At 73.9% G+C, this 56,328-nt stretch carries 52 protein-coding genes and 2 pseudogenes (1 of these 54 only partly in view); 27 read left to right on the forward strand and 27 right to left on the reverse strand.

Going from position 1 to position 56,328, the window contains the following annotated elements; translation table 11 throughout:
• Nucleotides 1-123 (forward strand): annotated as a pseudogene (locus ACYVGT_RS14615) (succinate--CoA ligase subunit alpha); the annotation flags it as partial.
• Between the two features lie 130 nt (nt 124-253).
• The gene (locus ACYVGT_RS14620; protein ID WP_460858349.1) at nt 254-1,867 is read left to right on the forward strand and encodes a cell division protein PerM; all 1,614 of its coding nucleotides are present in this window, start codon (nt 254-256) and stop codon (nt 1,865-1,867) included.
• Between the two features lie 15 nt (nt 1,868-1,882).
• On the opposite strand, the gene ACYVGT_RS14625 is transcribed toward ACYVGT_RS14620, so the two are convergent.
• A complete protein-coding gene (locus tag ACYVGT_RS14625) occupies nt 1,883-2,296 on the reverse strand; it encodes a DUF4190 domain-containing protein (RefSeq protein ID WP_460858351.1) in 414 nt (137 codons plus the stop codon).
• Between the two features lie 232 nt (nt 2,297-2,528).
• On the opposite strand from ACYVGT_RS14625, the gene purN reads away from it, so the two are divergent.
• From purN to ACYVGT_RS14640, 3 genes are all read left to right on the forward strand, one after another.
• Nucleotides 2,529-3,128 carry a phosphoribosylglycinamide formyltransferase gene (gene purN / locus ACYVGT_RS14630; RefSeq protein ID WP_460858510.1) on the forward strand — a complete coding sequence of 200 codons (600 nt, stop codon included), beginning with the start codon at nt 2,529-2,531 and terminating at the stop codon, nt 3,126-3,128.
• Nucleotides 3,125-4,696 (forward strand): bifunctional phosphoribosylaminoimidazolecarboxamide formyltransferase/IMP cyclohydrolase, encoded by a 1,572-nt coding sequence (gene purH / locus ACYVGT_RS14635; protein ID WP_460858353.1) that lies wholly within the window; start codon nt 3,125-3,127, stop codon nt 4,694-4,696. Before purN ends, purH begins: the two co-directional genes overlap by 4 nt.
• A 217-nt stretch (nt 4,697-4,913) precedes the next feature.
• The gene (locus ACYVGT_RS14640; RefSeq protein ID WP_460858512.1) at nt 4,914-5,768 is read left to right on the forward strand and encodes a bifunctional methylenetetrahydrofolate dehydrogenase/methenyltetrahydrofolate cyclohydrolase; all 855 of its coding nucleotides are present in this window, start codon (nt 4,914-4,916) and stop codon (nt 5,766-5,768) included.
• Nucleotides 5,769-5,869: 101 nt separating this feature from the next.
• Here the strand turns inward: ACYVGT_RS14640 and ACYVGT_RS14645 are convergent, their stop codons facing one another.
• Nucleotides 5,870-6,475: an FHA domain-containing protein gene (locus ACYVGT_RS14645; protein WP_460858355.1), complete on the reverse strand. Its 606-nt coding sequence runs from the start codon at nt 6,473-6,475 to the stop codon at nt 5,870-5,872.
• Between the two features lie 938 nt (nt 6,476-7,413).
• Between ACYVGT_RS14645 and ACYVGT_RS14650 the strand changes: the two are divergent.
• Nucleotides 7,414-7,680: pseudogene (locus ACYVGT_RS14650) on the forward strand (DUF3017 domain-containing protein); the annotation flags it as partial.
• A gap of 93 nt (nt 7,681-7,773) precedes the next feature.
• Nucleotides 7,774-8,991 carry an NADP-dependent isocitrate dehydrogenase gene (locus ACYVGT_RS14655; protein ID WP_460858357.1) on the forward strand — a complete coding sequence of 406 codons (1,218 nt, stop codon included), beginning with the start codon at nt 7,774-7,776 and terminating at the stop codon, nt 8,989-8,991.
• A 751-nt stretch (nt 8,992-9,742) separates the two neighbouring features.
• Here ACYVGT_RS14655 and ACYVGT_RS14660 read toward each other — a convergent pair.
• The 3 genes from ACYVGT_RS14660 to ACYVGT_RS14670 all read right to left on the reverse strand — a co-directional run bounded on the left by ACYVGT_RS14660 (nt 9,743) and on the right by ACYVGT_RS14670 (nt 12,592).
• Complete coding sequence (locus ACYVGT_RS14660; protein ID WP_460858359.1) at nt 9,743-10,936, reverse strand: LCP family protein; 1,194 nt, start codon at nt 10,934-10,936, stop codon at nt 9,743-9,745.
• An 80-nt stretch (nt 10,937-11,016) separates the two neighbouring features.
• On the reverse strand, nt 11,017-11,430 hold the full coding sequence (locus tag ACYVGT_RS14665) for a spore-associated protein A (protein WP_460858361.1): 414 nt from the start codon (nt 11,428-11,430) through the stop codon (nt 11,017-11,019).
• Between the two features lie 52 nt (nt 11,431-11,482).
• The gene (locus ACYVGT_RS14670; RefSeq protein ID WP_460858363.1) at nt 11,483-12,592 is read right to left on the reverse strand and encodes a galactokinase family protein; all 1,110 of its coding nucleotides are present in this window, start codon (nt 12,590-12,592) and stop codon (nt 11,483-11,485) included.
• A 95-nt stretch (nt 12,593-12,687) separates the two neighbouring features.
• On the opposite strand from ACYVGT_RS14670, the gene ACYVGT_RS14675 reads away from it, so the two are divergent.
• From ACYVGT_RS14675 to ACYVGT_RS14705, 7 genes are all read left to right on the forward strand, one after another.
• Nucleotides 12,688-12,921: a FitA-like ribbon-helix-helix domain-containing protein gene (locus ACYVGT_RS14675; protein ID WP_460858365.1), complete on the forward strand. Its 234-nt coding sequence runs from the start codon at nt 12,688-12,690 to the stop codon at nt 12,919-12,921.
• On the forward strand, nt 12,918-13,322 hold the full coding sequence (locus tag ACYVGT_RS14680; protein WP_460858367.1) for a type II toxin-antitoxin system VapC family toxin: 405 nt from the start codon (nt 12,918-12,920) through the stop codon (nt 13,320-13,322). Before ACYVGT_RS14675 ends, ACYVGT_RS14680 begins: the two co-directional genes overlap by 4 nt.
• A gap of 90 nt (nt 13,323-13,412) precedes the next feature.
• Nucleotides 13,413-14,600, forward strand: coding sequence for a YihY/virulence factor BrkB family protein (locus ACYVGT_RS14685; protein ID WP_460858369.1), 1,188 nt, complete (start codon nt 13,413-13,415; stop codon nt 14,598-14,600).
• Nucleotides 14,601-14,934: 334 nt separating this feature from the next.
• Nucleotides 14,935-16,185: a glutamate--cysteine ligase gene (locus ACYVGT_RS14690; RefSeq protein WP_460858371.1), complete on the forward strand. Its 1,251-nt coding sequence runs from the start codon at nt 14,935-14,937 to the stop codon at nt 16,183-16,185.
• Nucleotides 16,172-17,413: an amidohydrolase gene (locus ACYVGT_RS14695; protein ID WP_460858373.1), complete on the forward strand. Its 1,242-nt coding sequence runs from the start codon at nt 16,172-16,174 to the stop codon at nt 17,411-17,413. The genes ACYVGT_RS14690 and ACYVGT_RS14695 overlap by 14 nt, the downstream gene beginning before the upstream one ends.
• A gap of 30 nt (nt 17,414-17,443) precedes the next feature.
• Complete coding sequence (locus ACYVGT_RS14700) at nt 17,444-18,541, forward strand: adenosine deaminase (RefSeq protein WP_460858375.1); 1,098 nt, start codon at nt 17,444-17,446, stop codon at nt 18,539-18,541.
• Nucleotides 18,542-18,662: 121 nt separating this feature from the next.
• Complete coding sequence (locus ACYVGT_RS14705) at nt 18,663-19,280, forward strand: PH domain-containing protein (RefSeq protein ID WP_460858377.1); 618 nt, start codon at nt 18,663-18,665, stop codon at nt 19,278-19,280.
• 443 nt (nt 19,281-19,723) lie between these two features.
• Here the strand turns inward: ACYVGT_RS14705 and ACYVGT_RS14710 are convergent, their stop codons facing one another.
• On the reverse strand, nt 19,724-20,527 hold the full coding sequence (locus tag ACYVGT_RS14710) for a purine-nucleoside phosphorylase (protein ID WP_460858514.1): 804 nt from the start codon (nt 20,525-20,527) through the stop codon (nt 19,724-19,726).
• Between the two features lie 227 nt (nt 20,528-20,754).
• On the opposite strand from ACYVGT_RS14710, the gene ACYVGT_RS14715 reads away from it, so the two are divergent.
• Entirely contained in the window at nt 20,755-22,131 is a 1,377-nt protein-coding gene (locus ACYVGT_RS14715) for an NAD(P)H-quinone dehydrogenase (RefSeq protein WP_460858379.1), read from the forward strand.
• Nucleotides 22,132-22,320: 189 nt separating this feature from the next.
• Here the strand turns inward: ACYVGT_RS14715 and ACYVGT_RS14720 are convergent, their stop codons facing one another.
• The 7 genes from ACYVGT_RS14720 to ACYVGT_RS14750 all read right to left on the reverse strand — a co-directional run bounded on the left by ACYVGT_RS14720 (nt 22,321) and on the right by ACYVGT_RS14750 (nt 29,958).
• Complete coding sequence (locus ACYVGT_RS14720) at nt 22,321-23,616, reverse strand: chemotaxis protein CheA (RefSeq protein WP_460858381.1); 1,296 nt, start codon at nt 23,614-23,616, stop codon at nt 22,321-22,323.
• Between the two features lie 111 nt (nt 23,617-23,727).
• Complete coding sequence (locus ACYVGT_RS14725; protein ID WP_460858383.1) at nt 23,728-25,173, reverse strand: dicarboxylate/amino acid:cation symporter; 1,446 nt, start codon at nt 25,171-25,173, stop codon at nt 23,728-23,730.
• Nucleotides 25,174-25,225: 52 nt separating this feature from the next.
• Entirely contained in the window at nt 25,226-25,291 is a 66-nt protein-coding gene (locus ACYVGT_RS14730; protein ID WP_460858516.1) for a putative leader peptide, read from the reverse strand.
• An 842-nt stretch (nt 25,292-26,133) separates the two neighbouring features.
• Entirely contained in the window at nt 26,134-27,906 is a 1,773-nt protein-coding gene (locus ACYVGT_RS14735; protein WP_460858386.1) for an acetyl/propionyl/methylcrotonyl-CoA carboxylase subunit alpha, read from the reverse strand.
• A 68-nt stretch (nt 27,907-27,974) separates the two neighbouring features.
• On the reverse strand, nt 27,975-28,112 hold the full coding sequence (locus ACYVGT_RS14740; protein WP_460858388.1) for a hypothetical protein: 138 nt from the start codon (nt 28,110-28,112) through the stop codon (nt 27,975-27,977).
• Nucleotides 28,109-28,354 (reverse strand): acyl-CoA carboxylase epsilon subunit, encoded by a 246-nt coding sequence (locus ACYVGT_RS14745; RefSeq protein ID WP_460858390.1) that lies wholly within the window; start codon nt 28,352-28,354, stop codon nt 28,109-28,111. The genes ACYVGT_RS14740 and ACYVGT_RS14745 overlap by 4 nt, the downstream gene beginning before the upstream one ends.
• Complete coding sequence (locus ACYVGT_RS14750; protein WP_460858392.1) at nt 28,351-29,958, reverse strand: acyl-CoA carboxylase subunit beta; 1,608 nt, start codon at nt 29,956-29,958, stop codon at nt 28,351-28,353. The genes ACYVGT_RS14745 and ACYVGT_RS14750 overlap by 4 nt, the downstream gene beginning before the upstream one ends.
• Nucleotides 29,959-30,420: 462 nt before the next feature.
• Between ACYVGT_RS14750 and ACYVGT_RS14755 the strand changes: the two genes are divergently transcribed.
• From ACYVGT_RS14755 to ACYVGT_RS14770, 4 genes are all read left to right on the forward strand, one after another.
• Nucleotides 30,421-33,030 carry a phosphoenolpyruvate carboxylase gene (locus ACYVGT_RS14755; protein ID WP_460858518.1) on the forward strand — a complete coding sequence of 870 codons (2,610 nt, stop codon included), beginning with the start codon at nt 30,421-30,423 and terminating at the stop codon, nt 33,028-33,030.
• A 278-nt stretch (nt 33,031-33,308) separates the two neighbouring features.
• Nucleotides 33,309-34,286, forward strand: coding sequence for a biotin--[acetyl-CoA-carboxylase] ligase (locus ACYVGT_RS14760; RefSeq protein ID WP_460858393.1), 978 nt, complete (start codon nt 33,309-33,311; stop codon nt 34,284-34,286).
• 215 nt (nt 34,287-34,501) lie between these two features.
• A complete protein-coding gene (locus tag ACYVGT_RS14765) occupies nt 34,502-35,575 on the forward strand; it encodes an adenylate/guanylate cyclase domain-containing protein (protein WP_460858394.1) in 1,074 nt (357 codons plus the stop codon).
• A gap of 494 nt (nt 35,576-36,069) precedes the next feature.
• On the forward strand, nt 36,070-36,615 hold the full coding sequence (locus ACYVGT_RS14770; protein WP_460858398.1) for an MBL fold metallo-hydrolase: 546 nt from the start codon (nt 36,070-36,072) through the stop codon (nt 36,613-36,615).
• 210 nt (nt 36,616-36,825) lie between these two features.
• Here the strand turns inward: ACYVGT_RS14770 and ACYVGT_RS14775 are convergent, their stop codons facing one another.
• From ACYVGT_RS14775 to ACYVGT_RS14785, 3 genes are all read right to left on the reverse strand, one after another.
• Nucleotides 36,826-38,112, reverse strand: a complete 1,287-nt coding sequence (locus ACYVGT_RS14775) for a sensor histidine kinase (RefSeq protein ID WP_460858401.1) — start codon at nt 38,110-38,112, stop codon at nt 36,826-36,828.
• 57 nt (nt 38,113-38,169) lie between these two features.
• Nucleotides 38,170-38,838: a response regulator transcription factor gene (locus tag ACYVGT_RS14780; protein WP_460858404.1), complete on the reverse strand. Its 669-nt coding sequence runs from the start codon at nt 38,836-38,838 to the stop codon at nt 38,170-38,172.
• A gap of 335 nt (nt 38,839-39,173) precedes the next feature.
• On the reverse strand, nt 39,174-39,710 hold the full coding sequence (locus ACYVGT_RS14785; protein ID WP_460858408.1) for a GtrA family protein: 537 nt from the start codon (nt 39,708-39,710) through the stop codon (nt 39,174-39,176).
• Between the two features lie 295 nt (nt 39,711-40,005).
• Here ACYVGT_RS14785 and ACYVGT_RS14790 point away from each other — a divergent pair, with 295 nt between their 5' ends.
• Both ACYVGT_RS14790 and purE read left to right on the forward strand, forming a co-directional pair.
• Complete coding sequence (locus ACYVGT_RS14790; RefSeq protein ID WP_460858520.1) at nt 40,006-41,160, forward strand: 5-(carboxyamino)imidazole ribonucleotide synthase; 1,155 nt, start codon at nt 40,006-40,008, stop codon at nt 41,158-41,160.
• 29 nt (nt 41,161-41,189) lie between these two features.
• On the forward strand, nt 41,190-41,693 hold the full coding sequence (gene purE, locus ACYVGT_RS14795; protein WP_460858522.1) for a 5-(carboxyamino)imidazole ribonucleotide mutase: 504 nt from the start codon (nt 41,190-41,192) through the stop codon (nt 41,691-41,693).
• Here purE and ACYVGT_RS14800 read toward each other — a convergent pair.
• The 9 genes from ACYVGT_RS14800 to ACYVGT_RS14840 form a co-directional block, all read right to left on the reverse strand.
• Nucleotides 41,648-41,920, reverse strand: a complete 273-nt coding sequence (locus tag ACYVGT_RS14800; protein ID WP_460858411.1) for a helix-turn-helix domain-containing protein — start codon at nt 41,918-41,920, stop codon at nt 41,648-41,650. The genes purE and ACYVGT_RS14800 overlap by 46 nt on opposite strands.
• On the reverse strand, nt 41,920-42,507 hold the full coding sequence (locus ACYVGT_RS14805; RefSeq protein WP_460858413.1) for a DUF2975 domain-containing protein: 588 nt from the start codon (nt 42,505-42,507) through the stop codon (nt 41,920-41,922). The genes ACYVGT_RS14800 and ACYVGT_RS14805 overlap by 1 nt, the downstream gene beginning before the upstream one ends.
• Nucleotides 42,508-42,603: 96 nt before the next feature.
• Entirely contained in the window at nt 42,604-43,182 is a 579-nt protein-coding gene (locus ACYVGT_RS14810) for a hypothetical protein (protein WP_460858416.1), read from the reverse strand.
• 125 nt (nt 43,183-43,307) lie between these two features.
• Nucleotides 43,308-43,754 (reverse strand): CoA-binding protein, encoded by a 447-nt coding sequence (locus tag ACYVGT_RS14815; RefSeq protein WP_460858418.1) that lies wholly within the window; start codon nt 43,752-43,754, stop codon nt 43,308-43,310.
• Between the two features lie 127 nt (nt 43,755-43,881).
• Complete coding sequence (locus ACYVGT_RS14820) at nt 43,882-45,204, reverse strand: UDP-glucose dehydrogenase family protein (RefSeq protein WP_460858420.1); 1,323 nt, start codon at nt 45,202-45,204, stop codon at nt 43,882-43,884.
• A gap of 328 nt (nt 45,205-45,532) precedes the next feature.
• A complete protein-coding gene (locus tag ACYVGT_RS14825; protein WP_460858423.1) occupies nt 45,533-46,108 on the reverse strand; it encodes a hypothetical protein in 576 nt (191 codons plus the stop codon).
• Nucleotides 46,109-46,354: 246 nt separating this feature from the next.
• Nucleotides 46,355-46,975: a hypothetical protein gene (locus ACYVGT_RS14830; protein ID WP_460858425.1), complete on the reverse strand. Its 621-nt coding sequence runs from the start codon at nt 46,973-46,975 to the stop codon at nt 46,355-46,357.
• A gap of 34 nt (nt 46,976-47,009) precedes the next feature.
• On the reverse strand, nt 47,010-47,237 hold the full coding sequence (locus ACYVGT_RS14835; RefSeq protein ID WP_460858427.1) for a hypothetical protein: 228 nt from the start codon (nt 47,235-47,237) through the stop codon (nt 47,010-47,012).
• A 243-nt stretch (nt 47,238-47,480) separates the two neighbouring features.
• The gene (locus ACYVGT_RS14840; protein WP_460858430.1) at nt 47,481-48,995 is read right to left on the reverse strand and encodes an LCP family protein; all 1,515 of its coding nucleotides are present in this window, start codon (nt 48,993-48,995) and stop codon (nt 47,481-47,483) included.
• A 293-nt stretch (nt 48,996-49,288) separates the two neighbouring features.
• Between ACYVGT_RS14840 and ACYVGT_RS14845 the strand changes: the two genes are divergently transcribed.
• On the forward strand, nt 49,289-50,296 hold the full coding sequence (locus ACYVGT_RS14845; protein ID WP_460858524.1) for a glycosyltransferase family 2 protein: 1,008 nt from the start codon (nt 49,289-49,291) through the stop codon (nt 50,294-50,296).
• A gap of 308 nt (nt 50,297-50,604) precedes the next feature.
• Here the strand turns inward: ACYVGT_RS14845 and ACYVGT_RS14850 are convergent, their stop codons facing one another.
• Both ACYVGT_RS14850 and ispD read right to left on the reverse strand, forming a co-directional pair.
• A complete protein-coding gene (locus tag ACYVGT_RS14850; protein WP_460858432.1) occupies nt 50,605-51,474 on the reverse strand; it encodes a glycerophosphodiester phosphodiesterase in 870 nt (289 codons plus the stop codon).
• A complete protein-coding gene (gene ispD / locus ACYVGT_RS14855; protein ID WP_460858434.1) occupies nt 51,471-52,196 on the reverse strand; it encodes a 2-C-methyl-D-erythritol 4-phosphate cytidylyltransferase in 726 nt (241 codons plus the stop codon). The genes ACYVGT_RS14850 and ispD overlap by 4 nt, the downstream gene beginning before the upstream one ends.
• Before the next feature lie 440 nt (nt 52,197-52,636).
• Here ispD and ACYVGT_RS14860 point away from each other — a divergent pair, with 440 nt between their 5' ends.
• From ACYVGT_RS14860 to ACYVGT_RS14880, 5 genes are all read left to right on the forward strand, one after another.
• Nucleotides 52,637-53,464 carry an ABC transporter permease gene (locus ACYVGT_RS14860; protein ID WP_460858436.1) on the forward strand — a complete coding sequence of 276 codons (828 nt, stop codon included), beginning with the start codon at nt 52,637-52,639 and terminating at the stop codon, nt 53,462-53,464.
• Nucleotides 53,464-54,378, forward strand: coding sequence for an ABC transporter ATP-binding protein (locus tag ACYVGT_RS14865; RefSeq protein ID WP_460858438.1), 915 nt, complete (start codon nt 53,464-53,466; stop codon nt 54,376-54,378). Before ACYVGT_RS14860 ends, ACYVGT_RS14865 begins: the two co-directional genes overlap by 1 nt.
• A gap of 320 nt (nt 54,379-54,698) precedes the next feature.
• Nucleotides 54,699-55,325, forward strand: coding sequence for a hypothetical protein (locus ACYVGT_RS14870; RefSeq protein ID WP_460858441.1), 627 nt, complete (start codon nt 54,699-54,701; stop codon nt 55,323-55,325).
• A 3-nt stretch (nt 55,326-55,328) separates the two neighbouring features.
• The gene (locus tag ACYVGT_RS14875) at nt 55,329-55,964 is read left to right on the forward strand and encodes a DUF5941 domain-containing protein (RefSeq protein WP_460858442.1); all 636 of its coding nucleotides are present in this window, start codon (nt 55,329-55,331) and stop codon (nt 55,962-55,964) included.
• A 16-nt stretch (nt 55,965-55,980) separates the two neighbouring features.
• A protein-coding gene (locus ACYVGT_RS14880; protein WP_460858444.1) for a phosphocholine cytidylyltransferase family protein crosses the window boundary here: on the forward strand, nt 55,981-56,328 show its 5' portion. The gene runs 384 nt beyond the window's last position; the window shows 348 of its 732 coding nt (coding positions 1-348); its start codon is at nt 55,981-55,983; the stop codon falls past the right edge of the window.

A 56,328-nucleotide genomic window follows, 5' to 3' on the forward strand; every position in this document is an offset into this window, starting at 1 on the left:
GGTGCGATCGTGTCGGGTTCCTCGGGCACGGCCCAGGCCAAGAAGGAAGCCCTGGAAGCCGCCGGCGTCAAGGTCGGCAAGACCCCCAGCGAGACGGCCAAGCTCGCGCGCGCGCTCTTCTAAGAGCCTCTGCTCGAAAGCCGCACGCCCTGCAGCGGGCGGTCCTGCGCCCCGTCCCGGCACCGCCGGGGCGGGGCGCAATGCTGTGTGCGCGGGTGTCGCGGGGTGCCCGCGGCGCGCCGATGCTGGCAGCATGGGCGCCGTGACGCCTCCCTCCGCCCGTCCCTCCGCCGACCACCGGCCGCTCTACACCGCCGGCGGCCTCGCTGCCGCGTGGGCGGCGGGCCTCGGCTTGGCCGTCATCCTCACCATCGCCGTCATCGGCTGGATCGCCGCACCGCACGACGCCTTCGGCGAAGAGATCGGCGACGTCGCCCGCACCGCCGTGCAGGGCTGGCTCGTCGGCCACCAGGTCGGCTTCGGCATCCCCGGCGGCGAGGTCATGATGCTTCCGCTGGGCCTGGCCGTCCTGCCCGGCCTGCTCCTCTACCGGGCCGGCCGCCGCCTGGCCCGCGCCGGTGACCTGCCGCGGCTGCGCTCGATGTTCCGCGCCGCGCTCGCCCTGGCCGGACCCTACGCCGCGATCTCCGGCACCCTCGCCCTCATCGCGCAGACCGACGTGGTCCGCCCCAGCGTGCTGCAGGCGCTCGTGGCCGGCTTCGCGCTCGCCTTCCTCGCCGGCGGGCTGGGCGTGCTCCGCCAGCAGCTGATCGACAAGGGCATCCCGTTCCGCCGGCTGCTGCAGCTCATGCCGGACCGGCCGCGCTCGCTGCTCGCCGGCACCGCCGGAGCGACCGCCGTGCTGCTGGCCGCCGGGACCGTGCTCGTCGCGGCCGGACTGGCGGCGGGCTTCAGCGATGCGATGGCCCTCACCCGCACCCTCGGCCCCGGCCCGGTCGGCGGCGGCCTGCTGCTGCTCCTGCAGTTCGTCTACCTGCCCAACGCGGTCGTCTTCGGGCTCTCCTACGCGGTCGGCCCGGGCTTCTCGGTCGGCGCCGGCACCATGGTCGCGCCGACCGGGGTCGCCGTCGGACCGGTCCCGCTGGTGCCGCTGCTGTCGGCACTGCCGGACAACGGGCCGGCCCCGGCCGCCTCGCTCGCGGCACTGGCGGCGCCGTTCATCGCGGGCATCGTCGGCGGCATCCTGACCCAGCGCAGCGCGCCCGCCGCCGTCAGCGAGGCCGCGCCGCTGTGGGGCTTCGTCTGCGGCGTCGCGACGGGACTGGTGTGCGCGGCGCTCTCGGTGCTGGCGGGCGGCCCCATCGGGGCGGAGCGCATGGCGACCGTCGGGCCGTCCGCCTGGCAGGTCGGGCTGATCACCGCGCTCGAGGTGGGCGTTGCCGCCGCCATCGCCGCCTGGATCGCGAACTGGCGCCACCTGCGCGCGACGGCGCCGCGCCCCGCGCGCCCCGGCAGCGGCGCCGAACGTGCTCCGGAGCCCGGTACGCACGCTCCGCGGGACGAGCCCGAGCCCGCGCCCGACACGGAGCCGAAGCGCCCGAAGCGCCCGAAGCGGTCCTTGCGCCCGGTGCGGTCTGCGGCTCAGGACGCCGAACCCTGGGTGCCGGACGCAGCCGGGGAGCCGGAGCCGCCCGGCGCGGAAGCGGTGCCCGGCCCGGACCGGCCCGGGCCGCGGGTCCGCACCGGATCGGCGCCGAAGACCCCGCGGCGGCGCCGGCTGCCGTCGCTGCGGCGCGCGGAGCGCCCCGCACCGGCCGCGCCGGGCGAACTGGACGGCGACGAGGAGCTCGAGGAGCTCTTCGGCATCAGCTACGAGGCCGGCCCGGAGAGCGGGCCGCGCCGCTGAGCGGCACCGGCCGGGTCAGGAGCCGATCGGGATCTGGTTCTCCGGGACGCCGGTGCGCTCGGACAGGGCGCCGCGCAGCTCCGCGTCGCACTCGTCCTGGCCGACGACGGTGAGCGCGCGCTGGGAGCACTCGGCGTAGGTCGTGTACTCGTTCCAGAAGAGCGCGTAGCCGGCGATCGCCAGCGTCGACAGGACCACGCCGGCCCAGCCCAGCACCATGCTCAGCACCGCCCCCGGCGCCTGCCCCCTGCTGGCCTTCGCGGCCTTTCGGGCCTTGCGGCCCTGGACGATCCCCACCGCAGAGAACACCACTCCGAACGGCGGCCAGAGCAGGCCCGCTGCAGAGAAGAAGACGGCCCACAGGCCGCCCTTCTCCACGGTGGGCTCTTGCTGCCCGTCGGCGCGCGGCTGCGGGGACTCGTCGGTCACAGCGTCCTCATCTCGGTGGGGCGGATACTCGATGGTGCGGAGCGGGGGGTCCGACCTCCTCTGACGCTACCCGAGCTTCGGGGGCGCTCCGGTGTGCAGGTGCCCAGGGGGATAGGGTGGTTCCACCGCCCCCTGCTCCGAATGACGGGGCCCGGATGCTGCGCGTTCCCACCGCGACCCCGGGCCTGAGCGGGGTGCCTATTGTTCCTGTGTTCCTGGAGGAGGAAGCACACTGTCGGCGCGAGTAGTCGTCCTCATTTCGGGGGCGGGCAGCACCATGGCCGCCATCCTCGACGCTGCGGCGGACCCCGGCTTCGGCGCTGACGTCGTCGCCGTCGGAACCGACCGCCCCGATGCCGCCGGCCTGCAGATCGCCGAACAGGCCGGCGTCCCCGTCTTCTGCACCCCCTTCGCCGCCTACACCGACCGGCCCGCCTGGAACGCGGCGCTGGCCGACGACATCGCCGGGCACGCGCCCGACCTCGTCGTCGCGGCCGGCTTCATGCGGATCCTGGGCGCGCCGGTGCTGGAGCGGCACACCATCGTCAACGTCCACCCGGCCCTGCTCCCGGCCTTCCCGGGGGCGCACGCCGTCCGCGACGCACTCGCGCACGGCGTGGCGGTCACCGGCGCCACCGTCCACTTCGTGGACGAGGGGGTCGACACCGGGCCGATCATCGACCAGGTCGCGGTGCGGGTCGAGCCCGGCGACGACGAGGCTTCGCTGCACGCGCGGATCAAAACCGCGGAGCGGCGCCTGCTCGTCGACGCCGTCGGCCGGCTGGCCCGCGGGGAGCTCACTTCCCGGAATCGAGCAGAGGAGAACCGGTGACGCGGCAGGCCATTCGGCGCGCACTCATCAGCGTCTACGACAAGACCGGACTGGAGGAGCTGGGCCGCGGCCTCGCCGATGCGGGCGTGGAGATCGTCTCCACCGGGTCCACGGCGGCGCGGCTGTCCGCGGCGGGCATCGCCGTCACCCCGGTGGAGGAGGTGACCGGCTTCCCCGAGTGCTTGGACGGCCGGGTGAAGACCCTGCACCCGAAGGTGCACGCCGGGCTGCTCGCCGACCGGCGCCGCGACGACCACCGGGCGGCGCTGGACGACCTCGGCGTTGCCCCGTTCGACCTGGTCGTGGTCAACCTCTACCCGTTCGCCGACACCGTCGCCTCGGGCGCCTCCGACGACGAGTGCATCGAGAAGATCGACATCGGCGGCCCGAGCATGGTGCGCGCCGCCGCGAAGAACCACGCCTCGGTCGCCGTCGCCGTCGATCCCGGCTCCTACGGTTCGGTGCTGGAGGCGGTCGCCGGCGGCGGGTTCGACGAGCCGCAGCGCCGCCGCCTCGCCGCGAAGGCGTTCGCGCACACCGCCGCCTACGACGCCGACGTCGCCACCTGGTTCGCGGAGTCGTATGCGCCCGACGCCGAGGCGGAGGCCAGCGGCTGGGCCGACTTCCACGCCCAGTCCTACACGCGCGCCGCGACGCTGCGCTACGGCGAGAACCCGCACCAGCGCGCCGCCCTCTACGTCGGCAGCGACGCCGCGGGCCCCGGGCTGGCCCGCGCCGAGCAGCTGCACGGCAAGGAGATGTCCTACAACAACTACGTCGACGGCGACGCCGCGCTGCGCGCCGCCCATGACTTCGCCGACCCGTGCGTCGCGATCATCAAGCACGCCAACCCGTGCGGTATCGCGCTAGGCGCCGACATCGCCGAGGCGCACCTCAAGGCGCACGCGTGCGACCCGGTGTCGGCGTTCGGCGGCGTCATCGCCACCAACCGCACCGTCACGGAGCGGATGGCCTCCCAGGTCGCCGAGGTGTTCACCGAGGTCGTCGTCGCGCCGGACTTCGCGCCGGAAGCGGTGGAGATCCTCACCCGGAAGAAGAACATCCGGCTGCTGCGGGCAGCGGCGCCGGACCGCTCCGCGCGGCCCGAGGTGCGCCAGATCAGCGGCGGCCTGCTGCTGCAGGACGCCGACGTGATCGACGCGCCGGGCGACGCGCCGGACGGCTGGCAGCTGCGCACCGGCGCGCCCGCCGATGCGGCCACGCTCGCCGATCTGGACTTCGCCTGGCGCGCAGTGCGGGCCGTGAAGTCCAACGCGATCCTGCTGGCGGCCGACCGCGCCACGGTCGGCGTCGGCATGGGCCAGGTCAACCGGGTCGACTCGGTGCGGCTGGCGATCACCCGGGCCGGCGCCGACCGGGCCGGCGGGGCCGTCGCGGCCAGCGACGCGTTCTTCCCCTTCCCGGACGGGCTGGAGACGCTCGCCGAGGCGGGCGTGCGCGCCGTGGTCCAGCCCGGCGGCTCGGTCCGCGACGACGAGGTGGTGGCCGCCGCCGAACGGGCCGGCGTCACCATGTACCTCACCGGTACCCGGCACTTCTTCCACTAGGGCGTGTCGGCGGATGGTGCGAGCAGGGCAGCTGTCCGCCGAACGCGCGCCGCAGGGCGCGGCCCGCGCGCCGGCGGCGGGGGAGTGCTGCGCAGCGCCGCGCAGCGGCAAGGGCCCGACGCGCCCCGCTCCCTCGCCAGCGGGGCCGGCGCACCGGGCCGGTGACGAGACACCGACGACGAGCTCTCCCGAGAGGACTGACGTGAGCGCTGAGATCATGGACGGCAAGGCGGCCGCGGCCGCAATCCGCGCCGAACTGGCGGTGCGGGTGGCCGCGCTGCGCGAGAAGGGCGCAACCCCCGGGCTGGGCACCGTGCTGGTGGGCGACGACCCCGGCAGCCGCTCCTACGTCGGCGGCAAGCACCGCGACTGCGCCGAGGTCGGCATCGAGAGCATCCGCCGCGACCTGCCCGCCACCGCCACCCAGGCCGAGGTAGAGGCGGCGGTCTCCGAGCTCAACGCCGACCCGGCCTGCACCGGCTACATCGTGCAGCTGCCGCTGCCGCGCGGCCTGGACGAGAACCGCGTCCTCGGCCTCATCGACCCGGCCAAGGACGCCGACGGCCTGCAGCCGTCCAACCTGGGCAAGCTGGTGCTGATGCAGGACGCGCCGCTGCCGTGCACCCCGCGCGGCATCGTCGACCTGCTCACCCGCTACAACGTGAAGCTGAACGGCGCCGAGGTCGTCGTGGTCGGCCGCGGCATCACCGTGGGCCGCCCGATCGGCCTGCTGCTGACCCGGCGCAGCGAGAACGCCACCGTCACCCTGTGCCACACCGGCACCCGCGACCTGGCCGCGCACGTCCGCCGCGCCGACGTCGTGGTGGCGGCGGCCGGCGTGCCGGGCCTGATCACCGCCGACATGGTGAAGCCGGGCGCGGCAGTGCTCGATGTCGGTGTCACCCGGACCGACCAGGGGCTGGCCGGCGATGTCGCCGCCGAGGTCCGCGGCGTTGCCGGACTCGTCTCGCCCAACCCGGGCGGGGTGGGCCCGATGACCCGCGCCATGCTCCTCGTCAACGTCGTGGAGGCCGCGGAGCGCCAGGTCGAGCTGCTCGCCGGCGGCCGCTGAGCGCGCATCCGGCACCCCCGGTGGACCGGGACCGGGAGCGGGTGCCGGGGCCAGTGCGGCCCCGGCACCGTTCCGGCTCCCGGCTGCCCGGGCCGGTCCGCTCAGCCGGCCTTGCGCTCCCGGCTCGGGGCCGGCATCGGGCGGACCAGGCCCAGCGCGACGACCTCGTTGGCCAGCCGGGTGCGGCGGTTGGCCCCTTCGGGGATCCGGAACTTCTGGTAGAGCCGCAGCAGGTGCTGCTTGACGGCGGCCTCGGTGACGACGAGGTCCTCGGCGATCTCCCGCGCCGTGGCCGGCGAGACGAAGGCTTCGTCGGACAGCGCCGGCCGGCACAGCGACGTGAGCACGTCCAGCTCGCGCCGGGTCAGCTCGGGCGCTGCGCCGCGGCGCAGTTCCACGTCGGGGTTGATGTCCTCGCGCGGCAGGCCGCCGATGCGGCAGCGGGCCGAGCCGAAGCTGAGGACGTCGCCCTCCTCCAGGACCCGCCGCGTGATGGGGCGGCCGTTGACCCGGGTTCCGTTGCGGGACAGGCCGAGGTCGACGACGTAGACATAGGGGCCGCGCCGCACCAGCTCGGCGTGGAGCTGCGAGACGCTGGGGTCGCCGAGGCGGATGTCGGCGCCCTCGCCGCGGCCGATGGTCGTCACCTCCGCCACCAGGCGGCACACCTCGCCGTTTTCCTCAACGCGCATGTAGGGCCCGTCCACGGTGGTTCCTCCAGGAGTGGGGCGTGGCCGTTCGGGGGGTGCACGGTGGGGCGCGGCAGGGGGCCGCGGCAGAGGAGCGGACCGTTTGCCGGCGACCTGCTGAGGTGGCTTCATGGGGGCGTTCCTCGCTCACCGTGGCACTCGTCTCATGGTTGGTTACCCGGGGTCCGCTGTTTCTACGCGCTGACTCGTCCGCTGCCGACCCATCGCGGGAGGTTCGTCCCGTTCGGCGCGGTAAGGGCTCTGTATACGCGGCGCCCCCTGCGATCCGTTACCGTGCGGCGTGGGGCAGGGCGGTGGCGCGACTCACTACACTGAGCACCCGGTGGCCAGTCACGACGCGTTCCTTCGGCGGTTCCACTCGTCGGCGGCCACCGCGTTCCCCGGGGTTTCGGACATGTGGCGAGCGGAGCGCGGGCATCCGGTGTCCGCCGCTGGCCGGTCCGCGCCACACCCCGGGCCGCCCGGTGGGGCCGCTCCGCGGGGCGGGCGGCGCAGGAGGACAGTGCAGTCTGCACGGCACGGGCGCGGGCGATTGCTGCGCGGCGTGCGGTGCCCGGCGCAGAGCGAGCGTGAGGTTGACGGTGAGCCGGAGAACGGTGGAGGCAGAGGTCGCAGCCGACGACGCCCGCGAGGGCGCACCCGACACAGCACCCGGCGGCACGGCGCCGGAGCCCGCAGCGCGGCCGGAGATGCAGCCGGCAGACCTGCCGGAAGAACATCCGGAGTCCGGCGGGCAGCCCGAGCCGGGCGGTACCCGAGAGGCAGCCGAGCAGACCGCGGACGGCGCGCCCGCCGCTGCGGACGGCTCGGCTGGGCTCGCTGCGGACGGCGGCGGTGCGTCACCGGCCTCCGCGGACCAGGGCCGCGCGGCCGGCGATGACGGCGCGGCGCCAGCCGACGGCGGAGCCGACGAGGCCGGCGGCGAGGCCGCGGCCCCCGGCTGGCTCTCGCAGATCCCCTACTTCCTGGTGCTCGCCACGATGGCCGCCGGCATCGTGGTCGTGGGCGCCGCCTACTTCAAGCGCGGCCCAGCGATCATCGCCGGCGCGCTGCTGCTGGCAGCCGCGTTCCGTGCGCTGCTGCCCGCGGAGCGGATCGGCATGCTCGCGGTGCGCAGCCGCTGGTTCGACATCGGAACGGCGGTCGCGCTGGCCGTGGGGCTCATCGTGCTGGCGTGGGTGGCGCCGCAGCTGACCTCGTAGGCGTCTAATAAGCTTGATATCGAGATATCTATCGTCCACCGGCGGTCTCCAGCCACGCGACGCACGCCGATACGAAGGGACAGCCGCACAGCCATGGCCAAAATCAAGGTAGAGAACCCCGTCGTCGAACTCGACGGCGACGAGATGACCCGCATCATCTGGTCCTTCATCAAGGACCGGCTGATCCTGCCCTACCTGGACGTCGACCTCAAGTACTACGACCTCGGCATCGAGGAGCGGGACCGGACCGACGACCAGGTCACGGTCGACTCCGCGAACGCGATCAAGCAGTACGGCGTCGGCGTCAAGTGCGCCACCATCACCCCGGACGAGGCCCGGGTCGAGGAGTTCGACCTGAAGAAGATGTGGCGGTCGCCGAACGGCACCATCCGCAACATCCTCGGCGGCGTCGTCTTCCGCGAGCCGATCATCTGCGAGAACGTGCCGCGGCTCGTTCCCGGGTGGACCAAGCCGATCATCATCGGCCGCCACGCCCACGGCGACCAGTACAAGGCCACCGACTTCAAGGTCCCCGGCCCGGGCACGGTCACCATGACCTACACCCCCGAGGACGGCTCCGAGCCGGTCGAGTTCGAGGTCGCCAACTTCCCCGAGAGCGGCGGCGTCGCCATGGGGATGTACAACTTCCGCCGCTCCATCGAGGACTTCGCCCGTGCGAGCCTCAACTACGGGCTGGACCGCAACTACCCGGTCTACATGTCCACCAAGAACACGATCCTCAAGTCCTACGACGGCATGTTCAAGGACGTGTTCCAGGAGATCTACGACGCCGAGTTCAAGGCCCGGTTCGAGGCCGCCGGCCTGACCTACGAGCACCGCCTGATCGACGACATGGTCGCCGCGGCGCTCAAGTGGGAGGGCGGCTACGTCTGGGCCTGCAAGAACTACGACGGCGACGTGCAGTCCGACACGGTCGCGCAGGGCTTCGGCTCGCTCGGCCTGATGACGTCGGTGCTGCGCACGGCGGACGGCCGCACCGTCGAAGCGGAGGCGGCGCACGGCACGGTGACCCGCCACTTCCGCCAGCACCAGCAGGGCAAGCCGACCTCCACCAACCCGATCGCGTCGATCTTCGCCTGGACGCGCGGCCTGGAGCACCGCGGCAAGCTGGACAACACCCCCAAGGTCGTCGAGTTCGCCAACACGCTCGAGGACGTCGTCATCAAGACCGTCGAGGGCGGCCAGATGACGAAGGACCTCGCGCTGCTGGTCGGCGGCGAGCAGGAGTGGCTCACCACCGAGCAGTTCCTCGCCGCGCTCGACGAGAACCTGCAGAAGCGCCTGGCCTGATCACCTGGGCGTCCGCGCCGCAGGCGCCGCAAGTGCGCCTCCGGGCGCAGCGCCGCTGCCCGCCGGGTATACGGCGGCGCAGGGTTGAGGGGCCGCTCCGCCGCAGGGCGGGCGGCCCCTTCGCCGTGCGGGCCGAGGGGCGCCGTGCGGTGCGCCCGCCGGGCGGCCGGCGCGGAGCTTTTCGGTGCGCCTTTCCGCGGTTCTCCGGCGCGCGGGGGGCGCAGATGCGATGATGGATCGTGCGGCCACGGAGGGTAGCAGCCGGGGTATTCCCGGGAGTTCCCGCGGGTCGTAGGGCGAAGGCCACACGCCATTCGTTCGCGAAGATTGCGAACATTGCCTAGAGTTGTACCTGTCTGGAAGGGGCGAGCAATCGCCCTCCGGCCCACGTCTTCCCTAGACGACGTGCCGGCCGTGCGCCCGCTGGGGGGTAGGCGCGCGCGGTGCGGAACGTCACCGAGAAGGGCCCGGCGCTCAGCGCCGGGCCCTTCGCTTTTTCCCGGCTCGGCTGCCGGACGCGGCGCGCCCGGCGGCGGATCGCCGCTCGGCGGCACGGGCGGACCCCGTAGGCGCCGGGGGGGGCGGCCCCATCGGCCCGCTGCGGCGGCCGCAGCTCCGGAGCCGCCTACCGGCCGGACCGCGCCTGCGCGCGGCGCCAGCGGGGCAGAGCTGGAGCGCGAAGGGGCGCCAGCTGGCGCCGGCGCCCCTCCACTCGCTGTGCGGGGCCGCCGCGGCGGCCCCGCACGTCTCGTCAGTCCTGCAGGACGTCCTCCGGGATGGGTTCGCCTTCCTGCATGGCGGTGAACATGCGGCCGGACAGCTCCTCGTCCCACATGACGACCGAGCCCGCGCCGGGCAGCGTCGGAGTCGAGCCGACCGGCACCGAGGTGGTGTTGGGCTTGTCGCGCATCGCCAGAGCCATCGTGGCGAGGTCGATCAGGTGGTCGTCCTCGTCCACGTCGAAGGTGTCGGTGCCCTCCAGGACCAGCGGGACCGACCGGAACGGGTTGACCAGCGTGGAGGTGTCGGTGGCCTTGGACACCAGCGCGCTGAAGAACTCCCGCTGGCGCTGGATCCGGTCCAGGTCGGCGCGGGCCGAGTCGCGGGTCCGGACATAGCCGAGCGCCGTCGAGCCGTCCATGTCCTGGCAGCCGGCTTCCACGTCGAGCCCCGCCTTGGGGTCCTCCATCGGCTCCTCGGGGCACATCTCCACGCCGCCGACCGCGTCGACGATGTCGACGAAGCCGGAGAAGCCGATCTCCACGTAGTGGTCGATGCGCACCCCGGACGCCTGCTCGAAGGACTGCACCAGCACCTGCGGACCGCCGCCGAGGTCCTCGGCGAAGGCGGCGTTGATCTTGTTCTCGCCCATCTCCGGGATGGCGACGTAGGAGTCGCGCGGCACGCTGACGATCGACGGGCGGCCCTCGCCCTCGGGCACGTAGAGCACCATGATCGTGTCGGTGCGCTTGCCCTCCGCGGCGCCGGTGCGCAGTTCCTGCATGTCGTCGTCGCTCAGGCCCTCGCGGCTGTCGGAGCCGACGATGAGGTAGGTCGTGCCCGGCTGCTTGTCGGGGCGGCCCTCGTAGTCCGGCATCGCCTCGACGCGGTCCAGCCGCGAGTCGGCCCAGAAGTAGAACAGCGCCGGTACCGCCAGCAGCAGGATGAGCACGGTGAGCAGCACGCAGCCGCCGCGGCGCTGCCGCCGCTCCCGGTTGCGCCGGTTGCGACCGGTGCCGTCGTACTCGCGGCCGGCCTGGTGCGACCGGGAGCGCCGGGGCGGTTCGTCAAAGTCGTCGTAGTCGTCGTCGACCGGAGGCATCCGGGACGTCGGCCGGTACATCTTCTCGATCTCGTCGTAGCCGCCGGAACCGCCCCTCCGGAAGACACCGGTGTGCTGGGCGTCGTCGTCTCCGCCGCCTCCCCGGCCGCGCCTGTCCACCATCGTTCAGCTCGCCCATCTTCCGTCGGTTGGCTGCATTCCCACCCGTTTGGATCCGGCACATGCTATTCCGGTTCCCGCGATCACCCGCAGTTGGTGCCCGCCTTGCCGCCGGCAGCGTCGCCGATGATGGCGCTCCAGGTGACGCAGGTGCCCGCCGCCTCCAGGTAGACCGGCCCGGCGTACTGGCCGAAGTCACCGCTGTCCAGCTTGGCCGCGTCCGGGTTGCCGGCCGGGGCGAGCTGGACGTCCATCGCCATCTTCGCGCCGGGGGAGGAGCGCACGCTCACCGCGCAGTTGCGGCCGTTGGAGTTGTTGTAGGTGAGGTAGACCGTGCCGGCGCCGCCGACGTCGGCCTTGTTCACCACGCCGTAGCCGGACCCGCAGACTCCGTTGTAACCCGCCGCTGCGGCCGGCTCGGCCGCCGTCAGCAGCGCCGCTGCGCAGGCGGCCGCCGTCAGTGCGGCGGCGGGTGCTCGGGCGGTGAGGCGGCGCATGGGGGGCTCCAAGCGGGGGCGGTCCGCGCCCCGGCCGGGCGCCGGGGCGTGCTCAGGTGAGGCGGTGCGCGCCGCGCGAGGGCAGGGCGGCGGCGGTCCAGGGGGCGCACAGGCCCCGCCGGGTGAACGCGTCGCCGATGCCGCGGGCAATCGTCTCGGTCCGGTCGGCGGCGGCGAGTGCCACCACTGCGCCGCCGACCCGGCCGCCCGCAGTACGGGCGCCGCGCGCGCCGAAGCCTACGGCGCTCTCGACCGCTTGGTCCACTTCGGGGGTGACTGCGGCGAATGCGCCGCGCTGGGAGAGGTGCGTCGCGCTCATCACGGCGCCGATGTCCCCGGGCACGCCGGCGCGCAGCAGACCGGCCGCGGCCTGCAGCCGGTTGGCCTCGGTGACGACGTGCTGGACCCGCCCGCGCAGCACTGGATCGTGCACTGCTCCGAGCGCGGCGGGCAGGTCGCGCAGGGCGTGCAGCGGCGCGGAGTCGAGCAGGCCGGCGCCGGTGAGCAGCCGGGTTGCGCGCTGGACCTCGGTGCGGCGGCGGGCCGCGGTGCGGCGCGAGCGCAGGTCGGCGCGGGCGCCGTCGAGCACCCGGCCGCGGGTGCCGCGCACCCCGGTCAGCAGCAGCTGCAGTCCGGCGGCTTCGAGGTCGAACGGGAGCTGCGTGCGGGCCGTGCCGCGGAGGCGGTTGATCCGCATGGCCGTGCCGGCTTCGGCGCGCAGCAGGGCGGCTGCGTCCGGGCGGGCGGCATCCGCGGCGGCGGCAGTGTCGCCGCCGGCCAGGGCGAGTAGCAGCGCAGCCTCGGCGGCGGTCCCGGTGCCGAGCCCGGAGCGGTGCGGCAGCCCGGTGGCGATCACGGCGTCGAAGCCGGAGCCGGCCGGGACCAGGCCGGCGGCTGCTGCGGCGGCTGCGGCGCGCCGAGCTGCCGGCCGGAACCGGCGCGGGGCCACCCGCACCCCGGACGTCCGCATCCGCACCGCGGCGGTCACCCCCCAGGGCAGCGCCGCGGTGAGTAGCGGCCCGCCGGACGGATCCAGCGGCTCGCCCATCAGCACCACCCTGCCCGGGGCGTGCCACACCCCGTCCGGCACGCCGCCGAAGCGCCGCCCGAACTCCGCCGCGAGCTCGCCGGCCTGTACTGCCGCGAAAGGACTGCTGGTCACGCCGTCGATTTTATGGCCTTTCGGCGAAGTTCCTGACGGGCAAGGAAGGTGCTACTACCATTGGATGCATGCAAAGTGCATGCTACGGTGAAGATATGGCTGAAACGACGGTGGTCCAAGTGAGGGAGGTTCCGGCCGATGCGGTCGAGGTGCTCAAAGAGCGCGCCGCTCGCAGGGGGCAGTCGCTGAGTGCCTACCTTCGGGAGCTGATTTTGGAAGAGGCCGCCCATCCCGATCTTGAACAGGTTATGGAGCGACTCGCTGCGGAAGCGCCGATCCACTACACGGCGAGCGACCTTGAAGAGTTCAGGTCGGAGGGGCGGCGGTGAGCTATGTCGTGGATTGCTCCATCGTCATCCGGCTCCTGTCCGCGCGCACAGACGACGACCTCTTGCGCCGCAGGTTCACGCGCAGGCTTCATGCGCCGGCGCTGATCGATGCTGAAGTCGCCAGTGTCATCCGAGGGCTCTCGATCACGTCCAAGCCCAACGTGCGGATTACCCCGGAACGTGCCCTGATCATGCTGGAGTACTACCGCAGCCTGCATATCGTCCGGCATTCGATGCTGACTCTGCAGCCTCGCGCTCACGAGCTCCGTGAAAACCTCACATCGTACGACGCTATGTATGTGGCCCTGGCTGAAAGCATTGGATGTCCACTTCTCACATCTGACGCGAAATTTGCGAAGTCTGTCGGTCATCGAGCGGAGATTAACTGCCTCCCTGACTGAACGTCCCGGACTCGCCTGCGGCGCCCGGGGCGCTGCTTTTGCCGGGAGTGGGGCGGCCGCTACGCTCGGTGCTCCGGTGCGAGCGGGGAGGTGGGAGCGGTCGGGACCGTGCAGCGGATCCGGGAGCGGCTGGGGGCCGAACGGCAGCGGGCCATGGAGGGCTACTGGGCGCTGCGGCGGGGGCGGCCGTGGTTCGACCACCTGGTGCGGGCCTATGAGCGCTACGCCGACCGGCAGGGGAACCAGCTCGCCGCGTCCGTCACCTATTTCGCGTTCCTGTCGTTCTTCCCGCTCATCGCGCTGGCCTACGCCGTGGTCGGGTATGCCGTCGAGTTCGACCCGCAGGCGCGGACGTACCTGGAGACCGCGCTGGAGGACGTGCTGCCCGGGCTCTCCGCGCAGCTGCCCATCGACCAGATCGCCGCGGCCCGCACCGGCGCCGGCGTGCTCGGCCTCCTCGGTCTGCTCTACGCCGGCCTCGGCGCCGTCGGCGCGCTCCGCGAAGCCCTCCACACCCTGTGGATGAAGAATCCGTCCGAAGGCCCCAACTTCGTCATCGCCAAGCTCGGCGACATCGCGGTGATGCTGGTGCTCGGCGCCGCGCTGATCGGCTCCGTGGCGCTGACCGGGTTCGCCCAGGCCGCCACCGGATGGCTGCTGGCCTGGGTCGAGCTGGACGGCTCGCTCGCCGCGACCACCGCCACCCGGCTGCTCGGCCTCGCCATCGCCATCGGCGCCGACACGCTGATCTTCCTCGTGGTGTTCTCCCGGCTCTCCGGGACCCAGCGCCCCTGGCGGCTGCTGTGGCGCGGTGCCCTGTTCGCCGCGGTCGGCTTCGAGGTGCTCAAGGCGGCCGGCACGCTCCTCATCTCCGGCACCCTGGACAACCCGGTCTACGCCTCCTTCGCCGTCCTCGTCGGCTTGCTGGTGTGGATGAACATCGTGCTGCGGATGGTCATGTTCACCGCTGCCTGGACCGCCACCTGGCTGCCCGTGCCGCCGCCCTACCAGGGCGCCGTTCCGGTGGACGTGCCCGTCAGCCTCGGGCCGGCCGGCAGCGGCGGGACCGCCATGAGGGCCGAGCGCCCCGCACGGCGGGCCGTCCCGCGCCCCGGCGCGCGGCCGGCCGGCACCGGCCAGGACACGCGGGGCTCCCGGCGTGTCGCGCGGGCGGCCACCGCCGGCGCTGCGGCGGCGGGGGTTGCGGCGGCGGCAGTCGCCCTGCGTATCACGTATCGGTCACTTCGCCACCGAAAGCGCGCCCGTCCGATAGCGTGAGAAACGCGGCGGCGCGCGTCCGCCCGCACATTCCGGCAGGTCCGCGGAATCCGCGGAGACCATGATCGTCGTTTTCCTCCCGGGAGCGCGGGAGATCTGTAATCCTCGAAATGCGGCGCGATGACCGGCGGTTCGGCTCCGTGCACCCGATCGCCGTCCCCGCACGGCCCGCCTGCGCATGCGGCGCGGCCCTGATGCAGACCCCGTGCGTGCGGCCCCTTCGGCCCGGCGCGCGATGAGGAGATGACGGGAAATGGGGACCGGCGGAATCGCCGCGGCTCTCGCTTATGGTGCCTGTGTCGCCAGCGACGCCACGACCGCGCGGAGGTCCACCGTGGGAATCGAATTCAACGCCTCGGACCGCACCACCCTCGGGGTGGAGTGGGAACTGCAGCTCGTCGATCTGAATACCCGCCACCTCCGCCAGGAGGCGGAGCGTGTCCTGGCCGAACTCCCCGGACTCAGCGAGGCCGCGTCGGCTCCGCCGCTCCGCCACGAACTCATGCAGTGCACCGTCGAAGTCGTCAGCGGCAAGTGCGAGACGGTCGAAGAGGCCCGCCGCGACCTCGCCGGCAGCATCACGGCCCTGGACGGCGTGCTCGCGCCGCGCGGCATCGGCGCCATCTGCGCCGGCACCCACCCCATCGACGACTGGCGCGACCAGGCCATGTCGCCGGTGCAGCGGTACGGCGAACTCGTCGACCAGATGCAGTGGCTCGCCCGCCGCATCCTCACCTTCGGCGTCCACGTGCACGTCGGGATCCGGTCCGCGGACAAGGCCGTGCCGATCGTCAACGCGCTCGCCAACCACCTGCCGCACTTCCTCGCGCTGACCGCGTCCAGTCCCTTCTGGAACGGCATCGACACCGGCCTCGCGTCCAGCCGCTCCATCGTGTTCGGCGCGCTGCCCACCTCCGGGCCGCCGCCGATGCTTCAGGACTGGGCCGAGTTCGAGGACTACATGGCGACGCTCCTGCGGGCCGGCACCATCGCCGGCATCAAGGAGGTCTGGTGGGACGTGCGGCCCCACCCCGACCTGGGCACCGTCGAGATCCGCATGTTCGACGGCATTCCCACCCTGCGCGAGGTGGGCATGGCGGCCGCGCTCACCCAGAGCCTGGTCGCCCTCTTCGACCAGCAGCTGGACCGGGGCTACCGGCTGCCGAGCCCGCCCTCCTGGGTCGTGCACGACAACAAGTGGCGGGCCACCCGCTACGGCCTCGACGCGCGGGTCATCACCGATGGCCGCGGGTCCACCGCCCCGCTGCGGGACGACATCTACGAGCTCGTCCGCGAGCTGCGGCCCGTCGCCGCCCGGCTGGGCTGCGCCGACGACCTGGACACCGTCTCCGAGGTGCTCGACAAGGGCGCCTCCTACGAGCGGCAGCGCGCCGTCGTCGCCGAGGGCGGCGGACTCGCCGACGTCGTCGACCACCTCGCCGCCGAGTTCCGCGAAGGGCTCGGCGGGCCGGGGCGGGCCGCAACCGACCTCACCACTCCGACGAACAGGCCCACCGGCAGCCCGGCGACCGAGCCGGCCGGCGGGCCGACAACACATAGGGGGCCATCCCATGCAGGGACGTGATCTGCGGGATCAGCTGACCGCGTTTCTCGCCCGCTCTGAACGCAGCCTCGTCGAGTTCCGCCGGGACCTGCACAGGCACCCCGAGCTGGCGTTCGCCGAGACCCGGACCACGCAGCGGATCGCCGCCCGGCTCGAGGCCGCGGGCCTCGAGCCGCGGCGGCTCCCCGAGGGCACCGGGCTGATCTGCGACATCGGGAGCGGCGGCCCGACGGTGGCGCTGCGCGCCGACATCGATGCGCTGCCGCTCACCGACGAGAAGGACGTCCCCTACCGCTCCACCGTGCCCGGCGCCGCCCACGCGTGCGGGCACGACGTGCACACTGCGGTCCTGCTGGGCGCGGCGCAGTTCCTCGCCCAGCAGGAGCGGGCGGGGGCACTGCCCGGCCGGGTCCGGCTGCTGTTCCAGCCGGCCGAGGAGCTGCCCGGCGGCGCCCGCGCGGTGATCGGCGCCGACGGGCTCGACGGCGTCGACCGCATCTTCGCCCTGCACTGCGACCCGCGGCTGCTCAGCGGCCAGGTCGGGCTGCGGACCGGGCCGATCACCGCCGCCTGCGACCAGGTGTCGGTGCGGCTGTCCGGCCCCGGTGGGCACACCGCCCGGCCGCACCTCACCTCCGACCTCGTCTACGCGCTGGGCAAGGTCGTCACCGAGCTGCCGGCGGCGCTGAGCCGCCGGGTGGACCCCCGCGCCGGGCTGAGCCTGGTGTGGGGGCGGGTGAGCGCCGGCTCGGCGCCCAACGCCATCCCGGACGACGCGGTCGCCGAAGGCACCCTGCGCTGCCTCGACGACGACGCCTGGCACGCCGCGCCCGACATCATCAAGGAGCTCCTCGACGCGGCCGTCGCGCCCTACCGGGCGACGGCCGAGCTGGAGTACCGGCGCGGTGTCCCGCCGACCGTGAACGAGGCCGGAAGCGTCGCGCTGCTGCGCGAGGCCGTCGGCGATGCGCTGGGCCCCGAGGCGGAGGCGTCGACGCCGCAGAGCCTCGGCGGCGAGGACTTCGCCTGGTACCTGGAGCACGTGCCCGGCGCGCTGGCGCGGCTGGGCACACATCCGGTCGACGCGGCGGGCCCAATGCTCGACCTGCACCGCGGCACGTTCGACGTCGACGAGGGCGCGATCGGCGCCGGCGTGCGGCTGATGGCCGGTGCGGCGCTGCGCGCCCTCGGGCAAGGGGCACGCCCGGGCAGCGTGGCGGGGGCAGTGGAGGGCGCGGCTCTGATGTGACGGCGGGGGCGCGGGTGGCATGCTGGCGCCATGACGCACGAGCCCGCGCTGGACACCATCCGCAAGGCACCCAAGGTGCTGCTCCACGACCACCTGGACGGCGGGGTGCGCCCCGCCACCGTCATCGACCTCGCCCGCGAGACGGGCTACACCGATCTGCCCGCGGCGACGCCGGAGAAGCTCTCCACCTGGTTCGCCGAGGCGTCGTCGTCCGGCACGCTCGAGCGCTACCTGGAGACGTTCACGCACACCGTCGGCGTGATGCAGACGCGCGCCGCCCTGGAGCGGGTCGCCCGGGAGTGCGCCGAGGACCTCGCCGCCGACGGTGTGGTCTACGCCGAGGTGCGGTTCGCGCCCGAGCAGCACCTGGAGGGCGGCCTCACCCTGGACGAGGTCGTCGAGGCGGTGCTGGCCGGGTTCGGGGCCGGCGCCACCGCGGCCGCGGACGCCGGCCGGCCCATCCGGATGGGCTGCCTGCTCACCGCGATGCGGCACGCCGCCCGCTCCCGGGAGATCGCCGAGCTCGCGGTCCGCTACCGGGACGCCGGCGTGGTCGGCTTCGACATCGCCGGCGCGGAGGCCGGCAACCCGCCCACCCGCCATCTGGACGCGTTCGAGTACCTGCGCCGGGAGAACGCGCACTTCACCATCCACGCCGGCGAGGCGTTCGGGCTGCCGTCGATCTGGGAGGCGCTGCAGTGGTGCGGCGCCGACCGGCTCGGCCACGGCGTGCGCATCGTCGACGACGTCGAGCCGGATGCGGCCGGCGGCCACCGGCTCGGCCGGCTCGCCGCCTACGTGCGCGACAAGCGCATCCCGCTGGAGATGTGCCCCAGCTCCAACGTGCAGACCGGTGCTGCGCCGTCGATCGCCGAGCACCCGATCGGGCTGCTGCGCCGGCTGCACTTCCGGGTCACCGTCAACACCGACAACCGGCTGCAGAGCGGCACCACCCTCTCCGAGGAGTTCGCGCACCTGGTGGGCGCGTTCGGGTATGACTGGGATGATCTGCAGTGGTTCACGGTGAACGCGATGAAATCGGCCTTCCTGCCGTTCGATGAGCGCCTCGCCCTGATCAACGGGCGGATCAAGCCCGGATTCGCCGAGCTGAAATGGTCCGGGCAATAGAGGGCGGACCGTGCCGGACGGCAGGGCCCGCGCACCGGCGCCGGCCCTGCGGCCGGCGCCGCGCCACCGGGCCGAGCCGCGCACCCCGCGCACACCGCCAGAGACGGAGAGACCGACCGCCGTGGACCAGACCGACGACGCCACCCCCCTCGCACCCACCGTTCCCCGCGTCCTGGCCTGGGTGTGGCTCGGAGTGGTGGCCCTGCTGCTGATCGATCTCGCGGTCCGCGGCCGCGACAGTGCCTCGCTGATCGCGGCGGCCGTGCTGCTGTTCAGCGCCGGCGTCGCCTACGTGCTCTGGCTGCGGCCGCGCGTGGTGCCGGGCGCCGACGGCGTGAAGGTGGTCAACCCGCTCCGCGACACGTTCGTGCCCTGGTCGGCGTTCACCTGGGCCGATGTGACCGATGTGGTGCGCGTGCACGCCGGTTCGACCGTGGTGCGCTCCTGGGCGCTGCGCGAGACCAAGCGCGCGAAGGTGCGGGAGAACCTGCGCCGCGACTCCGGGCTGTCCGACCGCGACCCGGTCGCCGATGCCGACCCGAGGGACCTGCGCCCCGCCGAACTGCAGGCGCTGGAGCTGCGCCGGGCCGCCGAGCGGCGGAAGGCAGCGGTGCCCGACCCGGCCGCGGCGCGCAGCGGCGCAGCGCCCGGCGGAGTGGTGGCGGGCTGGGCCCCCGACGCCGTAGGTGCGCTCGGCGGGCCGGTCGCGCTACTCCTGGTCATCCTGCTGCTGTTCTGAGCGCCGCTCTGCGGAGCCCGGTACACGGTGCGGCTGCCTGCGGCCGCGCGCTGGGCGCCCCTGGTGCTACCGGGGGCGCCTGTGTCGTCTCCGGGCAGCTGCAGCCCGCTGCGGCGCGCAGAGTGCGCGGTGGCGGGGGTTGACGGACGCGCCGGACGCCGATTAGGTTAGGCATGCCTAAGGCGAAAGGCGGACCCGGTGCTCGCGCGGAACACCGGGTCCGCTCCCGCCGGGGCGGGTTCGGTGCTCGCGCGGAACACCGGACCCGCCCGAGGCCGGTGCCGGCGCCCCAGGGCCTCGGGGTGCATGCTCGCCACGCGGTGCCGGGAGGAGGGCCGCCGCTCTCTCGCGCGGAGGAGAGCGGCGGCCCTCCCCCTTTTCCCGTCCCTCCGGGCCCCGGCTGCCCCGGTTCTTCCGGCGGCGCAGCCCGGCGTGCAGCGTGTTCAGGCCGTCATCAGCAGCGCGTGCAGCAGTCCGCCGAGGCGCTCGGCGTTGGACCGCACGGCATCCAGGGCCTGCTCCTGGTCGAACGGCACCAGCATGCTGCCGCCGGCGTCGTTGCTGACCGCGGCCAGGCCGAGGACCTCCGCACCCATCTCGACGGCCGCGATGGCCTCCAGCGCGATGGAGTGCCCCACGAGGTCGGCTCCTGCGGTGCGCAGCAGCGCCAGCTCCGACGGGGTGCTCAGCTGCGGCCCGACCACCTCGGCGTAGACGCCCTCGGTCAGCGACGGGTCGGCCTGCCGGGCCAGCTCGCGCAGCCGCGGCGTGTAGGCGTCGGTCAGGTCGACGAAGTCCGGGCCGACCAGTGGTGAGGCGCCGGTCAGGTTGACGTGGTCGCGGACCAGGATGGGCTGGCCCACCGAATAGTCGGCGCGCAGCGAGCCGGCCGAGCCGGTGAGGACGACAGTGCCGGCGCCGGCCGCGATCGCGGTGCGCACCGGATGGGCGACGCGCAGCGCGTCGCGCTCCTCGCCCAGGTGCACCCGGCCGCAGAACACGGCGACGCGCTTGGCGCCCACCCACAGGCTGCGCACGCTCGCGGAGTGGCCCGGCGCGGACGGTTCGATGAACCCCGGCAGGTCGGCCGCCTCGATCTCGATGTCGGGCGTGCCCAGGTGGTCGGCGACCCCGGTCCAGCCCGATCCGAGCACGACCGCGGCGTCGTAGGAGTCCGCGCCGGTGCGCGAGGTCAGCTCCTTCGCCGCCGCCGCGGCGCGCTCCTTGGCGTCGGCGGTGGTGGTCACAAGGCGGTCTTGCGTGGATTCGCTCACTCTTCCGGAGGGTACCCCTGGGCTTCCGATTTGTTACTCAGCGCAACGCCGCGGCGTGTGACCCGTCACCCGGAGGGCCGCCGGCCGCCCCCGGCGCGGCTGCCGCAGCCCGGAGGCGGCGCCGACGTGCGGCGCCGGTGCGGAAGCCCGTCCGCCCATGGTCGACAATGGGAGGGAGCGATAGAAGGAGTGGGACTGACGTGACGAAGGTCGTGATCATCGGTGGCGGGCCGGGGGGCTACGAGGCGGCCCTGGTCGCCGCGCAGCTCGGCGCGGACGTGACCGTGGTGGAACGGGACGGAGTCGGCGGCTCGTGCGTGCTGACCGATTGCGTGCCGTCCAAGACGCTGATCGCGACGTCGGTCCGCGCGACGTACGTGCGCGACGCCGGCCGGCTCGGGCTCACCGTGAACTCCGGGCCCGAGTGCAGCGTCGACGCCGACATCAAGGCCGTCAACGACCGGGTGAAGCGGCTGGCCCGCGCCCAGTCCGAGGACACCGCGGCACGCCTGGTCAAGGAGGGCGTCGAGGTCATCTCGGGCGAGGCCCGGCTGGTCGACCCGCGGATCGTGGCGGTGGGCGAGCGGCGGCTGCACGCCGACGTCGTGCTGCTCGCCACCGGTGCGCACCCGCGCGAGCTGCCCACCGCGCGCCCGGACGGCGAGCGCATCCTCACCTGGCGGCACCTGTACGACCTCGACGAGAAGCCCGAGCGGCTCATCGTGGTCGGCTCCGGCGTCACCGGCGCCGAGTTCGCCAACGCCTACCTGGGGCTGGGCTCCGAAGTCACCCTGGTCTCCTCGCGCGACCGCGTGATGCCGACCCAGGACGCCGACGCCGCCGAGGTCCTGGAGGACGTGTTCCGCCGCCGCGGCATGCGCGTGCTCGGCAACACCCGCGCCGAGTCGGTCGTCAACACCGGCGATGGTGTCCGGGTCACCCTCTCCGACGGCCGCACCGTCGAGGGCAGCCACTGCCTGATGACCGTCGGCATGATCCCCAACACGGTCAATCTCGGCCTGGAGGAGAGCGGGGTGCGCCTGGACAGCGGCGGCTTCGTGCAGGTCGACCGGGTGTCGCGGACCAGCGCCGCCGGCGTCTACGCGGCCGGCGACTGCACCGGCGTCAACATGCTCGCCTCGGTGGCCGCCATGCAGGGCCGGATCGCGATGTGGCACGCGCTCGGCGAGGCCGTCTCGCCGCTCAAGCTGTCCACGGTCGCCGCGACCGTCTTCACCCACCCGGAGCTGGCGTCGGTCGGCGTCACCGAGGAGGACGTGCGCTCCGGCAAGGTCGACGCGCGCATCGTCAACCTCCCGCTGGACACCAACCCGCGGGCGAAGATGAACAACAGCAAGGACGGCTTCGTCAAGCTCATCTGCCGCCAGCAGACCGGCATCGTGCTCGGCGGCGTCATCGTCGGACCGCGCGCCAGCGAGCTCATCCTGGGCGTCTCCATCGCCGTGCAGCAGCGCCTGACCGTCGACGAGATCGCGCACACCTTCGCCGTCTACCCGTCGCTGTCCGGCAGCCTCACCGAGGCTGCGCGCTCCCTGATGCTCGCGTCGCCGGAGTAGCGGCCGGAGCCGTGCGGGAGCGGTGCGGGGGATCGGCCCAGCGGCGCCCGCGGTGCCGCGCCGGCCGGGCGGCGCCTGCTGCACCGCCCGTCCACCGGAACTTCCCGCGCAGACGGAAGGGCCCCGGCCCGGGAGTGGAGTCCCGGGCCGGGGCCCTTTCTGCGTGGAGTGTGCGGAGGCGGAGCGGTCCTAGAAGTCGAAGCCGCCGAAGTCGCCGCCACCGAAGTCCATGTCGCCGCCGCCGAAGTCGCCGCCGCCCATGTCCCCCATGTCGCCGCCGCCCATGTCTCCGCCCATGCCGCCCATCATGGCGCCGCCCATCATGGACCCCATCATCGAGCCCATCATCATGCCGGAGAACATGCCCATCATCATGCTGGCGCCGAAGTAGCCGCCGGCGTAGGGCGCGTAGGCGGGGCCGGCGTCGTAGTAGGGCCGGCGCTCGCCGTCCACCTCGACCAGGCGGACGTCGGCCGGGTCGCCGCCGGCCAGCACGGCGCGGCTGCAGTCCTGGCACGCCGGCACGGTGCGCACCGAGCCGCCGGGCGGGGCCCACTGCACGTCCTGCTTGGACGTGCCGTGCTGCGGGTTGAAGAAGCAGGGCTGGCGCCGCTCGGGCACCGGGTCGCCGCCGAGCCGGGCCCGGGTGGCCTCCATGTAGTAGCGGCCGTCCTCGACCGCAGTGGTGACCTGCCGGATCTGGTCGGGCTCGCGGATGGTGTCCAGCTCCGACTTCGCGCGGTCGTAGGAGTCCATCGCGTGCGTGTAGTCGGTGCGGGTGGCGTCGTCGACCGCCTGCAGGTCGATCTCCAGCCGGGCGATGTCCTCGCCGAGCCGGACGACGTCCTCCTGGGCCATCTGCTTGATCTCCGCGAGCTGCTTGGCCTTCTCGGCCTCGCGCTTCTTGCGCGCGCTGCGGAGGTAGAAGCCGCCGCCCACAGCGAGGACGAGGAGCAGGCCGAGGAAGGCGAAGCCGAACATGCCGGAGGCGGCGTCGGCCTCTTCCTGCGTCTGCACCGCGTCGGGCACCGCGGCGAGGAAGTCGACCTGGTTGGCGCCGCCGCCCTGCTCGGCCGCGGCGTAGGCCTCCTGGCCGATCTGGTTGATGTCGGCGGTCTCCAGGTTCGGAGACTCGATGAACGGCGTCTCGCTGCCGGAGAACCCGGCGTAGACGCCGTCGCCGACCTCGTCCATCACACCGTCGATGAAGGCGTCCTGCTCGGTCTTGGTGCCGAACGCGTCTTCCGGCAGCACCAGGAAGTACACGGGCTGGTCGGTGTCGGCGCCTTCGGCGGCCGAGACGAGGATCTCCTCTTCACCGCCCTCGAACTGGTCCTGGGCGATGCCCTCCTCGACGAAGACGTGGTCGCTCTTGAGGTCGCCGGCCACATCCGTTGCCTGCGGCGCGTCAGCCGTGGCAGGGGCGGCTGCGGCGGCGATGAGACCTGCGGTCAGCAGGCCCGGTACTGCGAATCGGCGCAACATGTCGTTCCTCTCGCCTCCCTCTCCACCGTAAGGACGAACAGGCAGGGGTGCGGGTTCCCGACACGGGCGGCGGACGGCCGCCTGTGGCCGCCCGCCGCCCGTGTCCGCTGATCAGCTGCGCGCTGCGCCCGCCGAGCCGGCGGCTGCGGCAGCGCCGGCGGTACCGGGATCGGCGCCGTCCGCGCTTCCGGAGTCCGCCGCTTCAGCCTCGGACTGGCGCTCGGCCTGGGTGGTGAAGGTCTCGTCCACGAACCCGTCCAGGCCGCGCGGCGCGGCGTAGCGCTCGGTGTCCAGGATCCCCTCGCGCTTGGCGACGATCGCCGGGACCAGCGCCTGCCCGGCCACGTTGGTGGCGGTGCGGCCCATGTCCAGGATCGGGTCCACGGCGAGCAGCAGGCCGACGCCCTCCAGGGGCAGGCCGACGGTGGACAGGGTCAGGGTCAGCATGACGGTGGCGCCGGTGGTGCCGGCGGTCGCCGCGGAGCCGATCACCGAGACGAAGGCGATGAGCAGGTAGTCGGTGATGCCCAGCGGCACGCCGAAGAACTGCGCCACGAAGATCGCGGCGATCGCCGGGTAGATCGCGGCGCAGCCGTCCATCTTGGTGGTGGCGCCGAACGGCACGGCGAACGAGGCGTAGTGCCGCGGAACGCCGAAGTTGCGCTCGGCGACCTGCTGGGTCACCGGCATCGTGCCCATCGAGGAGCGGGAGACGAAGCCGAGCTGCACCGCGGGCCAGACGCCGGTGAAGAACTTGGCGATGGACAGCCCGTGCACCCGGGCCAGGAGCGGGTAGACGACGAAGAGCACCAGGGCCAGGCCGAGGTAGATCGCAACGGTGAACTGGCCGAGCGCGCCGATGGTGGTCCAGCCGTAGCTGTAGACGGCGTTGCCGAGCAGGCCGATGGTGCCGATCGGCGCGAGGCGGATGACCCACCACAGCACCTTCAGCACGATCTTCAGCGCGGAGCGGGTGAAGGCCAGGAACGGCTCGGCGGCCTCACCGGTCTTCACGGCGGCGATGCCGACCGCGATGGCGATCACGATGAGCTGGAGCGCGTTGAACTCCAGGCCGGTGGTGAGCGCGCCGCCCTCCTCAGTGGTGGAGGCGCCGAGGCCGAGGAAGTTGACCGGCACGATCGACTCGATGAAGGCGATCCAGGAGCCGGTGGTGTCGGGCACCTCGGCGTCACCGGGGTTGACCCCGCTGTTCAGGCCGGGCCGCAGAACGAGGCCCAGCCCCATGCCGATGGCGACGGCGACCAGCGCGGTGATCGCGAACCAGAGCAGGGTCTGCCCGGCCAGCCGCGCCGCGTTGGAGACGTTGCGCAGGCTGGCGATCGACGAGATGACCGCGAGCAGGATCAGCGGCGGGACGATCGCGGTGAGCAGCGTGACGAAGGTGCTGCCGATGGTGTCGAGGGTGGTGCCGAGCCAGTTCGGTGAGGTCTCGGGGTCGCCGCCGAGCTGGACGGCGACGAACCCGAGGCCGACGCCGATGAACAGTGCGGCGATGACCTGGGCAGCAAAGGGGACGCGTCGGAGCGCGGAGAGCACGGTGTGACTCCAGTGGAGATGGGGGGCACGGATCGGGAACGCGGTGGAGCGTTCAGCGACACGCCTGACTCGCGACACGGCACAGGTCCACGTGCCGCCGCTGGGTCAGGTTCCACATGTTGGTCACGAATAGGGACAATAGCCTTTACGCCGGACTTATTCCCGGGCCCCCGGATATGAACCCGGTCGCACTGCGCCTCCGGTGCTCCCGCGGCTGGCAGCCGGCGTTCCGAGCCCCTCGACAGCGCTCCCGCGACTCACCAGACTGGGCCGGCGGGCCGGCGGGCCGGCCACGCCGCCGGCCATGACCGGGACGCGTGTACGCCCATGGACCAGCAGCCCGGAGCGGCCCGAGTGGCCCCTTCCGCCGAAGCAGCGCACAGGCCAGCAGGGGCGCGCCCCGCGTGCGCGGGGATGGACCGTATGAAGATGTGCCACAGCGCCCCGTCCCCGCCCCGATGCCGAGCGGCGCGGCATGATGGCCCCGCTGGATGCTGCCCGACGGCATGTGGCCATGATGTGGTCAATCGATGTATCGGGTAACGCCACGCGTTACCGCAGGTCGGCTCTGTGACTCCCGCGCATGCGGGAATGGGCCGACGCGGGCAGGGGCGTGGGGGCGATCCGCACGTGTCTCCGGCGCGGGGATAGGGCAGGCGAGGGGGTGCGCGCACCGGGGCGAGCGTGCGCCTGCGGGTTCCAGGGGCTCAAGCGCTCCGTGTGGTCCTCTGCGCCGGGATGGGGCATGGATGGCCCGGGACTGCGTTCCTCGTGGTGGAGTAGCGCCCCGCAGAGCGGGGATGGACCACCACTCCCCGTCAGGGGGCGCTGTGCTCAGGGAGGCGGATGCCGGGGCTGTGTCTGCCCGCGCCCCCAGGGGCTGGGAGGGGCCGTGCACATGCGACGGCGCCGGCCCCCCTTTTCGGGAGGCCGGCGCCGTCGGCTTTGCGCGGTGGTGCGTCAGTCCTTGATCTCGCAGACGGCGGCGCCCGCGGAGACGGTGTCGCCGGGGGAGAGGGCCAGGCCGGTGACGGTGCCGGCGCGGTGCGCGGTGAGCGGCTGCTCCATCTTCATCGCCTCGATGACGACCACGGTGTCGCCCTCGGCGACCGCGGAGCCCTCTTCGGCGACCAGCTTCACCACGGTGCCCTGCATCGGGGAGACCAGCGCGTCGCCGCTGGCCGCGGCCGTACCGGCGGCCGAGGAGCGGGAGCGCTTGCGGCCGCCCGCGGGGGCCGCGCCGGCGGTCGGCGCGGCTGCGGCGCCGAGGCCGGCCGGCAGCACCACCTCGACGCGTTTCCCGCCGACCTCCACGGTGACCGCTTCGCGGCCGCCCTCGTCCGGGGCCTGCGCCGGGACGCCCTCGTAGGGCGGCAGCTGCGTGCTCTCGGCGAACTCCGTCTCGATCCAGCGCGTGTGCACGGAGAACGGGGTGTCGCCCGCCGGCGCGAACGCCGCGTCGTCGAGCACGGCGCGGTGGAACGGGATCACCGTCGGCATCCCGCCCACCGTGAACTCGGCGAGCGCGCGGCGCGACCGCTCCAGCGCCTGGTGCCGGTCGGAGCCGGTCACGATGAGCTTGGCGACCATCGAGTCGAACGCCTGCGGGACGGTGAAGCCCTCCTCGCAGCCGGTGTCGACGCGCACACCCGGACCGCCCGGCAGCCCGAGCCGGGTGATGGTGCCCGGTGCCGGAAGGAAGCCGCGCCCCGGGTCCTCGGCGTTGATGCGGAACTCGAAGGAGTGCCCGCGCAGCACCGGGTCGGTGTAGCCCAGCTCCTCGCCGTCGGCCACCCGGAACATCTCCCGCACCAGGTCGATGCCGCTGACCTCCTCGGTCACCGGGTGCTCGACCTGCAGGCGGGTGTTGACCTCCAGGAACGACACGGTGCCGTCGGCGCCCACCAGGAACTCGCAGGTGCCGGCGCCGACGTAGCCGGCCTCGCGCAGGATCGCCTTGGACGAGGAGTACAGCAGCTCGGTCTGCTCGGCGGTGAGGAACGGCGCCGGCGCCTCCTCTACGAGCTTCTGGTGCCGCCGCTGCAGCGAGCAGTCGCGCGTCGACACGACGACCACGTTGCCGTGGGCGTCGGCGAGGCACTGCGTCTCGACGTGCCGCGGCCGGTCCAGGTAGCGCTCCACGAAGCACTCGCCCCGGCCGAACGCCGTCACGGCCTCGCGGACCGCGGACTCGTAGGCGTCGGCCACCTCCTCCAGCGAGCGGGCGACCTTCAGGCCGCGGCCGCCGCCGCCGAACGCCGCCTTGATCGCGATCGGCAGCCCGTGCTCCTCGGCGAAGGCGACGACCTCGCCGGCGCCGGAAACCGGGTCCGGGGTGCCGGCCACCAGCGGTGCACCGACCTTCTGTGCGATGTGGCGCGCCTGCACCTTGTCCCCGAGCGCGGTGATCGCCGACGGGGGCGGGCCGATCCAGGTCAGCCCGGCGTCCAGCACGGCCTGGGCGAAGTCGGCGTTCTCCGCGAGGAAGCCGTACCCGGGGTGCACGGCGTCGGCGCCGGCGCGGGCGGCCACGTCGAGGAGCTTCTCGACAGCCAGGTAGCTCTCGCCCGGCGTGGAGCCGCCGAGCGCGTACGCCTCGTCGGCGATCCGGGCGTGCAGGGCGTCGCGGTCGGGCTCGGCGTAGACGGCGACACTGCCCAGGCCGGCGTCGCGGCAGGCGCGGGCGATGCGCACCGCGATCTCGCCGCGGTTGGCGATCAGTACTTTCCGCACGGTGGGTCGATTCCTCCTGGATGGCGGCGACCGGACGTACCGCCTGTCGTGAGCAGTCTAGATTCTGCCTATTCGGTGGTGGCCTGCAGCGAGGCGGCCACCTGCGCCGGCGGGGCGGCACGCGCGGCGCGGTCGGGGGAGGGGGTGCGGGCGGGGTGCGCCGCCGGCAGCGCCGCCGGCGCGGCCGCTGCTGCCGGGACGGTCATTGGGGGTGCATGCTGCGGCGCCAGGCGCCGGGGCCGGGCCGCACCTGCGGTCCGGGCCGGGCCGAGTCCCGCCACGCCGACCGGGGCCGCGCGGCGGAACCGCGGGCGGCCGCCGCCTGCGCTGCGGCGGCGCGGGCGGAGACCACCGCGACCAGCGCCGCGAGCTCTTCCGCGGACGGTGCGCCGCGCACGATCCTCAGCACCGGCGCGCCCTCGCCGACTGTGCTGTCCGCGCCGCTCACAGCGGGATGTTCCCGTGCTTCTTGGGCGGGAGCTGCTTGCGCTTGGTGCGCAGCGCCCGCAGCGCCTTGACCACCGACAGCCGCGTCTCCGAGGGCAGGATGACGCCGTCGACGTAGCCCCGTTCGGCGGCCGTATACGGGTTGAGCAGCGCGTCCTCGTACTCCTCGACGAGCCGCGCCCGCTCGCCCTCCACGTCCTCGGCGGCGGCCAGCGTGCGCCGGTGCAGGATGTTCACCGCGCCCTGGGCGCCCATCACCGCGATCTGCGCGGTGGGCCAGGCCAGGTTGACGTCGGCGCCCAGGTGCTTGGAGCCCATCACGTCGTAGGCTCCGCCGAACGCCTTGCGGGTGATGACGGTGACCAGCGGGACCGTCGCTTCGGCGTAGGCGAAGATCAGCTTCGCGCCGCGCCGGATGATGCCGTTGAACTCCTGGTCGGTGCCGGGCAGGAAGCCCGGGACGTCCACGAACGTCAGCACCGGCACGTTGAACGCGTCGCAGGTGCGCACGAACCGGGCGGCCTTCTCCGAGGCGTCGATGTCGAGGCAGCCGGCGAAGTTCATCGGCTGGTTGGCGACCACGCCGACGCTGCGGCCCTCCACCCGGCCGTAGCCGACCACGATGTTGGCGGCGAAGTGCTCCTGGACCTCCAGGAACTCGCCCTCGTCCAGTACGTGCTCGATCACCCGGCGGATGTCGTAGGGCTGGTTGGCGGAGTCCGGGATGAACGTGTCGAGCTCGGCGTCCTCGTCGCTCACCTCGAGTGCGTCCGGCTCCGCCGGGGCGGCCGGCGCGTCGTCCAGGTTGTTCGACGGCAGGTAGGAGAGGAGCTCGCGGACGTAGTCGATGGCGTCCTGCTCGTCGGCGCCCATGTAGTGCGCGACGCCGGAGCGGGTGGTGTGCGTGCGCGCGCCGCCCAGGTCCTCCATGGTGACGTCCTCGCCGGTGACGGTCTTGATGACGTCGGGGCCGGTGATGAACATCTGCGAGGTGCCGTCGACCATGACCGTGAAGTCGGTCAGCGCCGGCGAGTAGACGTGTCCGCCGGCGGTCGCGCCCATGATCAGCGAGATCTGCGGGACCACGCCGGAGGCGTGGGTGTTCCGCTTGAAGATCTCGGCGTACAGGCCGAGCGCCGCCACGCCTTCCTGGATGCGTGCGCCGCCGCCCTCGTTGATCCCGACGACCGGGCAGCCGTTGGTGAGGGCGTGGTCCATGACCTTGACGATCTTCTCGCCGTACACCTCGCCCAGGGAGCCGCCGAACACGGTGACGTCCTGGCTGAACACGGCGACCGGCCGGCCGTCCACGGTGCCGTGGCCGGTGACGACGCCGTCGCCGTAGGGGCGGTTGGCGTCGAGGCCGAAGTCGGTGGAGCGGTGCCGGGCGAGGGCGTCGAACTCGGTGAACGAGCCCGGGTCGAGCAGGGCGTCGATGCGCTCACGCGCCGTCATCTTGCCCTTGGCGTGCTGCTTCTCGACGGCGCGGGCCGAGCCGGCGTGCACCGCTTCGTGGCGGCGCCGCTGCAGGTCGGCAAGCTTGCCCGCCGTGGTGTGGATGTCGATGTCCTCCGCGGGCAGCGGTTCTGGGGCTTCGGTGGCCATGAAAAGCCAGGGTAGACGCCCCGGCGGGCGGATGCGCGGACCGGGTCCCGGTAACCGGGACGCGCACCGTGCACGGCTCCGCCGCGGCTGGGCCGCGCGGACCCTCCCGGTCGGGCGGTGCGGCACAGGGGGCCGGAAAGGGAGACGGAGAACACGCGCGGCCCGCCCCCGTTCGGAGCCGGGCCGGGCGGACAGGGCGGTCGGCCCGGCGCGCTGCGGGACGCCGGAGGTGGGGAACCGCCGCTGTGCGGGAAGGGACGACAGGGGCGGCCCTGTTCCCAGCCGCCGCCCCGCCGCAGCGGTGCCCCGGAGGCGCCGCTGGGCCCATGCCGCCGCCGGAATGGTCCAGACCATTCCGCTAGGCTCGCCGACCTACCGGGCACTGCCCGGAGCTGGACCGACCCACGCGAGGAGACCCGGATGGTGGACGAGGCGACCGAGCGGGACAGCGCCCGGCAGGAGATGCCGGAGCTGCTCCGCAGCGACATCCGCCTGCTCGGCGGCACCCTGGGCGAGGTGCTCGCCGAGAGCGGCGGGGAAGACCTGCTGGCCGACGTGGAGCGGCTGCGCACCGGGGTGATCGGCACCCGCAGCGGCACCACCGACCCGGCCGAGGTGACGGCGCTGGTCGAATCCTGGCCGCTGGAGCGCGCCAAGCAGGTGGCGCGGGCCTTCACCGTCTACTTCCACCTCGCCAACCTCGCCGAGGAGCACCAGCGGATGCGGGCGCTGCGCGAGCGCGACGACGCCGTGCATCCGCCGCGCGAGTCGCTCGCCGCGGCCGTCGAGGCGGTGCGCGAGGACGCCGGCGAGGAGGGGCTCGCCGAGCGCATCGGCGGCATGCTCTTCCACCCGGTGCTGACCGCGCACCCCACCGAGGCGCGCCGCCGCGCCGTCTCCACCGCGATCCTGCGCATCGGCGCGGAGCTGGAGCGGCTGCACGCGGCCCACCCCGACTCCACCGCCGAGCGGGAGGCGCGCCGCCGGCTCACCGAAGAGGTCGACCTGCTCTGGCGCACCTCGCAGCTGCGCTACACCCGGCTCGACCCGCTCGACGAGGTCCGCACCGCGATGGCCGCGTTCGACGACACGATCTTCCAGGTGGTGCCGGAGATCTACCGGTCGCTGGACGACGCGCTCGCCCCCGGCTCCGGCGCGCGCCGGCCGCTGGCCCGCCCCTTCGTGCGCTACGGCAGCTGGATCGGCGGCGACCGGGACGGGAACCCGTTCGTCACCCACGAGGTGACGCGCGAGGCGATCGTGGTGCAGTCCGAGCACGTACTGCGCGCCCTGGAGAACGCGGCCGGCCGGGTCGCCCGCAACCTCACCGTCTACTCCACCCTCACTCCCGCCAGCGAGGACCTGCGCGACACCCTGGCCGCCGCGCAGGCCGGCTACCCCGCAACGATGGCCGAGATCGCGAAGCGCTCCCCGAACGAGCCGCACCGCCAGCTGCTGCTGTTCGCCGCCGCGCGGCTGCGCGCCACCCGCGAGCGCAACGCCGACCTCGCCTACCCGGGCCCCGAGGCGCTGCTGCGGGACCTGCGGAGCGTGCAGGACTCGCTGGAGGCGGCCGGCGCCCGCAGGCAGGCGTTCGGCGAGCTCCAGCACCTCATCTGGCAGGCCGAGACGTTCGGCTTCCACCTCGCCGAGCTGGAGGTCCGCCAGCACAGCGGGGTGCACGCCCGCGCGCTGGAGGAGGTGCGCTCCGGCGGCGCGCTGTCCGAGGCAACCGAAGAGGTGCTGGCCACCCTGCGGGTCATCGCCTGGATCCAGGAGCGGTTCGGCGTCGACGCCTGCCGCCGCTACATCGTCAGCTTCACCCGCTCGGCCGCCGACGTCGCCGCCGTCTACGAGCTGGCCGCGCACGCACTGCCGGCCGGCAGTGCGCCGGTGCTGGACGTCATCCCGCTGTTCGAGACCGGCGCCGACCTCGACGCCTCGCCCGACGTGCTGGACGGCATGCTGGAACTGCCCGACGTCCGCCGGCGCAGGGAGGAGACCGGCGGCGCGCTGGAAGTCATGCTCGGCTACAGCGACTCCGCGAAGGACGTCGGGCCGGTCAGCGCCACGCTGCGCCTCTACGACGTGCAGGGGCGACTCGCCGAATGGGCCGAGCGCAACGGCGTCCGGCTCACCCTGTTCCACGGCCGCGGCGGCTCGCTGGGCCGCGGCGGCGGGCCGGCCTCGCGGGCGCTGCTCGCCCAGGCGCCCGGATCGGTCGCCGACCGGTTCAAGGTCACCGAGCAGGGCGAGGTCATCTTCGCCCGGTACGGCCAGCGCGCCATCGCGCACCGCCACGTCGAGCAGGTGGGCCACGCCGTCCTGCTCGCGTCGACGCACGGGGTGCAGGACCGGGCCGAGCGCGCCTCGGAGCGGTTCCGCGGCGTCGCCGACCGGATCGCGGCCGCGGCCAACGACGCCTACCGCGCCCTGGTCGACGACCCCGGCTTCGCCGAGTGGTTCTCCCAGGTGAGCCCGCTGGAAGAGCTCGGCGAGCTGCGCCTGGGGTCGCGGCCCTCGCGCCGCTCGGCGGCCACGGGCCTGGACGACCTGCGCGCCATCCCGTGGGTGTTCGCCTGGACCCAGACCCGGGTCAACCTGCCCGGCTGGTACGGCCTCGGCACCGGGCTGGCCGCGGTCGCCGGCGCCGACGGCGGCATGGCCGACCTGCGCGCCGCCTACGCCGAATGGCCGCTGTTCGCATCGCTGCTCGACAACGCCGAGATGAGCCTGGCCAAGACCGACCGCGCCATCGCCGAGCGCTACCTGGAGCTCGGTGACCGCCCCGACCTCACCGCGCGCGTCCTGGACGAGTACGACCGCACCCGGGACCTCGTCCTCGGCGCGACCGGCCACACCCGCCTGCTGGAGAACCGCCGGGTCCTGTCCCGCGCCGTCGACCTGCGCAACCCCTACGTGGATGCGCTGTCCCACCTCCAGCTGCGCGCCCTCAAGGCCCTCCGCGGCCCCGAGGCCGGCACGCTCTCCGACGAGGACCAGCGCCACCTGGAGCGGCTCCTGCTGCTGTCGGTCAACGGTGTCGCCGCCGGCCTGCAGAACACCGGCTGAGCGGCGGCGGCCGGCGGTGGAGCGGTTGCCCGGGTCCTGCCCGGGTCCTGCCGCGAGCCTCCGGGCGGCCCTGCGGCGGCCGCCCGGAGGCCCGGCAAGGCGCCGGAGGCTGGGGCGGCCGGGCGGAGCGGCCGCAGCCGGGTACCGCGCCTTCCGCGGAGCAGCCGTTGGCGCGGTCGGCGCCACCGCCCGCGCCGGCGGTTCCCGGCGGCGTGCCCTGCGTCCCGCCCGGTGGAAGGGGCCGCCGCGGAGTGCGGGCGGGCGGTATACATGAAGTGATGACCCCGGAACCGCAGCCCGCGCCCAGTGGCGCCCGCCGGCCGGCCGCCGCGTCCGCGGACGCGGCCGGCGGCTCCGCGGCGGTTCCCCCGACCGGTTCTGCGGAGTCCGAGGCGCTGCGGGCCGAGGGCCTGGCACCGCTCGATGCGGACGCGCTCCGCGCCGCGCTGGTGCGGCCCGCCGGGCCGTGGGAGTGGCTGGAGGTGCTGCCCGAGGTGGGCTCCACCAACACCGAACTGGCCCGCCGCGCCCGGGAGGGCGCCGCCATCGGGGGAGTCCTCGCCACCGAGCACCAGTCGGCCGGCCGCGGCCGGCTCGACCGGACCTTCACCACGCCGCCCGGCGCTGCGCTCACCGTGTCCCTGCTGCTGCGCCCGCAGGTCCCCGCCGACCGGCTCGGATGGCTGCCGCTGCTGATGGGCGTCGCCGCCGTTCGCGCCGCAGCGGAGGCGGGCGTGGCGGCCGCGCTCAAGTGGCCCAACGACGTCCTGGCGGGGCACGGAAAGCTCGCCGGCATCCTCGCCGAGGTCGTCCCGCTGCCGGACGGTGCCGCCGGCCCTGCGGGGCCGGCCGTCGTCCTCGGCATCGGGATGAACGTGGCCCAGCGCGCCGGCGAACTTCCGGTGAACACTGCCGCGTCGCTGCTGAGCGAGGGCGCCGTCCGCACGTCGCGGATGCGGCTCCTCACCGGGCTGCTCGCCGAGTTCGACGCGCTCTACGGGCGGTGGACCGGAGCGGGCGGCGACGCGGAGCGCAGCGGTCTGGCCGCCGCCTACCGGGACCGCTGCGACACGCTCGGCCGCGCTGTCCGGGCCCGGCTGCCCGGCGGCCGCACCCTGGAGGGCACCGCCGGCGGGATCGACGGGGAGGGGCGGCTCTCCGTCACCGCGCCCGGCGGCAGCACCACCCCGCTGAGCGCGGCCGACATCGTCCATCTGCGCCGCCGCGAGCAGGAACTGCCCGGGGGAACCGGATGATCCGGGCACGGAGCCACACCCCCTCCCGGCGGGTGCGGCGGCACCGGCGCCGTGCCCGCAGCGCCGCAGCGGCGGGGACTGAGGGGAGCTGCGATCTTGACGGAGCGTATTCCCACCCGCTAAACCGGCAGTGATGAATGTGTGATCGGGTCACATTCGGTCCGTTATCCGGTCGTCCGTCCGCGGCCGGCCGCCATCCTTAGACGAGAGAACGTATGCCCGCGCGTCCCGACCCCGAGCAGATCGAAGCCGCCCTGTTGGGCGGGGAGGCGCGCTACACGCGCGCCGAAGCCGTGCAGAAATCGGGGGCCGGCGTCGAATTCGCCGACCGCGTGTGGCGCGCCCTGGGCTTCGCCACCCGCAGCCAGGACGCGGCGGCGTTCACCGAGAGCGACGTCGCGGCCCTCGCGACCGCCCAGCACCTGCTGACCGAAGGCATCCTCGACGAGGACGCCGCCATCCGCCTCGCCCGCGCCATGGGCCAGACCATGGCCCGGCTCGCCGAATGGCAGGTCAGCATCCTGTCCACGGTGGCGTTCGCGCGGTCCGGCGAGGACGGCGACGCGGCGGACGGCTCCGCGGCCGGCAGCGACGCGGAGGGGGCCGGCAGCGGCGGCGCGGAGGCCGGACTGGACGCGCTGGGCCCGCTGGTCGCGCTCACCAACGACCTGCTGCCCGACGTCGAGAAGCTCCTCGTGCACATCTGGCGCCGCCAGCTGGCTGCGGCCTCCGCCCGCCGGATGGCCTTCATGGACTCCAGCGACGACGCGGCGCCCACGTACTTCCCGCTGGCGGTCGGCTTCGCCGACCTGGTCTCCTTCACCACGCTCAGCCGCGAGCTCGACGAGGGCGAGCTGGCCGAGGTGGTGGAGGCGTTCGAGGCCACCGCGACCGACATCGTCTCCTCCGGCGGCGGCCGGGTCATCAAGACCCTGGGCGACGAGATCTTCTACGTCGCCAACACCCCGCGGCAGGCGGCCGAGATCGCGCTCCGGCTGGCCGACGGCGTGGAGACCCACATCGAGGTGCCCGACGTGCGGGTCGGGGTGGCCTACGGGCCGATTCTCGCGCTGCTCGGCGACATCTACGGCACCACCGTCAACCGGGCCAGCCGGCTCACCTCGTTCGCCCGCCCCGGCACCGTGCTCGTGGACGACGACATGGCGCGCGAGCTGGCCGGCGAGAACGCCCTGCAGGTGGCCGCCGTCCGCCCGCGCCACGCGCACGGCCTGGGCCGCCTCCAGCCGCACGCGCTGCGCCGCGCCTACGAGCCGCTGGGCCGCCCCTAGGGCGCGTCGGGCGAGCACCTGTCCTGCTGCTTATCGCCCCGGCACGCCCCTCGCTGCGTTCTCCTTAGTCGACAGGGAAAACCTGCCCTGACTCCTTCGTCGGCCTTGCGGCGGGTGCACCTCCGACACCGCTCGCGACGAACGCCATCCGCCCACCACGCCCTGGGGCGTGCCGGGCGGGCAGCTGTCCTGCTGCTTATCGCCCCGGCACGCCCCGCGCGGCGTTCCCCTCAGTCGGGGAGCCGAGGAGGAAGAGCGGGCGCGTCCCGACTCCCTCCTCGGCCGCGCGCCGGGTGCCCCCGGCGCGCCGCTCGCGGCAGACGCCACCCGCCACAGGTGCCCGGGCGCCCGTGTGAGGCACCGTTCCCGGACGCGCCGCCGCGCCCGCGCGCTCCGGCGCGGGCCGCGGGGGATACTGCGGAGACGCCGCAGCGGGCGGGGGTGAGACGCCGCCGCTGCCGGGCATGCTGCAGGCACGACACGAAGGAGGCGCGATGGCCGAGACGGCTCGGGCGTGGATCGTCGGCGGGGAGACGGCGGCGATCGTCGTCGACCCCGGTGCGGACCACGAGCAGATCGCCCGCGACCTGGGCGACCGCGAACTCATGGCGATCGTGTGCACGCACGCGCACGAGGCGCACGCCGGTGCTGCGGTCGCTCTCGCCGACCTGTGCGACGCTCCGATCCTGCTGCACCCCGCCGACGCGGCGCTGTGGAGTGCGCTGTTCCCGGAGCGCGAGCCCGACGGGCCGCTGCTCCAGGGCGAGCGGCTGGAGGCGGGCGGCATCGAGCTGGAGGTCCTGCACACTCCGGGGCACACGCCCGGCTCGGTCTGCCTGTCGGTGCCCGCGCAGGCCGCCGTCTACACCGGCGACACGCTGCTGCGCGGCCGCGCGGAGGCGGAGGAGTCGGAAGGGCTGCGGGCCCTGGCCGCGCTGCCGTCGCAGACCGCGGTGCGCCCGGGGCACGGCCCGGAGACGACCATCGGAGACGAGGCCGCGGCACTCGCCGCCGCGGAGCCGGTCGCCCCGGCCCGCTGACGGCCGGCCGGCTGACGGCCGGCCGCGGGGGAGCGGGCGCCTCCGGCGGCCGGGCGCCGGACACGGGTGCTCCCGGTTCCGGCGGCCGTGCTCGGAGCGGCCGGACCGGGCATCGGGAGGTCTGCCGAGCGCGGCGCGCTCAGGGCGCCTCCGCCGGCGGGGCGGGCGCCGAGCGGTCGCCTCGGGACGGACCGCTCAGCCCGGACCTGCTCAGACCGGCCCGCTCACCTTGCCGAGGGCTTCCCCGCCGACCGGCAGGAACACCGCGAACACGGTGGGGCGGGGCTGCACCAGCTCCACCCGGGCCCCCTGCGACTCGGCGATGTGCCGGGCGAGGGACAGGCCGAGGCCGGTGCCGTCGGAACCGCTCACCTCTCGATCGAAGATGCGGCCCACCAGGTGGTCGGGGACGCCGGTGCCCTCGTCGCTCACCTCGATCCGGACCGAGCCGCCGCCGTCGGCGACGCTGATGCGCACCGTGCCGTCGCCGTGCGCCGAGGCGTTCTCCACCAGCACCGCGAGGATCTGCACCAGGTCGGTCGGGACTGTCATCGCGGTCAGGCCTTTGGCCCCGGTCAGGGTGAGGGCGCGGCCGCGCTGCTCGAACATGGGCGCCCAGTCCTCGACGAACCGCTCCAGGATCCGGTCCACCTGGACCTGCTCCACCTCGGGGTTCTGGCTCTTTCGGGCTCGGCCCAGCAGGCTCTCCACCGTCTTGGCGAGCCGCTCGGCCTGGTCGAGCGCCGCCTCGCCCTCGGTGCGCACCACCTCGGGGTCGCCGGACTCGGCGACGATCTCCTCCAGCCGCATGGTCAGCGCGGTGAGCGGGGTGCGCAGCTGGTGCGAGGCGTCGGTGGCGAAGTGCCGCTCGGTGGCGATCAGGCCCGCGATGCGCTCCGCGCTCCGGTCGAGCACCTCGGCGACCCGGTCGGCCTCCGGGATGCCGTACCGGTGCCCCCACGGGGTGGCGACGCCCGAGCCGAGCCGCTCGGCCGTCGCGGCGAGGTCCACCAGCGGGAGGGTGAGGCGGCGCGCCTGCAGGATGGCGAGCACCACGGCCACGCCGACGGCCAGCAGGGAGAGCGAGGCGATGCCGAGCCAGGCGTTCAGCACGCCCTCCCGGACCTCCGCCGAACTGCGCCAGACCTGCACGTGCGCGCCGTCGGGGGAGTCGGCCTCCGCCCGCACCGCCGGCCGGGGCTCGTCGGCGTCGGGGTCGTAGTCCCAGCCGCCGACGCGGACCGGCTGGTCCGCGTCCGGCGGGGTGATCTCGATCAGCCGGCCCGGATAGCGGTCCGCGAACCACTCCGGGCTCACCGAGCCGGACCGGTTGAACTGGTCGTCTGCCTCCGCGGCGATGACCTCGGCCTCGTCGGTCAGCGACCGCTCGGCCTCGTCATAGGCGTTCCCGTACACCAGCGCGCCCAGGGGCAGCCCGAGCAGCAGGACCGCGATCACGGTCACGACCAGCGTCGAGAACAGCATCCTCCTGCGCATTGCACCCCTCGTAGCGGCAGCCCCGCGCCGTGCGGCACGGGGCCGGCGCGGACGGGGTCAGTCGCGTTCGAACCGGAACCCCACGCCGCGCACGGTCGTGATGTAGGAGGGCTGGTTGGCGTCGTCGCCCAGCTTGCGGCGCAGCCAGGAGATGTGCATGTCCAGGGTCTTCGTCGACCCCCACCAGTTGGTGTCCCAGACCTCCCGCATGATCTGCTCGCGGGTGACCACCTTGCCGGCGTCGCGCACCAGCACCCGGAGCAGGTCGAACTCCTTCGTCGTGAGCTGGAGCTCCCGGTCGCCCAGCCAGGCCCGCCGCGAGTCGTTGTCGATCCGCACCCCGTGCACGACCGGCACCTCGCCGCCCCCGCGGCGCAGCAGTGCCCGCACCCGGGCCAGCAGCTCCGCGAGTCGGAACGGTTTTGTCACATAGTCGTCGGCGCCGGCGTCGAGGCCGACGACGGTGTCGACCTCGTCCGCGCGCGCCGTGAGGATCAGAATGGGGGTGATGTGCCCTTCGGCGCGCAGTCGGCGGGCCACCTCCAAACCGTCCATTTCCGGCAGTCCGAGGTCGAGGACCATCAAGTCGATGTCTCCGGCGCGCGCCCGGTCGATGGTGTCGGTGCCGTTGACGGTCACGTCCACCGTATATCCCTCGCGACGCAGGGCGCGCGCGAGCGGCTCGTAGATCGAGGCGTCGTCTTCGGCCAGCAAAACGCAGGTCATGCAGTTGATCGTAAATCCCGGAGGGAGGTTTTCCCTATTATGCGCGCCGCGGCGGGGCGGGTCGTGACGAATTGGTGCGGGGATGAATGCGACATTATTCAAAGATCGCCGCGAGTCGCCACTGTTTTTGCCGGGAATTGGCAATCGTTTTGCTGCTGGGAAAGGAAGCCCGGGAACCTCGGGCCCGGAGGCAACCGACACACCCCGGGAATTCCCGGCGAACCGGTGTGCGGCGGACGGCGGGGGCGGAGCCGGCCGAAACTGCGCCCGCGGCGGAGCGGTGCCTGTGCTGGGGCCCGGTGCCCCGGAGGCGGTGCAGGGAGGCTGCGGCGCGGTCAGGCGCCGGTCCGGTCGGCGTCCTCTGCGGGCCGGGGAAGGGGGGCGACCAGCCCGGTCTGCCCGGCCCGCCCGGGAGGCTCCGGTCGGCGCTTCCCGGTGCGGTGCTCCTCGGGGAAGACCCAGGTGCGGTAGGAGAAGAACCGGAAGAGGGTGCCCAGGCCGACGCCGACGACGTTGCCGGAGATGTTGCGCGCCAGCGTGCCGTCTAGGCCGAGCACGTACAGCGTGAACCCGAGGCAGCTGACCTGGATGAGCATGCCGACGCCGTTCATCGCGAGGAACAGCGCCGTCTCGCGGCCGTAGCCGGTCCGCGCCCGGTGCTTGAACGTCCAGAACCGGTTGCCGAGGAACGCGACGGCGATCGAGCAGGCCGTGCCGACCACCTGGCCCAGCAGCGCGCCGCTGCCCTGGGCCCAGAGCAGGTTGGTCAACCCCAGCTGGACGATGTAGGCGGCGCCGCCGACCGAGCCGAACTTGCCGACCTCGGCGGCCAGCGCGGCGAGCCGCGGGCGGCGGGCGAGGAACCGGCGCACGGCGGCCTCCCGGGAGCGGCGGTCGATGGGCGCCTCCGACTGTAGCCTGCCCCGGCGGCGGGCCGGCCGGGCGCCCGGCGCTGCACCGGTTTCCGGCCGGCCGCGCGGGCGGCGCTGAACCGCAGGTCCCTGCAGGCCAGGGGCGGCACGCCGGCCCGGGCAGCGAAGCCGCCCTTGGGCCGGGGCCGGTCCGGCGCAGGTCCTAGACTTCTTCCGGAATGACCACCGGCGGTGAGGCGGAGAAGCAGCAGTGGCGGCAGCAGAAGCACAGGCAGCACGGGCGCAGGCGCCGGCGGTGGAGCGGATCGGCGGAGTGCCCCGGGTGGGTATGGTCGGCGGCGGCCAGCTGGCCCGGATGACCCAGCAGGCGGCGATCGCGCTCGGCGTCGACCTCGCGGTGCTCGCCGGGGACCCGGCGGAGAGCGCGGCGCGCGTCGTCGGCCGCACCGTCCTCGGCAGCGACCGCGGGATGGACGACGTGGCGGCGTTCGCGGCCGGCGTCGACATCGTCACCTTCGACCACGAGCACGTGCCCCAGGAGGTCCTGCGCCGGCTGGAGGCCGACGGGGCGAGGGTGCGCCCCGGCGCCGACGCGCTGCTGCACGCCCAGGACAAGCTCGCCATGCGGACCCGAGGCGCCGAGCTCGGCCTGCCCGCGCCGCGCTGGCGCGCCGTCGCCGGCCCCGCCGAGATCGCCGCGTTCGCCGAGGAGGCCGGCTGGCCGCTGGTGCTGAAGGCGGCGAGCGGCGGCTACGACGGCAAGGGCGTCTGGGTCGTGGACGGCCCGGACGACGCCGCCGACGTGGTCCGCGGCGCCACCGAGGCCGGCGTCCGGCTGCTCGCCGAGGAGAAGGTGGACTTCGTCCGCGAGCTCGCCGTGCAGGTCGCCCGCTCGCCCTACGGCCAGGCCGCCGTCTACCCGGTGGTGGAGACGGTGCAGCGCGGCGGGGTGTGCCGCGAGGTGATCGCCCCGGCGCCCGGCCTCGACCCGGACACCGCCATCGCCGCCCAGGAGCTGGCGATCGAGCTCGCGCACTCCCTCGGCGTGGTCGGCCTGCTCGCGGTGGAGCTGTTCCAGACCGCGGACGGCATCGTCGTCAACGAGCTCGCAATGCGCCCGCACAACTCCGGCCACTGGACGATCGAGGGCGCCCGCACCTCGCAGTTCGAGCAGCACCTGCGGGCCGTGCTGGACCTGCCGCTGGGGGCGCCGGAGACCGCCGCCCCGGTCACGGTGATGGCGAACCTGCTCGGCGGCAGCGACCCCGACCTGTTTCGCCGGTTCAACCACGTCATGGCGAAGGACCCCGGCCTGAAGGTGCACTTCTACGGCAAGCAGGTGCGCCCGGGCCGCAAGATCGGGCACGTCACCGTGCTCGGCGACGACCGCGACGACCTGCTCGCCCGCGCACGGGACGCGGCGGCCTATCTCAAGGGAGACGATTCGTGACCGCTACCGAGCCGACCGTCGGCATCGTGATGGGCAGCGACTCCGACTGGCCCGTGATGCGCGAAGCCGCCGCGGCGCTGGAGGAGTTCGACGTCCCGTTCGAGGCCGACGTGGTCTCCGCGCACCGGATGCCGCACGAGATGATCGCCTACGGGTCCGAGGCGGCCGACCGCGGCCTGCAGGCCATCATCGCCGGCGCCGGCGGCGCCGCGCACCTGCCCGGCATGCTCGCCTCGGTGACTCCGCTGCCGGTGATCGGAGTGCCCGTGCCGCTCAAGCACCTGGACGGGATGGACTCGCTGCTGTCGATCGTGCAGATGCCGGCCGGCGTCCCGGTCGCCACCGTCGCCGTCGGTGCGGCCCGCAACGCGGGCCTGCTCGCCATCCGGATGCTCGCCGCGAACGACCCCGCGCTCCGCGCCCGGATGGCCGACTTCCAGTCCGAGCTCAAGCGCCTCGCCCAGGCCAAGGGCGAGCGGCTGCGTCGTCAGGTCTCCGAAGGCAGCCCGGAGGTCGGGTTCTCCGCCCGGTAGCCGATCAGGTCGCCCGGGGTGCACTCCAGCGCCGCGCACAGCCGGGCCAGGGTGGAGAAGCGGATCGCCCTGGCCCGCCCGTTCTTCAGTACCGATAGGTTGACCGGCGTGACACCGACCCGCCGGGACAGCTCGGCGAGGCTCATCCCGCGCTCGGCGAGCAGCGCGTCGAGGTGGATGGTGATGCCGTCGGCGCTGTCGGTGCTGCCCTCGGCCTCATCCGCCATCACACCGTCCCTTCGAGGTCGGCGCGCATCGCGGCGCCGCGCCGGATGATCTCGGCCGCGGCGAGCATGCCGGCGCCGAAGGCGAGCACGCCCAACGGCACCGTATAGGCCAGCGCGAATCCGCCGACCGGGGAGGCTGCGAGCAGGACCGCGCCGGCGACGGCGTCGGCCAGCGCCGAAGCGAGGCCGCCCAGGACCGCCAGCATCCCCGCCGCACGCAGCCGCCGGGCGACCAGCAGGCTGAACGGCTCGGTCTTGGCGGCGCCGAGAGCGCGGGTGAGCAGCAGCGCGCACGCGAGGGAGAACCCCGCCCCGATTAGCGATGCGCCTCCCCTGACCAGGTAGTCGGCGGTGGAGGGGTCGGTGAGGTACAGCTCGGTGGTTCCCGGCTCGACGCCGGGCGGCAGTGCGTCCGCAACGGTGTCCGGGACGGCCTCGACGGTGACCTGGAAGAGCGGGAGGTGCACACCGAGGGCGGCGGCAGCCATGGTGGCGGCGAGTATCGCAACGGTGAAAACCAGGACGGCAGAGACGGACGAGGCGGCGAAGTGCAGCGCGCTGAGCCAGCGGGTGCGGGGCGGGGGCATCGCGCCCTACCTATCGAATATCGATGTTATCGAAAAACGATAGCAACGACATTCGATAGGTACAACCCCGGTCCTTCCGGAGCGGCGAGGGGCGGGTCAGGGGTTCTCGCCCCACTCGGACCAGACCTCGTCCGGGATGAGAGAGACGAGTTCGGTGAGGGCGTGCAGGCGGGCGACCAGGGCGCTGGGCGAGCCGTCGGCTCCCGTCGTGATGATCCGGTCGCCGTCGACGATGAGATCGGTGAGGGCGTGCTCGCGGGCCTGGCCGACCACCGGGTCGGCGAGTAGGGCGACCGCGTAGTCGCGGTCGCGGGCCTCGGCCCGCAGCGCGTCGTGGTCCTGCACGTACAGGTAGGGCAGCCGGCGCGGGAGCCCCACCGTGTACACCGCCAGCGGCGGCGCGGTCCCGGTGACGTAGTCGAAGATCGTGAACGGCCGGCCGCCGTGGAAGCCGGAGACCGCGTTGCGCACCCGGCCGAGCGGCCCCGGCGGCAGCGCCGTGCGCGGCCAGCCCAGCAGTGCGCGCTGGTCCGAGGCGGCGAAGGTCCAACCCTGCTCTTGGGCGAACGCCGCCCGGCCCGCGGCGCGGTCGTCGGTGGCGGGGGACGGGGATGCGGCGCCGCTGCCGCCGGCCGGGGGGCCGTCCGGTGCGGAGCCCTTTCTGGAGAGTCGCATGCTCCAGCCCTACCCCGCGCGCCCACCGCCACCCGCGGGGGGTGCGTCCGGTGCGGGCGCCCGGTACCCCGGGGGCGCTCCTGCTGTGCCGCGGGGGGGGGGGGGGGGCGGCCGCGACCGGCCGGTCAGTCCTGCGCGGAGCCCATGATGCGCGGCCACTCGATCGCCGGGCAGCGGTCCATGACCATGGTGCGGCCCGCCGCGCGGACCCGCGCGGCCGCGGCCTCGTCGACCACGCCGAGCTGGAACCAGACGGCGCTCACGTCGTCGCGGAGCAGCGCCGCGTCAGCGCTCTCGCCGGCCTGGTCGGAGCGGCGGAACACGTCGACCACGTCGACGCGGAACGGGATCTCGGCGAGCGAGGCGTAGCCCTGCTCGCCGTGGACCACCGCGGCAGACGGGTGGACCGGGACGATGCGCTTGCCCACCGACTGCAGGAAGCGCGCCACGCCGTAGGCGGGCCGGTCCGGGTTGGCGCCCAGGCCGACCACCGCCCACACCTCGGTCTCCGACAGCACGCGCCGGATCTCGTTGTCCCGCAGCCCGGGATCGATCACGGGGTCAGTCTCCATGCGGCCATTGTGGACCATCCGCGGTGTACATCCCCGCAAATCCGGCGTTCTGCGCATGGCGCGGCATGCCGGATCCGGCGGGAGGCAGCAGAGCACCGCTGCGCTCTGAGCACGCCGCCCCGGTGCCCTAGGGCCGGCCGAGGGCGCGGTAGGTCCAGCCGTGCGAGCGCCAGTGCTCCGGGTCGAGCACGTTGCGCCCGTCCACGATGCGCTGCTGGCGGACGACCTTGGCGAGCTCGTCGGGGTCGGCGTCGCGGAACTCGGTCCACTCGGTGAGCAGCAGCACGACGTCGGCGTCGCGTACCGCCTCCAGCATCGAGTGCGCGTAGTGCAGCTCCACGTGCTCGCGCTGCGCCCGCTCCAGCGCCTCCGGGTCATAGACGGTGACCCGGGCGCCCAGGGACGCGATGGTGGAGGCCACGTCCAGCGCCGGCGAGTCGCGGATGTCGTCGGAGTTGGGCTTGAACGCCGCACCGAGCACGCCGACCGTGCGGCCGGCGAAGCCGCCGCCGATGAGCTCGCGGGCGATGTCGACGGTGCGGGCGCGGCGGCGCTGGTTGATCGCGTCGACCTCGCGCAGGAAGGACAGCGCCGGCTCGACGCCCAGCTCGTCGGCGCGCGCCATGAACGCGCGGATGTCCTTGGGCAGGCAGCCGCCGCCGAAGCCGAGGCCCGGGCCGAGGAACTTGCCGCCGATCCGGTCGTCGTAGGAGAGCGCCTCGGCGAGCCGCATCACGTCGGCGCCGGCCGCCTCGCTGACCTCGGCCATCGCGTTGATGAAGGAGATCTTGGTGGCGAGGAAGGCGTTGGCGGAGATCTTCACCAGCTCGGCCGTCTGCAGGTCGGTGACGAGGAAGGGCACGCCTTCGGCGATCTGGGGTGCGGAGACTTCGCGCATGGCGTCTTCGACCCGGGGGGAGTCGGTGCCGATCACGATGCGGTTGGGGTGCAGGGTGTCGGTGACGCCGAAGCCTTCGCGGAGGAACTCGGGGCTCCAGCCGAGTTCGACGCTGTCGCCGGCCGGGGCGATGGCGCGCAGGCGGGCGGCGAGCACGGCTGCGGTGCCGACCGGGACGGTCGATTTGCCGATGACGACGGCGGGGCGGCGCAGCCGCGGGCCGAGGGACTCCACGGCGGCCTTGACGTAGGTGAGGTCGGCGGCGCCGGAGTCGTCGCGCTGGGGGGTGCCGACGCAGATGAAGTGGATGTCGCCGAATTCGGCGGCCTCGTCGTAGTCGGCGGTAAAGCGGAGGCGGCCGGCCTCGATGTTGCGGGCCAGCACCTCTTCGAGGCCGGGTTCGTAGAACGGGACGCGGCCGGCCGAGAGGGTTTCGATCTTGGCCGGGTCGACGTCGACGCCGAGCACCTCGAAGCCGAGCTCCGCCATGCACGCGGCGTGCGTGGCGCCGAGATAGCCGGTGCCGATCACGGTGATCTTGCTGCGCGCCACTGGTCCGTCCTTTCAACTGATCCGGAGCAGTCCTCCGATGCCCACCCCTCGGACCGAGCCGTTCACTAAGGAGCGTTCCCCGGATGGACCGGGTGGCGAACCCACGCAGCGGTCCGATGTCGGCGGGTGCGGCGGCCTGCCGGGTGCGAGGCCGGACCAAGGGTACCGCCGTGCACATGCGGCACAGCCGAGGCCCCGGTCGCGCGCCTCCGGCGCAGGACAGGCGGGGTGTGCCGGGGCCGAGCAGCGCCGGCGAAGCGTTCTGACCAGCGCCGGCGCTGGCCGCGCGGTGCCGTGGCGGGGAGCGGTGGGGTGCCGGGAGCGTCCCTCAGCGGGCGTCGCCGCGCAGCGGGGGCGGCGGGGCGGTGGAATCCCACAGTTGGTCGTCGGCGGCGCTGCGCTGCTGTGCGACGCGCACGTTCTGGACGCCGTCCTCCCAGTCGTCCCGTTGGTCGACGAGACCGGCGTAGCCCTCCAGCGGCAGGTCGAGCGAGCGCCACCGGCTCGGGAAGAGGGCCGACATGGTGAGCGCGGCGCCGACCGCGGTGAGCGCCGGCCCCCACGCGAACCACGGGGCGGCCCCGCCGGGAGGTTCGGCGAGCGCGGCAGCGGCCGGCACCGCGCCGTGCGCACCGATCATGTCCAGCACCCCCACCGCGCCGACGGCCAGCCCGGGCACGAGCGCCGCCAGCGGCGAGATGCGCGACCCCATGAGAATGCCGAGCAGGATGCCGACCAGCGCGGCTGCGGCGAGCGGCCCGGTCCATCCTGGTGCGCCGGCCAGCAGGCGGTCGGCGCCGGCGGCCTCGACCCAGCCGGGCGCCCAGGCGATCCCGAGCGTGACGGCCGGGACCGCGGCGAGCCCGGTGACGAACCCTGCGACGTGCCGCGCGGTGGTGGACATCGGACAACCCCGCCTCTCGGTGGACCGCTGTGCAGCCCACGGTAGATCGGCGGCGTCCGCGGGGCCAGTGACCTGGCCCGTGGCGCCCCGGCGCGCCGTCCACGACCGTCCCATCGGCCCCATACGCTCCGTTCTGGCCGAACCCGGCCGCAGCCGGGTTCCCCGCCCGCTTCCGGGCCGTCCGCCCGGCGGCTGCGGCGGGCCGGCGGCGGTGCCGCCGCGCTGCGGCGGACACCGCTGGGGCGGTCAGCGGCGGAACTCGCGGGTCTCGTGCGAGGTGGGGCCGGCGGCGCCCTTGCTCCAGCCGCCGCCGGGGTCGCGGGAAAACGGGGTGGTGGTGCGGTCGGGGTCGAGGGGCCGCTCGCCGCCGAAAGCCGGCTCGGGCGCAGCGGCGGGCTCCGGTTCCGGTTCCGGCGCGGGTGCGGGAACCGGCGGGGCCGGGGGCGGGGGCGGCGGAGCGGCCTCCGGCCGCGTCGGCGTGCGCCACCGGGACGGCGCCATGGCCGCGACGAAGAAGAGCGTCCCGAGCAGCAGGCCGGCGGGCAGGGCGGGGCCGGCGGGATGCGGCGGGGACCCGTCGGGGATCCAGGAGGGGATGCTGTCCGGAGCGCTGATCGCCCACACGCCATAGCCCAGCAGCAGCACGCCCGACACCAGCGGCGCCATCGGCGAGACGCGGGCTCCGGCCGCGACACCGCCGGCGATCCCCACCGCCATCAGCGTCCCCAGCTGCACCGAGCCTGCCGCGGTGTCGATCCCGGTCGCCGAGGTGTGCTCACCCAGCGCCGACATCGCCCACCCGGCGCCGAACCAGGCCAGCGGCGCGAAGACGACCCCTGCCAGCAGGCCGAAGAGATGGCGGACCATGCGTGCCTCCTTCCTCGTGCCGCGCCAGCGGGGCCTACCGCGCGTCCTTGGCGGCGCCGCCGAACGCGCCGACGGCGGCTCCCAGAGCGAACATCGCCGCCTCGTCCTCGTTCATCCGGACAATGCCTGACACGAGTTTGACAGCGTAGGGGCGCGCACCGTTGCGTTCGATCTCCACGCCATCGATGACGCCCTGGGCGTGGAGCAGCCGCAGCGCCTCCACCACCTGGCGGGGACGGTCTCCCTCGGAAAGCAGCGCCATGACGCCACCCTAGATCGTTGCCGGGAATCGCTGAACCAGCTGCGGCCGCGTCCCGCCCTGGGCCGATACCGGCGGGCCGGAGCGGGCCCGGCTGCCTGCCGGCGCCCCACTGCGCTGCCCCCCCCCGGCGCCCCCTGCGGAGTCCCCCCTCAGCCGGAAGGCGAGGGGGACGGCGGCCCCGCCCGGTTCCGCCGAGCCGGCGCCAGGGCGCCGTCCGCCGCGGGCACCGACCGTGGACCCGCCCTAGGAGCAGACGTTGTCGCGCGCCGTCTTGGCCTCCTGGCCCGGGCCGGATTCCGGATCGGACGGGGAGGCGGGGGCCTCGCGCACGCTGGCGGGCAGCGGTTCGACGGCGGTGAAGTCGAATCCGAGGACCACCTGGACTTCGTTGCGGAGGGTGTCGTCCTCCTCCAGCTCGGCGCCGGGCAGGGTGCGGGCGACCAGTTTCGCCGCCGCCTCCTCATTGGGGGCGTGGCGCACGATCGTCGTCTCCACGTCCCGGCTGCTCCAGTTCTGCGCCTGGCCCGGCACGTCGAAGCCCTGGTCGGTGAGGCCGGCGGCGGCCTCACCCCCGATCCCCGGCGTCCCGATGCCGTTGAACACCTGGACCGTCACCTCGCCCGGCGCCGGCGGCTGACTGCTCCCGCCGCCTTCGCCGTCAGCCTTCTCCCCGTCGCCGGCGCCGCCCTCCAGCGGCTGGTCCTTGGTGATCCGCTGGAACAGGCCGGCCGCTTCCGGGCGGTCCCACAGCACGGCCGAGTCGCCGCGCGGCGTGGTGTAGGCCGGGTCCTCGATCGGCACCGTCGTGAACGTGACGTCGTCCAGCCCGATCGAGCGCAGCTGCCCGCCGAGCTCGTTGATGGTGGCGGTGTCCAGACCTTCGTCCACGGTCACCGTGCCCAGCGCCGTCTCCAGGAACGTCGCGAACCGGTCCGGGTCGGACAGCGTGTCACTGCTCATCGCCGACTCCAGCAGCGCCGCGATGACCTGCTGCTGCCGGTCGATCCGGTCCAGGTCGCCGCCCTCCGTCTGGCGGGTGCGGGCGAACGCCAGCGCCTCGCTGCCGTCCACCGTGTGCGTGCCGGCGGACATGTCGAGCTTGGCCTTCTCATCCGAGATCGCCTCGGGCAGGCACACCTCGATCCCGCCGAGCGCGTCCACCACGTCCACGAACCCGCCGAAGTCGATCTCCACGTAGTGGTCGATGCGCACGCTGGTGGATGCCTCGACGGTCTCGACCGCCAGCTGCGGGCCGCCGTAGGCGTAGGCGGCGTTGATCTTGTCCTTGCCCTCGCCGGGCACGTCCACCCACGAGTCGCGCGGGATGCCGACCACCGTGAGTGCGTCCCGCTGCTCGTTGAGGTGCACCAGCATCATCGTGTCCGACCGGCGCCCCTCCGCGCTGCCGACGCCCAGGTCGCTCTGTGCCGCACCGTCCATGCCCTCGCGCGAGTCAGAGCCGATGACGAGGAAGTTGAGTGCGCCGGTCGGCCCGGCGTCCGGCCGGTCGCCGAGGGTGCCGAACACGTCGAACCGGCTCATCTGCCCGGACACCCATCCGGTGATCGCCCACGCGGTGCCGGATGCCAGCAGCACCAGCACCGACATCGTCCCGGCCAGCAGCAGTGCGAACCGCCGCCGCCGCACCGGGCCCGGCGGCGGCACCGGGCCGCGCCGCCCGCCGTCCTCGGGAGGCGTCGGCGAAGAGCGAACCCGACGGAACGCCTCCTGCCCGTCGTCACCGCTGCGCTCGCCCACTGGGTGTCCTCCAGCCCCCTGATGACCCCTGGCTCCCGATTCCCAGGTTGTCATCCGATCCACCGAACCGTCGGCCGCGCGGGCACCGGCGTGTTGTCGTACCGTCCGCCGGCGCCGCGCGGCTCCGGCAGTCCTGCCCGCGCTCCGCCGGGTTCACTCGGCGCCGGCTGTTTCGGACGCCCCGGCGGGCCCGCACGGTTCCGCACCCCGGCCCCGCACGGAGTGCCGGGACCGTCGCGCGGTGCAGTACCGTAACGACGGAAATCCGACCCGTGCGATCCGTGGGAAGTCCTGTGACCTGGCCGGCCGTATCCGTCGTCATGCCCGTCCTCAATGAGGAGCGCCACCTCGAGGCCGCGGTGCGCCACGTCCTCGCCCAGGACTATCCGGGCGAGCTCGAAGTGGTGCTCGGTGTGGGGCCCTCGGCCGACCGCACCCGGGAAGTCGCCGACGGTATCGCCGCAGCGGACCCGCGGGTGGTCGTCGTCGACAACCCGACCGGCCGCACCCCGTCCGGCCTCAACGCCGCGATCGGCGCCTCCTCGCATCCGATCGTGGCCCGCATCGACGGCCACGCCATGATGCCCGGGGACTACCTGCGGGTGGCCGTGGAGACGCTGCAGTCCTCCGGCGCGGACAACGTCGGCGGGATCATGGCGGCCGAAGGCGAGACGCCGTGGGAGCGCGCGGTCGCCGCCGCGATGACCTCCAAGATCGGGGTCGGCAACGCCCGCTTCCACACCGGGGGCGAGGGCGGTCCCGCCGACACCGTCTATCTGGGCGTGTTCCGCCGCACCGCGCTGGAGCGCGTCGGCGGCTACGACGAAGCCTTCCTGCGCGCCCAGGACTGGGAGATGAACCACCGCATCCGCGAATCGGGCGGAACCGTGTGGTTCGAGCCGCGCATGCGGGTCTCCTACCGGCCGCGGCCCACCGTGGGCAAGCTCGCCAAGCAGTACTTCCACTACGGCCGGTGGCGGCGGGTCGTATCCCGCCAGCACCCGGGCACCATCAACCTGCGCTACCTGGCGCCGCCGGCCGCCCTGGCCGGCATCGCGGTCGGCCTGGCCGGCGGGTTCTACTGGTGGCCGTTCTGGCTGGTGCCGGCCGGCTACCTGGCGGCCGTCACCGCGGCGACGCTGCCGCTCGGCAAGGGGCTGGGTCTGAGCGGCCGCGCCTTCGTCCCGGTGGCGCTGGCCACGATGCACATGGCGTGGGGCGCCGGCTTCATCACCAGCCCGCCGAGCCTGGGCGCCGACTCCCGCACCGCGCGCGCCCGCCGCGCGGAATCCCGCAACTGACCCAGAGCGTGCGGGTGGGCGGCTGCCCTGCTGCGCACCGCCCCGGCACGCCCCTCGCGTGCCCCCTCAGCCGGGGAGGCGGGCAGGAGGAGCGGGGTCCCGCCCCGCCCCCTCGCCGGCCGTGTGCCGGCTGCGCCTGGCCGCACCGCGCGCGGCGAACGCTGCCACACGCCTTGGACGACCGGGCCGGAAGGGCGGCACGGTCGCGACGCCGCCACCCCCTGGCGGCTCCGTACGGCCCTGCTGCGTGCGGCCCACCGCGTATCCGCGCCCGGGGCGCGCACCGCCCCGGGGCACGGCTCTGCGCGTCAACCGGACGCTGTGCCGCCCCCACCGTGTGCGCTGCCGCTCCCGCCGGCCGGGTCCGGATCGGCGGAGGCGGCGTCCGGTGCGGCCGCGCTCCCGCCGCCGCGCAGCGCGGCGACCGTCCCGGGGACGTCGTCCACCACGACGGCGTCCACCCCGGCGGCGGCGAACCGCACCGCGTCGACCGGGTCCGGGCACCAGCACAGCACCTGGAGGCCGGCCCGGTGCGCGATGTCCACGGTCGCCTCCGGGCTGCGCCGCCCGGGCCGCGGAGCATCCCCGGTGCGGCCGAACGAGCGCGCGTCGATCGCCACCAGCGGGCAGCCCATTCCGGCCGCACCCGCCACCGCCTGGTCGAGCGGGTTGCGCACATAGGGCATCCACGCCGTGGGCACCTGCGGTGCTGCGCGCTGCACGTGGAGCAGCACGGAGGGGTCGAACGAGCAGACGAACAGGCTGCGCCGCTCCGCCTCGCGCAGCAGCACCGGTGTGAGCAGTCCCATCGTGGTGTCCGCCGCAGCGTCGACCGCGTCCTCCATGACCGTCTTCACGTCGACGTCCAGCGCGGCGTCCGCCGGCAGCGCGTCCAGCGCCTCGTCGAGGCCGGCCAGCCCGCGCGCGCGGCATTCGGCGGCGGTCAGCTCGATGATCGGCCGGCCGTCCGCCAGCGCCGCATCGTGGTGCAGCACCAGCGCGCCGTCGGCGGTGCGGCGGACGTCGATCTCGACCCGGTCCGCGCCGGCGCCGAGCGCGGCCCGGTAGGACCCGACGGTGTTCTCCCGGAACCCGCCGGCCGTGCCGCGGCCCAATCCGCGGTGCCCGATGACCTCGACCGGGGACAGCGCCGGCGCGACCGGCTGCGCCGCGCTCACTGCAGGGCCTTCCGCTGGGACAGCAGCGCCTCGGCGACCTCGATGTCCCCCGGGTGGGTGATCTTGATGTTGTCCTCCGTTCCGCGCACCAGCGCCACCCGCTCGCCCGGCAGGTAGCGCAGCACGATGCCGCAGTCGTCGGTGGCGACCAGCTCCGGGTCCTGCAGAGCGCGTGCGTAGGCGCGGCGCAGCACGCCCAGCCGGAAGCCCTGCGGGGTCTGCATGCGGCGCAGCAGGGTCCGGTCGGGGACCGCGGTGATGGCCTCGGTGCCGTCGCCGCACTGCTCGACATGGACGACCGTGTCGGAGGCGGGCACGCCCACCCCGGCCGCCCCGTCGGCGTCCAGCGCCGCCACCACGGCCCGCACGGTGCCGGCGTGCACCAGCGGGCGCACTGCGTCGTGGATCAGCAGCAGGTCGCCGTCGCCCCGGTCGGCGACCGCGGACAGTGCCGCCACCGAGCTGCCGGTGCGCGTCTCGCCGCCTTCCAGTACCGCGGTCACCTTCGAGCACCCCTGCTCGGCGGCGATCCGCTCGGCCGCCGGGCGGTGCCCCGGCGCCATGACGAGGACGATCTCGTCGACCTCGGGCGCGGCCTCGAACGCGGCGAGGGAGTGCGCCAGCACCGGCCGCCCCGCCAGCGGGAGCAGCTGCTTGGGCAGGGGGCCGCCCATCCGGGCCCCGACGCCCCCGGCGAGGACCGCCGCCGTCACGTGCGGCATCGCGCACCTCTCTCGGTGGAAGGCCGGGCGCGGTGCCCGGTCGGCCCGCTCCGGGCCGCCACCGACGAATCTACGAGGTTGCCGGGCCCGGCCGGGAACGGGCTGCCGTGCCGCGCCCGCTGCGCTGCCCGGCCGGTGCGGCGCCCGAGCGGCGGCAGGGGAACGGTCGCGGAAACAATCGCCCCGCGCGGAAGGATCGCGTCCGCAGCCCCGGTAGCCTTGTCACGCCCGGGGCGGTGCCGCATCATTCGCGGCCCGGTTCCTCGGCCCCCGGGCAATCAGGCCCCGAACCGCACGGCCGTCCGGGCGAGCGCCCGTGAGCGGCCCGCCGCTGCGCCCCGCGGCGTGCACGGTTCACCCCCCGGTCGGCCCCCGCGTCCCCCCGTCGCGTCCGGCCGGGCCGCAGAAGTGGCAGAGCGCACACCCTCAAGGAGGTGGCGGTGGCGTCAAGGGCGCTGTCCGTCTGGCAGAACCGGCAGGTCGTGAGCCTCCTGGTCAGGCGAGACCTGAAGGTCAAGTACCAGAAGTCGATCCTCGGCTACGCGTGGTCGATGCTCGAGCCATTGGCAATGGCCGGCGTCTACTTCTTCGTGTTCGGGCTGATCTTCAACACGAACCGCGGCGTCCCCGGCGGCGATGACGCGCCAGGCGGCTACCTGCTCTTCCTCATCTCGGGGCTGCTGCCCTGGCTGTGGTTCAGCTCCGCCCTCAACGAGGCGCCGAAAGCCCTCATCTCGCAGGCCAAGCTCATCACCACGATGAAGGTGCCGCGGGAGATCTTCCCCATCGCCGTGGTCACCCGCGGTTTCGTGGACTACCTGTTCACCTGGCCGGTCCTGCTGCTGTTCGTGTTCGCGCTGGGCGGCCAGACCCACCTCATGGGGCTGCTCGTCTGGCTCCCGCTGGCGCTGCTCGTGCAGTACGCCTTCACGCTCGGTGTGACGATGCTGCTGGCCTCGGTCAACGTGCTCGTCCGCGACGTCGAGCGGATCGTCCGTATCCTGAACCGTGTCCTGTTCTACGCGTCGGCGATCATCATCCCCTCCGGAATGGTGCTCGACTCCGACGCGTTCCCCCAATGGTTCAAGGTGCTCTACGAGCTCAACCCCCTCCTCGGCATCTTCAAGATGCACCACGCGGTCTGGTACCCCGCCGATGCGCCGAACGCGTTCATCCTGGGCACCTCGATCGGGGGCGCGCTCATCGCCCTTATCGTCGGATACTGGACGTTCCGGCGGTTGGAGACGTCCGTCCTGAAGGAGTTGTGATGGCGGAACCGGTCATCGAGGCCACGAACCTCGGCATTCGGTTCGCGATGAACCGCCGGCGCAAGCGCAGCCTGCGGGAGATGTTCATCCACGGAACCAAGCGCGACCCCAACCCCGAGGGGAACGACTTCTGGCCGCTGCGCGGGATCTCCTTCGACGTCGCCGCCGGCGACTGCGTCGGCATCGTCGGCAAGAACGGCACCGGCAAGTCGACGCTGCTGAAACTCATCGCGGGCGTCCTCATCCCCGATGAGGGCTCGGTCACCGTGCGCGGCAAGGTGGCCCCGCTGCTGGAGCTGCGGGCCGGCTTCAACGACCAGCTGACCGGCCGCGAGAACGTGCACCTGGTCGGCTCGCTGCACGGCATGAGCCCGGAGATGCTCGAGCAGAAGTTCGACGAGATCGTCGAGTTCGCCAACCTCCGCAGCGGCTACATCGACATGCCCGTGCGGCACTACTCCAGCGGCATGAAGGTGCGGCTCGGCTTCGCGCTCATCTCCCAGCTCCAGCACCCGGTGATGCTGGTGGACGAGGTCCTCGCCGTCGGCGACAAGGCGTTCCGCAAGAAGTGCTACGAGGCGATCGAGCGGATGCTGGAGAACAACCGCACCATGGTCCTCGTCTCGCACAACGAGGGCGACCTCAAGCGGTTCTGCAACCGCGGCCTCTACGTCAAGGAGGGCCGCCTGGAGCTGGACGCCGACATCCAGACCTCGCTGGCCGCCTACAACGAGGACACCAAGGCCGAGCTCGAGGCCGCCAAGCACGAGGCCGCGGAGCGGAAGCGCAGGGCCGAGGCGAAGAAGAGGAAGGCCGAGGAGAAGAAGGCGGCCGAGGAGCCGGGGAAGAAGAAGGACGGCGAGCAGGACGCCGACGGCGCCGCGGACCGCAAGGAGAACGGCGAAGCCGCGTGACGCCCGCGGCCCGGCCCCGGCGCAACGGCCGGCCGCACTTCCCCTCCCGCTGACAGCGCAGCTTGACTGGGCCCCCGGTGCACCGCGCACCGGGGGCCCAGGGCGTGCCGGGTCCGCAGCTGCGCGCCGCCGCCTCTCCCGATCCGCTCCGAACGGCCCGCAGGAAGCCGGACCGTGCCCTCCGCGCCGGTGCGCGCTCCCGGGCCGCTCCGGTCTGCGGTGCGGTGTCGGCTTTCGCTCCCCGTGTGCCGGTGTGTGTCGACGCTTGCCCGAACGGCCGTTTCGGGTGACGCTCGGTACACGGGAGCAGAGGAGGGGCCGTGACCAGTGCGTTCGGTCTGCGGCGGCGCGCCGCAGCGTGGACACCGGTGCGGCTCGCGCCGCCCACCGCAGCGGTGCCGGTCCAAGTGGGCGCGGTACTCGCCGTGCTCGCCGCCGTCTGGTTCGCCGGCGGCGACCTGCGCGGCGCCATCGCGGGCTCGGCGCTGCTCGGCGCGGTGCTCGCTGCCGACGCGGTGCGGGACCACTCCGTGCCCGACGCCTACTCCGGCTGGCTCGCCACCGCGCTCGGCCGGCTCCGGGAGTACGCCGTCTACGCGGGGCTCGCCGTCGGCGGCACGGCGTCCGGTGTCGAGGACGCATGGGCCTGGGGTGCCGGCGCGCTCATCGCGCACGCACTCCGGGACACCGCGGCCACCGCGCCGGAGCCGCTGCGCTCCTCCGGCTCCACCCGGCGCGCCAGGTCCGGCGCGCGGCCCGCGGCGGCGCTCGCTCCCGGCCCGCTCCGCGCCGCCGCGGCGTTCCCGGTCCCCCTCCGGTTCGCCGTGATCGCGGTGACCGCGGTGACCGCCGATGCCCGGGTGACCTTCATCGCACTGATTACCGGCTGTTCCGTCGCGGTGGCCGCTGCGCTCGCCGACCCCCGGCCGGGCGCGACCGAGAGGTAGGGCATGCCCGCATACCCCGATCCGTCGACCGCCGCACCCGACGGCATCAGATTCCTGCGTGATGATGGTCACGTCAGCCGGTGGCTCGGAGCGCTGGCCGCCGGTGCGCTTCCGCCGCTCCCGCCCGCGCTGACGGCCGCCGCGGTCACCGCGGTGCTCCTCGCCGTCGGCTTGGGGGCTTCGACAGGCATTACGCTGTTCGCACCGGTGGCCGCCCTGCTGCTGACGGGGCTGGCCTCGCGCCACCCGCACAGCGGCCGGCACGACCGGGCCGTGCTGCCCCTGCTCCGCGGAACCGAGTATCTTTACCTGCTCGCCCTCGGATTCGGGGCCGGCGTCCCGGGTCCGCTGGTGTTCGTACTCTTGACCGTGGTGGTCCTGCACCACTGCGATACCGTCTCCCGGGCGCGCCGCGCGGCCGGTCCCCCCGACCGGTTCCAGCGCGCCATGCTCGGCTGGGACGGCCGAATGCTGCTGATCGCCGCCGCCGGCGCACTGGGCTGGCTCCCGTTCGCCTACGGCGCGCTCGCGGGCTACCTCGCGGTGCTGCTCGCCTGGGAGCTCCGGTTCACCCCCGTGGCCGGCCCGGCGGACATCCCGCGAAACGTACGGGGAGGCGCCGACGCCTCCACGACCTAAGGAGGAACGCGCGTACATGCTCGGTATGGTTCTTGCGGCCGGAGCCGGCCGGAGGCTGCGCCCCTACACCGACACGCTCCCCAAGGCGCTGGTGCCGGTCGACGGCGAGACCACCATCATGGACATCTCGCTGCGCAACCTGGCGGCCGCGGGCCTGACCGACGTCGTCGTCGTCGTGGGCTACTGCGCGAACGCCGTTGAGGAGCGCAAGGCGGCGCTGGAAGAGCGCCACGGCGTGAAGATCACCCTGGTCTACAACGACAAGGCCGAGGAGTGGAACAACGCCTACTCCCTGTGGACCGCGCGCGACCACTTCGCCGAGGGCGTGCTGCTGGTCAACGGCGACACCGTCCACCCGGTGAGC

Source organism: Nocardiopsis coralliicola (genome assembly GCF_054779695.1).

Coding starts and splice junctions, on each gene's coding strand:
- ACYVGT_RS14665 (WP_460858361.1), bottom strand. CDS start 11,430: ATGCGCCGCCTCACCGCCCGAGCACCCGCCGCCGCACTGACGGCGGCC.
- ACYVGT_RS14655 (WP_460858357.1), top strand. CDS start 7,774: ATGGCCAAAATCAAGGTAGAGAACCCCGTCGTCGAACTCGACGGCGAC.
- ACYVGT_RS14660 (WP_460858359.1), bottom strand. CDS start 10,936: ATGGTGGACAGGCGCGGCCGGGGAGGCGGCGGAGACGACGACGCCCAG.
- ACYVGT_RS14675 (WP_460858365.1), top strand. CDS start 12,688: ATGGCTGAAACGACGGTGGTCCAAGTGAGGGAGGTTCCGGCCGATGCG.
- ACYVGT_RS14700 (WP_460858375.1), top strand. CDS start 17,444: ATGACGCACGAGCCCGCGCTGGACACCATCCGCAAGGCACCCAAGGTG.
- ACYVGT_RS14750 (WP_460858392.1), bottom strand. CDS start 29,958: ATGGCCACCGAAGCCCCAGAACCGCTGCCCGCGGAGGACATCGACATC.
- ACYVGT_RS14740 (WP_460858388.1), bottom strand. CDS start 28,112: ATGACCGTCCCGGCAGCAGCGGCCGCGCCGGCGGCGCTGCCGGCGGCG.
- ACYVGT_RS14800 (WP_460858411.1), bottom strand. CDS start 41,920: ATGGCGGATGAGGCCGAGGGCAGCACCGACAGCGCCGACGGCATCACC.
- ACYVGT_RS14775 (WP_460858401.1), bottom strand. CDS start 38,112: ATGCGCAGGAGGATGCTGTTCTCGACGCTGGTCGTGACCGTGATCGCG.
- ACYVGT_RS14640 (WP_460858512.1), top strand. CDS start 4,914: ATGGACGGCAAGGCGGCCGCGGCCGCAATCCGCGCCGAACTGGCGGTG.
- ACYVGT_RS14760 (WP_460858393.1), top strand. CDS start 33,309: ATGACCCCGGAACCGCAGCCCGCGCCCAGTGGCGCCCGCCGGCCGGCC.
- ACYVGT_RS14810 (WP_460858416.1), bottom strand. CDS start 43,182: ATGCGACTCTCCAGAAAGGGCTCCGCACCGGACGGCCCCCCGGCCGGC.
- ACYVGT_RS14825 (WP_460858423.1), bottom strand. CDS start 46,108: ATGTCCACCACCGCGCGGCACGTCGCAGGGTTCGTCACCGGGCTCGCC.
- purE (WP_460858522.1), top strand. CDS start 41,190: ATGGGCAGCGACTCCGACTGGCCCGTGATGCGCGAAGCCGCCGCGGCG.
- ACYVGT_RS14830 (WP_460858425.1), bottom strand. CDS start 46,975: ATGGTCCGCCATCTCTTCGGCCTGCTGGCAGGGGTCGTCTTCGCGCCG.
- ACYVGT_RS14755 (WP_460858518.1), top strand. CDS start 30,421: ATGCCGGAGCTGCTCCGCAGCGACATCCGCCTGCTCGGCGGCACCCTG.
- ispD (WP_460858434.1), bottom strand. CDS start 52,196: ATGCCGCACGTGACGGCGGCGGTCCTCGCCGGGGGCGTCGGGGCCCGG.
- ACYVGT_RS14835 (WP_460858427.1), bottom strand. CDS start 47,237: ATGGCGCTGCTTTCCGAGGGAGACCGTCCCCGCCAGGTGGTGGAGGCG.
- ACYVGT_RS14805 (WP_460858413.1), bottom strand. CDS start 42,507: ATGCCCCCGCCCCGCACCCGCTGGCTCAGCGCGCTGCACTTCGCCGCC.
- ACYVGT_RS14695 (WP_460858373.1), top strand. CDS start 16,172: ATGCAGGGACGTGATCTGCGGGATCAGCTGACCGCGTTTCTCGCCCGC.
- ACYVGT_RS14620 (WP_460858349.1), top strand. CDS start 254: ATGGGCGCCGTGACGCCTCCCTCCGCCCGTCCCTCCGCCGACCACCGG.
- ACYVGT_RS14770 (WP_460858398.1), top strand. CDS start 36,070: ATGGCCGAGACGGCTCGGGCGTGGATCGTCGGCGGGGAGACGGCGGCG.
- ACYVGT_RS14765 (WP_460858394.1), top strand. CDS start 34,502: ATGCCCGCGCGTCCCGACCCCGAGCAGATCGAAGCCGCCCTGTTGGGC.
- ACYVGT_RS14865 (WP_460858438.1), top strand. CDS start 53,464: ATGGCGGAACCGGTCATCGAGGCCACGAACCTCGGCATTCGGTTCGCG.
- ACYVGT_RS14815 (WP_460858418.1), bottom strand. CDS start 43,754: ATGGAGACTGACCCCGTGATCGATCCCGGGCTGCGGGACAACGAGATC.
- ACYVGT_RS14780 (WP_460858404.1), bottom strand. CDS start 38,838: ATGACCTGCGTTTTGCTGGCCGAAGACGACGCCTCGATCTACGAGCCG.
- ACYVGT_RS14720 (WP_460858381.1), bottom strand. CDS start 23,616: ATGTTGCGCCGATTCGCAGTACCGGGCCTGCTGACCGCAGGTCTCATC.
- ACYVGT_RS14875 (WP_460858442.1), top strand. CDS start 55,329: ATGCCCGCATACCCCGATCCGTCGACCGCCGCACCCGACGGCATCAGA.